The organism is Acinetobacter sp. ACIN00229, assembly GCF_016106645.1.
In the GTDB taxonomy this organism is placed as follows: Bacteria; Pseudomonadota; Gammaproteobacteria; order Pseudomonadales; family Moraxellaceae; genus Acinetobacter; species Acinetobacter oleivorans.
In genome coordinates, this window is sequence record NZ_JADWOM010000010.1 from 115344 (window position 1) to 168896 (window position 53553).

At 38.6% G+C, this 53553-nt stretch carries 50 protein-coding genes and 3 pseudogenes; 32 read left to right on the forward strand and 21 right to left on the reverse strand.

The features are described 5' to 3' along the window. Positions 1-117 precede the first annotated feature (117 nt). The 9 genes and pseudogenes from gltB to I7H67_RS11260 all read left to right on the forward strand — a co-directional run bounded on the left by gltB (position 118) and on the right by I7H67_RS11260 (position 13160). Positions 118-4593, forward strand: a complete 4476-nt coding sequence (gltB, locus tag I7H67_RS11220) for a glutamate synthase large subunit (RefSeq protein ID WP_171067762.1) — start codon at positions 118-120, stop codon at positions 4591-4593. 69 nt (positions 4594-4662) lie between these two features. Then, positions 4663-6084: an FAD-dependent oxidoreductase gene (locus I7H67_RS11225; protein WP_198307875.1), complete on the forward strand. Its 1422-nt coding sequence runs from the start codon at positions 4663-4665 to the stop codon at positions 6082-6084. Between the two features lie 173 nt (positions 6085-6257). Further along, positions 6258-7145 carry a metal-dependent hydrolase gene (locus I7H67_RS11230; RefSeq protein WP_198307876.1) on the forward strand — a complete coding sequence of 296 codons (888 nt, stop codon included), beginning with the start codon at positions 6258-6260 and terminating at the stop codon, positions 7143-7145. Positions 7146-7275: 130 nt separating this feature from the next. Beyond that, entirely contained in the window at positions 7276-7866 is a 591-nt protein-coding gene (locus I7H67_RS11235) for a LemA family protein (protein ID WP_198307877.1), read from the forward strand. A gap of 24 nt (positions 7867-7890) precedes the next feature. After that, positions 7891-8976, forward strand: a complete 1086-nt coding sequence (locus I7H67_RS11240; protein ID WP_151988676.1) for a TPM domain-containing protein — start codon at positions 7891-7893, stop codon at positions 8974-8976. Next, positions 8970-9530, forward strand: coding sequence for a TPM domain-containing protein (locus I7H67_RS11245; protein WP_198307878.1), 561 nt, complete (start codon positions 8970-8972; stop codon positions 9528-9530). The genes I7H67_RS11240 and I7H67_RS11245 overlap by 7 nt, the downstream gene beginning before the upstream one ends. A gap of 347 nt (positions 9531-9877) precedes the next feature. Continuing rightward, complete coding sequence (locus I7H67_RS11250; RefSeq protein WP_198307879.1) at positions 9878-10417, forward strand: pilin; 540 nt, start codon at positions 9878-9880, stop codon at positions 10415-10417. 283 nt (positions 10418-10700) lie between these two features. Then, positions 10701-11435, forward strand: coding sequence for a TfpX/TfpZ family type IV pilin accessory protein (gene tfpZ, locus I7H67_RS11255; RefSeq protein WP_198307880.1), 735 nt, complete (start codon positions 10701-10703; stop codon positions 11433-11435). Positions 11436-11532: 97 nt separating this feature from the next. Then, positions 11533-13160, forward strand: a pseudogene (locus tag I7H67_RS11260) (Wzy polymerase domain-containing protein). 42 nt (positions 13161-13202) lie between these two features. On the opposite strand, the gene bfr reads toward I7H67_RS11260, so the two are convergent. The 7 genes and pseudogenes from bfr to gmk form a co-directional block, all read right to left on the reverse strand. After that, entirely contained in the window at positions 13203-13667 is a 465-nt protein-coding gene (gene bfr, locus I7H67_RS11265; RefSeq protein WP_000678123.1) for a heteropolymeric bacterioferritin subunit Bfr, read from the reverse strand. Positions 13668-13912: 245 nt separating this feature from the next. Then, positions 13913-14107 carry a bacterioferritin-associated ferredoxin gene (locus I7H67_RS11270; protein WP_004789790.1) on the reverse strand — a complete coding sequence of 65 codons (195 nt, stop codon included), beginning with the start codon at positions 14105-14107 and terminating at the stop codon, positions 13913-13915. 219 nt (positions 14108-14326) lie between these two features. Further along, positions 14327-14710 carry a RidA family protein gene (locus I7H67_RS11275; protein WP_198307881.1) on the reverse strand — a complete coding sequence of 128 codons (384 nt, stop codon included), beginning with the start codon at positions 14708-14710 and terminating at the stop codon, positions 14327-14329. Positions 14711-14854: 144 nt separating this feature from the next. After that, the gene (locus tag I7H67_RS11280; protein WP_005301002.1) at positions 14855-16960 is read right to left on the reverse strand and encodes a RelA/SpoT family protein; all 2106 of its coding nucleotides are present in this window, start codon (positions 16958-16960) and stop codon (positions 14855-14857) included. Positions 16961-16999: 39 nt separating this feature from the next. Then, positions 17000-17089: pseudogene (locus I7H67_RS11285) on the reverse strand (hypothetical protein); the annotation flags it as partial. A gap of 80 nt (positions 17090-17169) precedes the next feature. Beyond that, positions 17170-17448 (reverse strand): DNA-directed RNA polymerase subunit omega, encoded by a 279-nt coding sequence (gene rpoZ, locus I7H67_RS11290; RefSeq protein WP_002116990.1) that lies wholly within the window; start codon positions 17446-17448, stop codon positions 17170-17172. Between the two features lie 72 nt (positions 17449-17520). Then, positions 17521-18150, reverse strand: a complete 630-nt coding sequence (gmk, locus tag I7H67_RS11295; RefSeq protein ID WP_004789787.1) for a guanylate kinase — start codon at positions 18148-18150, stop codon at positions 17521-17523. 122 nt (positions 18151-18272) lie between these two features. Here gmk and ispH point away from each other — a divergent pair, with 122 nt between their 5' ends. After that, entirely contained in the window at positions 18273-19223 is a 951-nt protein-coding gene (ispH, locus tag I7H67_RS11300) for a 4-hydroxy-3-methylbut-2-enyl diphosphate reductase (protein WP_005301007.1), read from the forward strand. Here the strand turns inward: ispH and I7H67_RS11305 are convergent. Further along, positions 19189-19489, reverse strand: a pseudogene (locus I7H67_RS11305) (hypothetical protein); the annotation flags it as partial. The gene ispH and the pseudogene I7H67_RS11305 overlap by 35 nt on opposite strands. Between I7H67_RS11305 and I7H67_RS11310 the strand changes: the two are divergent. The 11 genes from I7H67_RS11310 to rplS all read left to right on the forward strand — a co-directional run bounded on the left by I7H67_RS11310 (position 19395) and on the right by rplS (position 29142). After that, on the forward strand, positions 19395-19841 hold the full coding sequence (locus I7H67_RS11310; protein ID WP_192836266.1) for a Tfp pilus assembly protein FimT/FimU: 447 nt from the start codon (positions 19395-19397) through the stop codon (positions 19839-19841). The pseudogene I7H67_RS11305 and the gene I7H67_RS11310 overlap by 95 nt on opposite strands. Continuing rightward, positions 19838-20359, forward strand: a complete 522-nt coding sequence (gene pilV / locus I7H67_RS11315; protein ID WP_198307882.1) for a type IV pilus modification protein PilV — start codon at positions 19838-19840, stop codon at positions 20357-20359. The genes I7H67_RS11310 and pilV overlap by 4 nt, the downstream gene beginning before the upstream one ends. Before the next feature lies 1 nt (position 20360). After that, entirely contained in the window at positions 20361-21389 is a 1029-nt protein-coding gene (locus I7H67_RS11320) for a PilW family protein (protein ID WP_198307883.1), read from the forward strand. Continuing rightward, positions 21389-22135: a PilX N-terminal domain-containing pilus assembly protein gene (locus I7H67_RS11325; RefSeq protein WP_198307884.1), complete on the forward strand. Its 747-nt coding sequence runs from the start codon at positions 21389-21391 to the stop codon at positions 22133-22135. The genes I7H67_RS11320 and I7H67_RS11325 overlap by 1 nt, the downstream gene beginning before the upstream one ends. 24 nt (positions 22136-22159) lie before the next feature. After that, positions 22160-25846, forward strand: coding sequence for a PilC/PilY family type IV pilus protein (locus tag I7H67_RS11330; RefSeq protein ID WP_198307885.1), 3687 nt, complete (start codon positions 22160-22162; stop codon positions 25844-25846). A 9-nt stretch (positions 25847-25855) separates the two neighbouring features. Next, positions 25856-26356 (forward strand): type IV pilin protein, encoded by a 501-nt coding sequence (locus tag I7H67_RS11335; RefSeq protein ID WP_198307886.1) that lies wholly within the window; start codon positions 25856-25858, stop codon positions 26354-26356. Further along, entirely contained in the window at positions 26340-26789 is a 450-nt protein-coding gene (locus tag I7H67_RS11340) for a type IV pilin protein (protein ID WP_198307887.1), read from the forward strand. Before I7H67_RS11335 ends, I7H67_RS11340 begins: the two co-directional genes overlap by 17 nt. Positions 26790-26935: 146 nt before the next feature. Beyond that, positions 26936-27187: a 30S ribosomal protein S16 gene (gene rpsP, locus I7H67_RS11345; RefSeq protein ID WP_000260334.1), complete on the forward strand. Its 252-nt coding sequence runs from the start codon at positions 26936-26938 to the stop codon at positions 27185-27187. 20 nt (positions 27188-27207) lie between these two features. Then, positions 27208-27756, forward strand: a complete 549-nt coding sequence (rimM, locus tag I7H67_RS11350) for a ribosome maturation factor RimM (protein ID WP_198307888.1) — start codon at positions 27208-27210, stop codon at positions 27754-27756. Positions 27757-27798: 42 nt separating this feature from the next. Then, complete coding sequence (gene trmD, locus I7H67_RS11355; RefSeq protein WP_151768238.1) at positions 27799-28554, forward strand: tRNA (guanosine(37)-N1)-methyltransferase TrmD; 756 nt, start codon at positions 27799-27801, stop codon at positions 28552-28554. Positions 28555-28773: 219 nt separating this feature from the next. Next, positions 28774-29142 (forward strand): 50S ribosomal protein L19, encoded by a 369-nt coding sequence (rplS, locus tag I7H67_RS11360; RefSeq protein ID WP_004789772.1) that lies wholly within the window; start codon positions 28774-28776, stop codon positions 29140-29142. 53 nt (positions 29143-29195) lie between these two features. Here the strand turns inward: rplS and I7H67_RS11365 are convergent, their stop codons facing one another. Then, entirely contained in the window at positions 29196-30137 is a 942-nt protein-coding gene (locus tag I7H67_RS11365) for a lipase family alpha/beta hydrolase (RefSeq protein WP_192836324.1), read from the reverse strand. A 116-nt stretch (positions 30138-30253) separates the two neighbouring features. Beyond that, positions 30254-31285 carry a lipase secretion chaperone gene (locus I7H67_RS11370; RefSeq protein ID WP_198307889.1) on the reverse strand — a complete coding sequence of 344 codons (1032 nt, stop codon included), beginning with the start codon at positions 31283-31285 and terminating at the stop codon, positions 30254-30256. A gap of 153 nt (positions 31286-31438) precedes the next feature. Between I7H67_RS11370 and truB the strand changes: the two genes are divergently transcribed. The 3 genes from truB (at position 31439) to I7H67_RS11385 (ending at position 33791) form a co-directional block, all read left to right on the forward strand. Then, entirely contained in the window at positions 31439-32344 is a 906-nt protein-coding gene (truB, locus tag I7H67_RS11375; RefSeq protein ID WP_198307890.1) for a tRNA pseudouridine(55) synthase TruB, read from the forward strand. Positions 32345-32363: 19 nt separating this feature from the next. Further along, positions 32364-33140, forward strand: coding sequence for a sulfite exporter TauE/SafE family protein (locus I7H67_RS11380; protein ID WP_005301047.1), 777 nt, complete (start codon positions 32364-32366; stop codon positions 33138-33140). 210 nt (positions 33141-33350) lie between these two features. After that, the gene (locus tag I7H67_RS11385) at positions 33351-33791 is read left to right on the forward strand and encodes a hemerythrin domain-containing protein (protein WP_198307891.1); all 441 of its coding nucleotides are present in this window, start codon (positions 33351-33353) and stop codon (positions 33789-33791) included. A gap of 10 nt (positions 33792-33801) precedes the next feature. On the opposite strand, the gene I7H67_RS11390 is transcribed toward I7H67_RS11385, so the two are convergent. From I7H67_RS11390 to serA, 3 genes are all read right to left on the reverse strand, one after another. Then, a complete protein-coding gene (locus I7H67_RS11390; protein WP_198307892.1) occupies positions 33802-34665 on the reverse strand; it encodes an EamA family transporter in 864 nt (287 codons plus the stop codon). Between the two features lie 92 nt (positions 34666-34757). Beyond that, on the reverse strand, positions 34758-35642 hold the full coding sequence (locus I7H67_RS11395) for an EamA family transporter (protein ID WP_151988669.1): 885 nt from the start codon (positions 35640-35642) through the stop codon (positions 34758-34760). A 98-nt stretch (positions 35643-35740) separates the two neighbouring features. Beyond that, positions 35741-36973 (reverse strand): phosphoglycerate dehydrogenase, encoded by a 1233-nt coding sequence (serA, locus tag I7H67_RS11400; RefSeq protein WP_004789759.1) that lies wholly within the window; start codon positions 36971-36973, stop codon positions 35741-35743. Positions 36974-37340: 367 nt separating this feature from the next. Between serA and I7H67_RS11405 the strand changes: the two genes are divergently transcribed. Then, the gene (locus I7H67_RS11405; RefSeq protein ID WP_144732849.1) at positions 37341-38750 is read left to right on the forward strand and encodes an FAD-binding oxidoreductase; all 1410 of its coding nucleotides are present in this window, start codon (positions 37341-37343) and stop codon (positions 38748-38750) included. 94 nt (positions 38751-38844) lie between these two features. Further along, entirely contained in the window at positions 38845-39213 is a 369-nt protein-coding gene (locus I7H67_RS11410) for a hypothetical protein (RefSeq protein ID WP_192836277.1), read from the forward strand. 45 nt (positions 39214-39258) lie between these two features. Here the strand turns inward: I7H67_RS11410 and I7H67_RS11415 are convergent, their stop codons facing one another. Further along, a complete protein-coding gene (locus tag I7H67_RS11415) occupies positions 39259-39573 on the reverse strand; it encodes a putative quinol monooxygenase (protein WP_049837422.1) in 315 nt (104 codons plus the stop codon). A gap of 13 nt (positions 39574-39586) precedes the next feature. Then, a complete protein-coding gene (locus I7H67_RS11420) occupies positions 39587-40174 on the reverse strand; it encodes an NAD(P)H-dependent oxidoreductase (protein ID WP_198307893.1) in 588 nt (195 codons plus the stop codon). A gap of 225 nt (positions 40175-40399) precedes the next feature. Here I7H67_RS11420 and I7H67_RS11425 point away from each other — a divergent pair, with 225 nt between their 5' ends. Together I7H67_RS11425 and I7H67_RS11430 are read left to right on the forward strand one after the other, a co-directional pair. Then, the gene (locus tag I7H67_RS11425) at positions 40400-40765 is read left to right on the forward strand and encodes a hypothetical protein (RefSeq protein WP_005301067.1); all 366 of its coding nucleotides are present in this window, start codon (positions 40400-40402) and stop codon (positions 40763-40765) included. A gap of 371 nt (positions 40766-41136) precedes the next feature. Beyond that, entirely contained in the window at positions 41137-42366 is a 1230-nt protein-coding gene (locus I7H67_RS11430; protein WP_198307894.1) for an MFS transporter, read from the forward strand. A gap of 37 nt (positions 42367-42403) precedes the next feature. Here I7H67_RS11430 and yccS read toward each other — a convergent pair whose 3' ends face one another. From yccS to I7H67_RS11450, 4 genes are all read right to left on the reverse strand, one after another. Beyond that, positions 42404-44554: a YccS family putative transporter gene (gene yccS, locus I7H67_RS11435; protein ID WP_151827783.1), complete on the reverse strand. Its 2151-nt coding sequence runs from the start codon at positions 44552-44554 to the stop codon at positions 42404-42406. Between the two features lie 203 nt (positions 44555-44757). Then, positions 44758-45327, reverse strand: a complete 570-nt coding sequence (sodC, locus tag I7H67_RS11440; protein ID WP_107880605.1) for a superoxide dismutase family protein — start codon at positions 45325-45327, stop codon at positions 44758-44760. Between the two features lie 129 nt (positions 45328-45456). Beyond that, positions 45457-46572 carry an AI-2E family transporter gene (locus tag I7H67_RS11445; protein WP_151828075.1) on the reverse strand — a complete coding sequence of 372 codons (1116 nt, stop codon included), beginning with the start codon at positions 46570-46572 and terminating at the stop codon, positions 45457-45459. Between the two features lie 124 nt (positions 46573-46696). Beyond that, entirely contained in the window at positions 46697-47341 is a 645-nt protein-coding gene (locus I7H67_RS11450; protein ID WP_151822872.1) for a ParA family protein, read from the reverse strand. 158 nt (positions 47342-47499) lie between these two features. On the opposite strand from I7H67_RS11450, the gene I7H67_RS11455 reads away from it, so the two are divergent. Both I7H67_RS11455 and I7H67_RS11460 read left to right on the forward strand, forming a co-directional pair. Continuing rightward, positions 47500-47967 carry a Holliday junction resolvase-like protein gene (locus tag I7H67_RS11455; RefSeq protein WP_002116954.1) on the forward strand — a complete coding sequence of 156 codons (468 nt, stop codon included), beginning with the start codon at positions 47500-47502 and terminating at the stop codon, positions 47965-47967. A gap of 139 nt (positions 47968-48106) precedes the next feature. Then, complete coding sequence (locus I7H67_RS11460) at positions 48107-48670, forward strand: hypothetical protein (protein WP_013196738.1); 564 nt, start codon at positions 48107-48109, stop codon at positions 48668-48670. Between the two features lie 52 nt (positions 48671-48722). Here the strand turns inward: I7H67_RS11460 and I7H67_RS11465 are convergent, their stop codons facing one another. Beyond that, positions 48723-49256 (reverse strand): hypothetical protein, encoded by a 534-nt coding sequence (locus tag I7H67_RS11465; RefSeq protein ID WP_198307895.1) that lies wholly within the window; start codon positions 49254-49256, stop codon positions 48723-48725. Positions 49257-49282: 26 nt separating this feature from the next. Further along, entirely contained in the window at positions 49283-50071 is a 789-nt protein-coding gene (locus tag I7H67_RS11470; protein ID WP_049837417.1) for a class I SAM-dependent methyltransferase, read from the reverse strand. A 127-nt stretch (positions 50072-50198) separates the two neighbouring features. Between I7H67_RS11470 and I7H67_RS11475 the strand changes: the two genes are divergently transcribed. Continuing rightward, complete coding sequence (locus tag I7H67_RS11475) at positions 50199-51476, forward strand: hypothetical protein (protein ID WP_198307896.1); 1278 nt, start codon at positions 50199-50201, stop codon at positions 51474-51476. 413 nt (positions 51477-51889) lie between these two features. Then, on the forward strand, positions 51890-53317 hold the full coding sequence (locus I7H67_RS11480) for an amino acid permease (protein WP_049837415.1): 1428 nt from the start codon (positions 51890-51892) through the stop codon (positions 53315-53317). Positions 53318-53553 lie beyond the last annotated feature (236 nt).

Genomic DNA, 53553 nt, shown 5'->3' on the forward strand with positions numbered 1-53553 from the left:
CCAAAATTTTTTTTTGCGAAACATTGAGCTAACTATCGTCCGTAGGCAATATCGCAGAAATAAGTTGTTTGTTTGACGCTCGAAAGAGCCTTATTGAAAGAAGGGTACGCTATGCACATGCCATCGCCTAATACTGTAGCTCCCGCTCAAGGTTTATATCAACCTGATGAGTTTAAGGATAACTGTGGTTTTGGACTGATTGCCCATATGAAGGGTGAATCAAGTCATCATCTTGTAGAAACCGCGATTCACAGTTTAAGTTGCATGACGCACCGTGGTGGTATTGCCGCAGATGGCAAGACGGGAGATGGTTGCGGCTTATTATTGGCGATGCCAAAGCAATTTTTCCGTGATGAAGCAAAAAAACTAAGTGATATTACACTTAGCGAAGTTTTTGCTGTAGGAACGGTATTTTTAAATGTCGATCCGGCATTAGCGCAGCACTCTAAAAATATTTTAACTAAAGAAATCGAGGCTGATGGCTTACGCGTATTGGCTTGGCGTGTTGTCCCTACAAATAACGATGCACTAGGTGAAATTGCACTTCAATCTTTACCTGCTTTTGAACAGGTCATTGTGAACTGTCCAATGGGTGTAACTGAAGTTGAGTTTAACCGTAAACTATTTTTGGCACGTCGTCGTGCAGAACAACAATTACAAAATGATCCGTCATTCTATGTGACTACACTTTGTTCGACAGTTATCAGCTATAAAGGCTTGATGATGCCGGCTGCAATTGCTGAGTTCTATACAGATTTGGCAGACGAACGTTTAAAATCACATATCGTGGTGTTCCACCAACGTTTCTCGACCAACACTTTACCGCGCTGGCCTTTGGCGCAGCCATTCCGTTACCTTGCGCATAATGGTGAAATCAACACTATTACAGCAAACCGTAACTGGGCATTGGCACGTACGCCTAAATTTGAAAACCCATTGTTACCAGGCCTAACTGAGCTTAACCCAATTGTGAACCGTACTGGTTCAGACTCTTCAAGCTTAGATAACATGCTTGAAATCTTGGTTGGTGGCGGTATGGATTTATTCCGTGCATTGCGTATGCTCGTGCCACCAGCGTGGCAGAACGTTGAAACTTTGGATGCAGACTTACGTGCATTCTATGAGTTCAACTCTAAGCATATGGAAGCTTGGGATGGTCCAGCAGGTTTAGTAATTCAAGATGGTCGTCATGCTATTTGTATGCTTGACCGTAATGGTTTACGCCCTGCACGTTGGGTTATTACCAAAAATGATTACATTACCTTGGCATCTGAAATTGGTGTGTGGGGTTATGAACCTGAAGATGTTATTTCTAAAGGTCGCGTAGGCCCTGGTCAAATTTTAGTAGTTGATACTTTAACAGGTAAAGTACTTGATACTAAAGATGTTAGTACTCATTTGAAAAACATGCGTCCGTACCGTGAGTGGTTACGTGATCATGCAATTCGCCTCAATGCCAACCCTGAACTTGAAGAACAATTAGTTGATCAGGGTTTAACTGGCGATGCGTTAAAAGCAGCTCAAAAAATGTTTATGGTGACATTTGAAGAGCGCGACCAGTTGTTGCGTCCTATTGCTGAAAGTGGTCAGGAAGCTGTAGGTTCTATGGGGGATGATACGCCTATGGCTGTATTGTCTCGTCAAGTACGCCATGTGACTGATTATTTCCGTCAACAATTTGCGCAAGTAACAAACCCGCCAATTGATCCACTACGTGAATCGATTGTAATGTCGCTCGAAACCTGTTTAGGTCGTGAACAGAATGTATTTGAGCAAGGTCCAGAGCACGCAGATCGAATCATTATTTCGAGCCCTGTTCTGTCTAACTCAAAAATGCAGCAAATCCGTAGTATTGATCGTGCAGGGTATGCGTCTGTTGACATCAATTTGAACTATGCTGAAGAAGAAGGTTTGCAAGCTGCGATTACGCGTATCTGTGAAGAGGCAGCGCAAGCGGTTCGTGATGGTAAAACTTTAATTGTTTTAACTGATAAAAATATTCGCCAAGGTTTCTTGCCTGCAAACGCAGCGCTTGCAACAGGTGCAGTACATCATTACCTCATTAAAACTGGTTTACGTACTGATGCAAACATCATGGTTGAAACTGGTTTTGCACGTGATCCGCACCAATTTGCGGTATTACTAGGTTTCGGTGCAACCGCAGTTTACCCATACCTTGCATATGACGTAATTAATGATTTGATTGCGAAAGGCGAGCTTTTAGGTGATCCAATCCATGCTCAAGCAAACTTCCGTAAAGGTATTGAGAAAGGCTTATTAAAAGTTCTTTCAAAAATGGGTATCTCTACCGTTGCTTCGTATCGTGGTGGTCAGCTTTTTGAAGCAGTAGGCTTATCATCTGAAGTTGTAGATCAGTGCTTCTTGGGCGTTCCAAGTCGTATTCAGGGTGCAACATTTGCTGATCTTGAAAAAGATCAGAAAAAATTAGCTGCTACAGCATGGTCAAATCGTAAACCAATTGATCAAGGTGGTCTGCTTAAATTCGTATTTGATAAAGAGTATCACGCGTTCAATCCAGATGTGATTAACTCATTACACAAAGCGGTTCGCTCTGGTAAATACGAACACTTTAAAGAATATGCTGAGCTGGTGAATAACCGTCCAGTAGCGACTATTCGTGACTTATTTAAGTTAAAAACGACGAACTCGATTCCAGTTGAGCAAGTTGAATCAGTTGAAGAGATCTTGCCTCGTTTTGACTCGGCTGGTATGTCTTTAGGTGCTCTTTCTCCAGAAGCACATGAAGCGATCGCAATTGCGATGAACACGATTGGTGGTCGTTCAAACTCTGGTGAGGGTGGTGAAGATCCTGTTCGCTACGGCACAATTCGTAACTCGAAAATCAAACAGATCGCATCTGGTCGTTTTGGTGTAACACCTGCATATCTAACTTCTGCTGAAGTATTGCAAATTAAAGTTGCTCAAGGTGCAAAACCAGGTGAAGGCGGTCAGTTACCGGGCGGTAAGGTAAATGGTTTAATTGCACGTTTACGTTACTCAGTGCCGGGTGTAACACTGATTTCACCTCCACCACACCACGATATTTACTCAATTGAAGATTTGTCTCAGTTAATTTTTGACTTGAAACAAGTTAACCCTCAAGCAATGGTTTCGGTAAAACTGGTATCTGAGCCGGGTGTTGGAACAATTGCTGCGGGTGTTGCGAAAGCATATGCAGACTTCATTACCATTTCTGGTTATGACGGTGGTACTGCGGCATCTCCACTTTCATCAATTCATCATGCGGGTTCTCCATGGGAATTAGGTCTAAGTGAGGCACATCAGGCACTTCGCGTTAATGACTTACGTGGCAAAGTACGCGTACAAACAGATGGTGGTTTAAAAACGGGTCTTGATGTGATCAAGGCAGCAATTTTAGGTGCTGAGAGTTTTGGTTTTGGTTCAACACCAATGATTGCATTAGGTTGTAAATATCTACGTATTTGCCACTTGAACAACTGTGCGACTGGTGTTGCAACTCAACAAGATCACTTACGTCAAGAGCACTACATTGGCGAACCAGAAATGCTCATCAATTTCTTCCATTTCATTGCGGAAGAAACACGTGAATGGTTGGCAGCATTAGGTGTGTCTTCATTGAAAGACTTAATCGGTCGTGTTGATTTACTCGAAGTATTACCGGGTGAAACTGAAAAACATGCTCATCTTGATTTAAGTGCATTGTTAACTTCTCATCCATCTGCTGACGGTAAAGCACAGTATTGTGAAGTACAAGGGAATGCACCATTTGATAAAGGTGTGTTAGCTGAGAAAATGGTTGCTGAAATGCTTCCTGCAATTGAATCAAGCGCAGGTGGTCAGTTCAACTTCAATGTTGTGAACTGTGACCGCTCTATCGGTGCTCGTGTGTCAGGTGAAATTGCTCGTCGCTATGGCAACTTAGGTATGGAAGTACACCCAGTAGTGATGAACTTAACTGGTACAGCTGGTCAGTCACTTGGTGTATGGAACGCGGGTGGTTTACACATCCGCCTTGAAGGTGATGCAAACGACTATGTGGGTAAAGGTATGGCAGGTGGTCGTATCTCAATTTTCCCACCAAAAGGTTCACCTTTCCAAACTCAAAACACAGCTATTATTGGTAATACCTGTTTGTATGGTGCAACTGGCGGTAAGCTTTTTGCAGCGGGTACAGCGGGTGAGCGTTTTGCAGTTCGTAACTCTGGTGCATTTGCTGTAATTGAAGGTGCTGGCGATCACTGCTGTGAATATATGACAGGTGGTGTTGTGACTGTACTTGGTAAAGTAGGCCATAACTTTGGCGCGGGCATGACTGGTGGTTTTGCTTATGTACTTGACCTAGACAATGACTTCGTAGATTACTACAACCACGAATTGATTGATTTAAATCGTATTTCAACAGAATCTATGGAAGATCATAAAGAGTTCTTGTTGCGTATTATTGACGAGCATATTAAAGAAACAGGTAGTGCCTGGGCTTATAAAATCCGCAATGAGTTCGATTTCTACAGCCGTAAATTCTGGCTTGTGAAACCAAAGGCTGCTAATTTACAAACGCTTTTGAAAACAACACAAGCTGATCCACAATAATTCCACGACTGCAACGACATAGGCAGGTGCGGACAACAGTGAAAACCGCGCCTACCCACGGAGAGAGACATGGCAGAACGCCTAAATAATGACTTTCAATTTCTGGATGTAGCACGCCAAGATCCAGAGAAAAAAGATATTACTGTCCGCAAAGCAGAATTTGTGGAAATTTATAAGCCTTTTACATCGGAAACTGTCACTAATCAGACTCACCGTTGTTTAGGTTGTGGTAACCCATATTGTGAATGGAAATGTCCTGTACATAACTACATTCCAAACTGGTTAAAACTCATTGCTGAAGGCCAAATTTTCCAAGCTGCTGAGCTTTGTCATCAAACGAATACACTACCTGAGGTATGTGGTCGCGTATGCCCACAAGACCGTTTATGTGAAGGTGCTTGTACCTTAAACGATGGTTTTGGTGCAGTAACCATTGGTAATGCTGAAAAATATATCAATGATACAGCCTTTGCTTTGGGCTGGCGTCCAGATATGTCAGGCGTAAAATGGACTGACAAAAAAGTTGCCATTATTGGTGCTGGCCCTGCTGGTTTAGGCTGTGCAGATATTCTAGCTCGCGGTGGTGTTAAACCAGTTGTATTCGATAAGCGTCCTGAAATTGGTGGCTTACTTACATTTGGTATTCCAGAATTTAAAATGGAAAAAGATGTGATGAAACGCCGCCGTGAAATTTTCACAGGTATGGGCATCGAATTCCGTTTAAATACTGAAATTGGCACAGATGTAACCATTGATGAATTACTTACAGAATATGATGCGGTGTTCATGGGTATGGGAACTTATACCTACATGAAGGGTGGTTTCCCGGGTGAAGATCTTAATGGCGTTTATGATGCTCTTGATTTCCTAATCTCTAATGTGAACCGCTGCCAAGGTTGGGAAAAAGATCCAAGTGAGTACATCAGCTTAGATGGTAAAAAGGTGATTGTACTTGGTGGTGGTGATACAGCGATGGACTGTAACCGTACTTCATTACGTCAAGGCGCTCATGATGTAACGTGTGCATACCGTCGTGATGAAAGCAACATGCCGGGTTCTGCACGTGAAGTAAAAAATGCCTATGAAGAGGGTGTAAAATTCCTATTCAATCGTCAACCGATCGAAATCGTTGGTGAAAATGGCAAAGTGACAGGCGTAAAAGTGGTAACGACACAAATGGGTGAACCAGATAGTCGTGGCCGTCGTAGTCCTGAACCAGTTCCAGGTTCTGAAGAAGTATTACCAGCCGATGCTGTTTTACTTGCATTCGGTTTCCGCCCAAGCCCAGCGGATTGGTTTGGTAACGCGAATATTAATCTTGATGGTTCAGGTCGTGTTGTCGCAGCTGAAAAACAAGAATTCAAATTCCAGACATCAAACCCGAAAATCTTTGCTGGTGGCGATATGGTGCGTGGCTCAGACCTAGTCGTGACTGCGATTTGGGAAGGCCGTCAAGCTGCTGAAGGCATTTTGGATTACCTTGGTGTTTAATGAATTAATTTGTTAAAACACGCAAAAAAGCCTACTTCGAGTAGGCTTTTTTATTGTCTACCATTAGTCACTTTGATGTTTTTGGCAAATATAATAAGCTTTTTTGCCCTTTTTAGCTTTTTAAGCTCGCGACATACTCAAAACTTCTTTCTTCAATACAATAGGTGTTGAGTATGAACATCGCAGATATGACGGCAGAAAAATCATATTTAAATCGTCGAAAAGCGTTGGGTATTACGGTGCGTCGTCTTGAATTTAATCCAAAGGCGATCAAGCGGCACTATTTTGCAAATTCACCCCTCATGTCTCATTTTTTAACTGCACTCTCATCAACGTTTCCTGTAGGTGAGCAATTCTTTGTGAATAGCGTACGTAATGTGCGTGATAAAGTTTCAGACCCTCAATTACAAGCACAAATTGCGGCTTTCATTGGACAAGAGGCTATGCATTCCAAAGCGCATGGTGAGTTTAATGAAGCTTGGCGCCGTGATGATTATAATCTGGACAGTTTTCAAAATTGGTTAAATGAGCGGGATAAATACTTAAGAACGATTCCACCTAAGCTGCAATTAGCACTTACCTGTGCTTTTGAACATTTTACAGCTCTCCTTGGAGCATATGTTTTACAACATCCAGAGCTGTTAAAAACGTTAGATCAAGATGCGTTAAAACTTTGGGTCTGGCATGCGATTGAAGAAATTGAACATCGCTCAGTCGCTTTCGATGTTTATCAACATGTATATGGAGATGACCGTATTCGTCGTTTACTCATGCGTAGCGTCACGACTGGGTTTGCGAGTCTCGCTTTTTATGGGACAACTCGTTTATTTTGGCAAGATAAGTGGAATAGCTTACCTAAAATCGGAGGTAATTTATTTGGGGCATATTTGCTGATAAAGATGCTTGTCCAATTAATGCCTGAATACTTTGCATATTACAAAAAAGATTTTCATCCTAGTCAAAAGGATTACGACAAGATGGTCGACTACTGGAAAAGTTCTTTAGCAGAAGAATATCAAATGGCAAGTTTTCAAAAAGAAAAAGATCAAAGATTAAGTTAATAGAAAACCGGATTTAAAAATCCGGTTTTTAAAAATCAATAAAATAAAAGCAACACAATAATGCCAAATTCATCATACAATCGGGTAAAGAGGTCAAAAATATAAAGAAAAACTTGAGGATAATGTGACGATGAAAACGTTGAAACAATTAGCGATCGCAACAACACTTGCCAGCACCTTACTGTTTTCGGGATGTGGCTATAATACTCTACAAGTAAAAGATGAGGCTGTGACAGCAGCGTGGTCTGAAGTACAAAACCAATACCAACGTCGATCAGACTTGGTGCCAAACCTTGTCAATGTAGTAAAAGGTTATGCTAAACATGAAGAGCAAGTATTAACTGAAGTAACACAGGCACGCTCGAATGTTGCAGGTTTAAAAGTTGATAAAGAAGTTCTAGAAGATCCCGCTTTACTTGAAAAATATCAACAGGCTCAAAGTCAATTAACAGGGGCATTATCTCGACTTATTGCTGTGTCTGAAAACTACCCAGATTTGAAAGCCAATACTCAATTCCAGGAATTACAAGTTCAGCTTGAGGGTACAGAAAACCGTATCGCAGTTGCACGTAATCGTTATATTACAACGGTACAAGACTATAACTCGTATGTACGCCAGTTCCCGCAAGCAGTGACCGCAAAAGTAATTGGTATGCATCCTAAAGCCAATTTCTCTGCAGAAGCTTCTGCACAACAGGCTCCAAAAGTTTCTTTTGATTAATTTAATAAATCAAAGGAGTGCTGTATGAGAAATATTATATTGCTTCAGTCTAAGCAAATTAAGGTCTTTATTATGACCTTAATTTTGTTCTGTTGTGGTGTTCTTTTTCAGAATACAGCATGGAGTGAAAGTAATATTGCAACTGCTACTGACGAGACTGACACAATAGTAGCGGGCAAAATCATTCAAAAGCAGCAAAATCAAGCTACCCCATCTAAATCGGGTGAACAACCTGCTTCAAGTGTTGCTGCCTCGCCTAAAGTCTCTAACGATATGGCAGACGGTGAATCAATTCGTGGTTTGCCAACTTTAAATCAGCCTGTTATTGATCAAGCTAACATTTTAAGTGAGGCTGAGAAACAGCAGCTCAACCAAAAAATTCTAAGTTTATACCAACAAGGCAAAGCACAAATTGGTGTCGTTATTGTCCCAACTACGGGTCAAGAAGATATTTTTGATTATGCATTACGAGTGGGTGAGCAGTGGCAATTAGGATCATCTAAACGTGACAATGGATTACTCATTGCAGTTGCGGTAAATGACCGCCGCATACAAATTTTAACCGGATACGGCTTAGAAGGCGTATTGCCTGATATTGTGGCAAGTCGGATTATTCGAAACCAAATTACACCTTATTTTAAACAAGCCCAATATGCACAAGGTTTAAATGCAGGTCTTGATGAAATTGGAAGGATTCTAAATCTTGACCCAGAAGTCGCTCAGCAAGCTGCTCAAGATTTAAAAGAAAGACAACACCAAGCCGCGGAAGAGCAACAAGCCAAACAGACAACCCTGACAATGGCTTTATTTATTCTTGTTGCTGGAATTGTGGGTTCATTTATTGTAGGACGACCTCTTAGTGCATCTACAGCTGGTGTTGCTGCCGCGGTAGCAGGTTTTGTAAATGGTGCAGGTCTAGTGACTAGCTTATTACTTGGTTTTGGAGTCTTTTTTTTACTCATTACTTCTATTGCCCAACTTATTTTACAGGCCATTCTAAGTGGCTCTGGCGGCGGCGGTGGACGTGGAGGAGGCTTCGGCGGTGGTGGCGGAGGCTATGGCGGTGGTGGAGGTCGTTTTGGCGGTGGAGGTGCTTCAGGCTCATGGTAACAACATCAGAAACAACACAAATTATTACTCAGCCCAAAATTGAGGAATCTATAGAGCCAAGCCTAAAACGTTGGTTTAAACATTTATGTTATTTTCCAGCCAGTAGCCGTTATTTTTCAAAACAAGATAAGCAAATTATTGCCGATGCTGTACAGCGAGCAGAACATGGACATGTTGGCGAGATACAGGTTGTAATTGAAGGCCATATTCCATGTTCACAAGCTTATAGACAAAACACGCGTTTAAGAGCACAGCAGCTATTTGCAGAGTTGGGCGTTTGGGATACTGCATTAAATAGCGGCGTATTGTTATACCTAAATTTATGTGAACGTACTGTAGAAGTTATATTTGACCGTGGTATTAGAAATGCGACTAACGATCAGGTCTGGCAGCAGATTTGTGAGTCTATCGTTCAAAAACTTAAACAAAAACAATATCAACAAGCTGTCGTGATGGGTGTGCAGCAAATTGGAGAGGTATTGTCACATTTTTATGATGAAAACATGCCAGATCAATCCAATGAGTTGGGAAATGCTCCAATTATTATTAATTAAGTTATTTTCTAAAAGTTCTATATCTCATAATTTTTAAATTTTTATTTCTCAAGGTGGCTGACAAAAAATGTCACCTATTTATTTATTTTTAAAGAGAATTTGCTCACAAAAAAAATATAAAGTTTGATAAGTTTTGTTTACTTTTTTTTGATGTGTGATCTGTTGTAACTAAAAGTTATATGACGATTTTTGTCAGTTATTTACAGTGATTTTTGATTAAGAAAATTTAAAATTAATATAAGTTTTTGTTTTATAAGTAAAATAAAAGTTGGCATGGTTGCTGCTATATAGTTGATAGCTGAAAAAGCTTATATAAAAACATATATACAATCTTTGGGGAAAAGGCTATGAATGCACAAAAAGGTTTTACATTAATTGAACTCATGATCGTGGTTGCGATTATCGGGATTTTGGCAGCAATCGCGATTCCTGCGTATTCAGATTATACCGTACGTACTCGTATTACTGAGGGATTAAATTTGGCTGATGGCGCAAAACAAATGATTTCAGCAGATGGTGCTGCTTCAGCTGCTGATTTAGCAAATGTAGTGACGACTTGGAATGCACAAGCTGCAGGTACTGGTGCGAATTCTAAGTATGTTAATAGTGTATTATTAGGTGCTACTGGTGAAATTACAATTACATATAATGATACTGCTGTAGGTATTGCGGCAACAGAGAATACTCTTAATATCAAACCGTATGTCCGTACTGGGGCTGCAGGTACTGCTGTAGCATTGAATGCTGCTCAAACAGCTGGTACAACTGGTACTATTGATTGGGGATGTGCGTCTGCTACCCATGCCGCAGCTACAGCTGCTGGTTTAGCTACTGGTCTTACAGCTGGTACTCTTCAATCAAAATATGCTCCAGCAAGCTGCCGTTAATAGTTGATTTTGTAAAAAAGATCGGGGAACCGGTCTTTTTTATTATAGAAAATATTGATTTTACTCATACTCTTGATGGGCAGTTCTTCAACTAAAAATGAAGTATTCTAAAAAGGATGTGATGAGATTATGGAGTGGTGTTCTGAAAATGAATATAAAATAATGTCAATTAATAACCCATATGACAATCCAATTGATCCCTATAACTGAACAGAAAAATTGTAAATGGCTCTTTAATTCCGATTAAAGTTATAGTGGACCAGTTTAATAATTTTGTAATTATATGTTGAAACCTCTTAAATTTTTCTTTGGTCATCTGGCTATTTCAATGGGAATAGCTTTAGCTATTATCGCTTGGGTATTTTTAGTTTGGTATCCACAACCACTCGCTCAAGCCGTAGGTGTTACCCATATTTTCTTAATGATGGTCGCTGTAGATGTTGTTTTGGGGCCGGTTTTAGGCTTATTGGTCTATAAAGAGAGAAAGAAAACACTTAAGTTTGATCTAACCGTTATTATTCTGATTCAACTTTCTGCATTAGTTTATGGTTTATTTTGCATTGCTCAAGGTCGCCCTGCATGGTTGGTTTACAGTGTTGATCGTTTTGAGTTGGTACGTCAGAATGAAATTATTAATGCGAATAGTCAAAAGGCTCAAGCACTATTCCAACATCCTTCATGGTTTAAACCTCAGTTTGCAGCAGTTGAGCTTGCAAAAGACGCTAAACAACGTAATGAAGACATGTTTACAGAAGTACTTGGAGGTATTTCTTTAGCGCAACGTCCTGAGCGCTATGTTGTTTTAGTTCAGGTTAAATTGCAAATACAACACCGAGCCCAAAGCCTTAAAGAACTAGAAAAATATAATTCTAAACAGCAAGTAGAAAATGTTTTGAAAAAATACCCAAAAGCAGATGCATGGGTTCCTTTAAAAGCGAATGCTATAGATATGGTCGTGTTGATGAATAAGAACTCAGCTCAGGTTATTAAAATTGTAGATTTAAGACCGTGGAAGTAAAAGTCAGAGAGGTGGTAAGAGGATACAAATAGAACTTAATTCTTATTATGCTCTTCCATGTATAATTCTTTCAAGTTTTAGCCTCTAACCTGTCACTATGCAAGTATTCTTCCTATTCCTCGCTGCAATCCTGTTAGGTTTTGCATGGTTGTCTCCATTCCACTATAGTCCTTGGGTCATGTTTTCGAGTGAAGTGAGTACTTTTGGGGCTGGATTATGCGTATTAGCCGCCCTAATTCAGCAAAATATAAAAATTCCCAGAGCACAGCTATTGTTGCTGCCATTTACTTTAATTCCAATAGTGCAGTGGGGTTTGGGTTTGGTTTTTGATCTGAGCACAGCCTTGTTAAGTTCATTTTACTTGCTAGGTTTTTGGTTTATGGTCTTGGGTGGTTACAATCTGTCATTAGATCAACAAAAGCGTGATCAAATCTTTTCGGGTTTTAGTTTACTCGTAATTATAGTATCCCTTGGCACTAGTTTTATTGCAATTTGCCAATGGTTAAATATAGAGTCTCATTTTGTCCATATGCTTCACCTGATTGGTAACCGTCCTTATGGGAACTTCGGTCAGCCCAACAATATGGCAACTTTCTTAATTGTCGGGTTGCTAGGTTGTTTGTACTTATATGAAAAGAATAAGGCTACGGTCTGGTTACTTCTACCTTCAGCACTGATTATTTTGTTCACGGTTGCATTGAGTCAATCACGTACCTCATGGATTGTTTTCCCTTTTTTATTCATCTATTGGCTGATTAAGCAATTTAAACAGCAAAAACGTTTTGGAGTTATTCAAAGTCTTTTGTGGTGTTTAGGTTTTTTTGTAGTTGCAGGGGGGATTCTACCCTTTGTAACAAATCTAATTGAGGCATGGTCAAGTACAAATGTAACCGAAGCAAGCACTTTGGTGAAACGAGCAAGCTCTGGGTATTTACGTTTTAATATCTGGTCGCAAATGTTACTTGCTGTGCAGCAGCACCCTTGGTGGGGATATGGCTGGAATCAAACCAGTGTGGCACAAATTACTGTTTATCATGCTTTTCCCACAGGAGAGTGGACGACTAGTGCCCATAATGTATTACTTGATTTAATTATCTGGAATGGCATTCCATTAGCTACTGTAATGATTGCTTACTTTACGTGTTGGTTCCTTTGGCTGAATCAACAAGCTAAAAATACCATCTCGATTGTAGCGATTATGATGGTATGTACTGTGCTTATTCATGCCATGTTAGAGTTCCCACAGCGCTATGCTTATTTCTTACTTACTTGTGGGTTTTTACTTGGTGTTGTGCAAGCACAGAGCCCAGTGCTCAAAGGAATTGTGCTTAATAAACAACTTCTCCGCTTAATATGGGTTGTAAGTTTACTACTGATTATTGCGATTTTACGTGATTACAATGTGTATGTTCTAAATAGTAATTTGCTTTTCAATAATAAGCGTCCAAATGCTGAATTTATGGGAGGCAGTAAGATTTTTGTTTTAACGCAGTTTGAAGAGCGTTTAAAATGGATTGAACTTAATTCTGAAACTGCATTACCCGAAGCTGACTTAGTTCATTGGGAAAATTTCGTAAAGAATAAACCTACTCCCTATAACTTACGTAAATATGCAAAATTACTAGCTTATAATGGAAAAATAGAGCAAGCAGAGCAGCAAATATTTATTTTACAGCATCTCTATAAGCAAAAATAACGCTACCAGAATTATTAAAAGAAAAGTAATAAAAAATCCCCTTGTATTCAAGGGGATTTTTTCATGAGAAATTACATCTGACTCTGGATGTAATTTTCAATACCAACGCTGCCGATAAGGTCAATTTGGGTATCTAACCAGTCCCAATATTCTTCTTCTTTTTCTAAAATTTCTTGAACAAGATCACGAGTCACATAGTCTTGTTCTGTTTCAGCGAGTGCAACTGCTTTTTGAATCGCTTCTATATTTTCTTTCACTTTACGAATGTCACATTGCAGAACTTCTTCTGTATGTTGACCAATATAAAGTTTGCCTAAGTGCTGAAGATTAGGTAGGCCTTCCAAGAATAAAATACGTTCAATAATTTTGTCTGCATGCTTCATTTGACGAATGGATTCTTTATATTCAGCAGAGCCAAGCTGCTCAATTCCCCAATCATTAAACATGCGTGAATGTAAAAAATATTGATTAATTGCAGTTAAATGATGATACAGCACTTGGTTGAGCTGATTAATGACATCACGATTGCCTTTCATTGTAGCTACTCCAAAACAATTTCTGCCTTAATTCAATTAAGGCAATCTATAAAACCATTCTAGTGAACAATCAGGGATATGGCGAGTAATTTATAGAACAGCAAATGAAAATCGCAATCAAAAACAACACAATATTAGGAAAGGAGAGTTTCCAACCAAAAAAAACCGCTTGAATGAGGAACTATTAACGTTCCGCAAAAAGCGGTGGAGGAGCTAATAAATACTATTAAATTTTTATAAATCTTTTAGGCAGCTACAGAAATACGAGCAGCGATTTCTGCTAATTCTTCATTAATAATAGCACGTGCTTCTGGTGCACAGCGTCCACAGCAAGTACCAAGATCAAGCAAATCACGAATTTCGCGATAGCTTTCTGCGCCATTTTCAACAGCGTCTTTAATATCTTGATCGGTAATGCCACGACACAAGCAAACGTACATGGGATTGATCCCCAAATATAAATGCGATAATTGATATTATTGATAATTATTATCGTTTGTCAATGAAATTCATTTAAAATCTCATTTATTATTATTGGGAATTTGGATAAAAAAATGCCACCTGAGTGGAAATCTGAGTTATGTTCAGATTTTATACAAAGGTGGTTCATGATTTAGAGTTAATAATTTAACAAAAAATATTCAATATATTTCTATATCTTATTGATTAATAACTACAATGCCATCCATTTCAACTAAAGCACTTTTTGGTAAACTTGCTACACCAAGAGCTGCACGTGCAGGATATGGTTGAGCAAAATATTCACCCATAATTTGGTTTACAAGTTGAAAGTTTGATAAATCAGTTAGAAAAATATTGAGCTTGGCAATATCTGCTAGAGAACCGCCGGCAGCTTCACAAACTGCTTTTAAATTATCAAATACACGGCGAATTTGAGCTTCAATACCTTCTACAAGTTCCATACTGTATGGGTCTAAACCAATTTGCCCTGAAAGATATAATGTATTATCTACTAAAATGGCTTGAGAGTATGTGCCGATAGCAGCAGGGGCATTTTCAGTATGAATTACTTGGCGGGACATTTGGTTCTCCTTGATTAAATCTCATTTCATCATAATCGATGATCGCTTTGGACAAAAGTATCATCGATTTAATTGATTAAGTGGATTTGGAAAGTTTGATTTTGTTAAAGAAACATAAATCTGACCAATAGCCCTTGTAAAGACTTAGCTTACTTTTGAAATTTCCATCTGTGGATTAGGCGCATCCAAACGCTCTATACGTGGAAAGCCATAATGCATACGTAAATCACGGATAACTTTTGCAATATGTTTGCGGTTATTCACCACAATATTAACAAAAGTTCTTTGCTCATTTGAGTGAACCATTTCTACCCCTGCATTATTTTTACGACATTGATAGATCAGGTCTGATACCTGCTCATCATTCATTGCCATTTCTATAGCGAGATAGGCAGTAAAACGAACATCGTCTACGTCATCTGCTTTCCATTGAAGCGGCATAATATTTTCAGGATGTAGATGTTGTTCATGTAGCAAGTTATGGCAGCGGATACGATGCACAATTAACCCACGACGTGTTAAATGCCCTTGAATTGGGTCACCCAAAACTGGATTACAGCAATGCGCATATTTAACGTCGATACCTTCAGTACTTTGAATGAGTCGATCTGAATTTTCCACTTGTGGATGCTTGTCATGAGCAAATAAGTGATTAGCTACAAGTTGGGGTAGTAGGTCGCCAACTGCAATTTGTTCAAACAATGTATTTTTATTATCGATGTGGCGCCATTGAAGTAAATCTAACCAGTCCGCTTCAGAGAGATCATTAATTGAGCGGTTAAAAAGTTTCAGTGCTCGAGAAAGTGCTTGTGCACCGACTAAACGTTGTTCTTCAATGTCTTGATCTTTAAGGACGTGTTGTAATGCACGGCGAGCTTTTTGCGTATTAATAAAACTTAACCAGTCTGGATTTGGTGTTGCTAAAACATCCGTAATAACTTCAATAACCTGACCACTGATTAATGGTGTCGATAGTGGTTTAATCTCGCCATCTACTTTTGCACCAACGGCATGGTTACCTAAAAATAAACTGGCTGAATAAGCAAAATCAACTACGGTAGCACCTTGTGGTAATTCGTGGAGCTGACCATGTGGTGTGTAAACCCAAATTTTTTCTTGGTGTAAGTAATCTAATAAATCATTGAAGGTCGTTTTTGCACATTCTCCATCGATGAGCGTATTCAGATTTTGCATTGAAGCCTGAATAGCTGAACGACAAGTTTGTGGTGCATTTTCACCAAGCACTACCCCAAAGCGAGCAGCTTTACGCATAAGCTCGGTTTGAATGGTAAGAGAGAGTGTAGTTTTTTCGCCTTTGAGCTTAATTAATAAAGATTGGTTGCCACCCGGTAGAGGACGACGGATATGGTCCTGATATTGGATGACCTGAAAGTTTTCTCTTAAAGCATCAACTAGGCGGTCACAGTCGGCAATTGATTGTAAAACGATTTCAAAAGCATGGCTGTGGGTAAGCTCTTGTAAATCCATCTCATTTTTAACGAAATGGCGTAATAATTCGATATTGTTGTTTTTCTTTTTAATGCGGCCTTGAATATGATAATTATGAAGAAGTTCAGCGAGGTTTTGTTCCCAGATGCTTTGATATTTACATCGCTCTGGTTTGGTTAGACGTAGTGCATTTTGCACGTTATCAAACATATCAAGATCAAGATTTTGATAACAAAGATTTTCTAGATTATCACCCATTTCATTCATGCCGACTAATCTTGCCATTGGCACAAAGATATCAAGAGTTTCTTGAGCAATACGAGCACGTTTATCTGGACGCAAAGCACCTAGAGTTGTCATATTATGATAGCGGTCGGCTAATTTAATAATAATGACACGTGGGTCCTGTAGGGTCGCTTGCAAGATTTTTCTAAATGAGGCGGCCTTGTTATATTCTTTATCACTGGATTGGCTAAGTTTGGTTACACCGTCTACCAGCTCGGCAACTGTCAGGCCAAATTTTTCAGTAATATCTTCTTTTGTATATTGAGTATCTTCAATAACATCATGCAAAAGAGCTGCCATTAAGGTTTCAGCATCTAAACGCATGTTCGCAAGAATACAGCTGACAGCAATTGGATGCAGAATGTAGGGTTCACCACTTTTACGTGTAATGCCAGTATGCGCTAGATCGGCAAAATCACAGGCAGCAAGCACTTTCTCGACCTCACTTACCGATAAGTAAGGGTCGATAATCAATTTAAGCTGTTGCTTGGCTTGGCTGACCTCTTCGCCTGGCATAAATCACCCTTTTTCCTAATACTGAAAAACTAAATCTATCTACTTCTTAATGAAAAGCATATTGCGGAACTTGTCAATTTTTTCATTTGAAAAAGTGTATTTTTTTTTCAATGAAAATAATTGCTTTTTTCAATATCTTTAAATTCAAGACAAAGCCAAATAAAAAACCACCGCAGAAAAACGATGGTTTTTTTATGAAACAGAATTAATTAGAAAGAAAAACCTTCTAAATTCAAGCTGTTTGTAGAAAGAGCAAGATCAAGACTAGAAGTTTGATAATCTTGTTCACGTTGCTTAAGAATTTCTTTCGTAACGTGCCCTGCCGCGATTTCGCGCAAAGAAACTACAGTCGGTTTGTCGTTATCCCATTCTACAGTTGGCTCCATGCCTTGACGTGCCAATTGACGAGCACGTTTACTTGCAACGAGCACAAGCTCAAAACGGTTGTCTACATGATCTAAACAATCTTCAACGGTGACGCGTGCCATAAAAGTTCTCGTTTTGGAATGGTGAATTTGAACAGACTAAACAGTATAAAAGGCTTTCGATCTAGACTCAAGTTATTCCTGTTTTGGTTGAGGAGTAATCAAGTCTTGAATTAATGTTTGATAACGTTTCGCTTGCTGAGATAGCACTAGACGGTTTGCTGTAATCACAGCTTCAATCTCATGTAAGGCTTTATTAAAGTCATCATTAATAATGATGTAATCAAAGTTCGTATAATGCTGCATATCTTCAACTGCACAGCTTAAACGATGTTCAATGACTTCAACTGAGTCTGTACCGCGATTAGATAAACGCTGACGAAGGTCAAACTGTGTTGGTGGTAAAATAAATATTTGCTTGGATTCAGGAAAAAGTTTGCGTACTTGCTCTGCACCTTGCCAATCAATTTCAAGTAGAACATCGTGTCCTTGAGCTAACTGTTGTTTTACAGTTGCTTGAGAAGTGCCATAGTAATTACCAAATACTTCAGCGTATTCAATAAAACCGTCATGGTTGACTTGGTCTAGAAATTCATCTTTTGTAGTGAAGTGATAGTGAACACCATCTAATTCACCGGGACGTTGACCTCGGGTAGTATGTGAGACTGAAACATGTAAATTGCTCACACGGTCAAGCAGGGCTTTCACCAAAGATGTTTTGCCCGTTCCTGATGCAGCAGAAACGACAAACAATAGACCCGACATGATATTTTTCCTGATATGATAAAATATCTTCGCTATTGTAGTGTACCGTGCGTTTAAACTGAATAGTTTTAATTGCAAATATTCAAGAGAAATTCCCCTGTTTTATTAATTTTGAGGCTGTTATGGAAATTGTGTTAGCTAATCCGCGTGGTTTTTGTGCCGGTGTTGATCGAGCCATAGCAATCGTCAATCGGGCTTTAGAATGTTTTAACCCTCCTATTTATGTACGTCATGAGGTTGTACACAATAAATTTGTTGTTGATGACTTACGTCAAAGAGGGGCAGTTTTTGTTGATGAACTAGATCAGGTTCCGGATGACTCAATTGTAATTTTTAGTGCTCACGGTGTTTCAAAAGCTGTTCAACAAGAAGCAGAGCGTCGAGGTTTAAAAGTATTTGATGCAACTTGTCCTTTAGTTACCAAAGTTCATATTGAAGTGACTAAATATGCACGGGAAGGTACTGAAGCCATTTTAATTGGTCATGAAGGGCACCCAGAAGTTGAAGGAACAATGGGTCAATATGATAAATTGAAAGGTGGTGACATTTATCTAGTTGAAGATGAAGCTGATGTTGCTGCGCTTGCTGTAAGACATCCTGAAAAACTTGCATTTGTAACTCAAACAACTTTATCTATTGATGATACGGCTAAAGTTATTGATGCTTTGCGTGCAAAATTCCCTCAGATCCAAGGGCCGCGTAAAGATGATATTTGCTACGCTACTCAAAACAGACAAGATGCTGTACGTGACTTGGCGGAACAATGTGATGTGGTCTTAGTTGTTGGTTCACCTAACTCATCAAATTCAAATCGTTTACGTGAGCTTGCAGAGCGTATGGGTAAAGCTGCTTATCTTGTTGATAATGCTGACCAGTTAGAGCAGTCATGGTTCAATGATACGTGCAAAATTGGTGTGACAGCTGGTGCTTCAGCACCAGAAATTCTAATTAAGCAAGTAATTCAACGTTTACAAGACTGGGGCGCGCAAGCACCTAAAGAATTAGATGGACGTGAAGAGAACATAACCTTTAGTCTTCCTAAAGAATTACGTATTCATGTGACTCAAGCATAAAGTGTGACTTATTTAACATACTGATTTTAAAATAGTAAAACAGATAATTGTTGATATGACAGTTATCTGTTTTTTTATACCCTTTATCTGCTTTGTATTTGTTTTGTGAATCTAAACCGTAAAATTTAAATAATAAATAAAAAATTCTTAAGTTTATTTGGGGTTCTGGGGATGAGGGGAATTATTCCGCAAGACGGGTTCACCTTGGTTGAGCTTATGGTGACGATTGCGGTAATGGTCATCCTTGCGATGATGGCTGCACCGTCTTTTACTCAACTCATGGCTAAGCAAAAATTAAATGCAAATACGAGAGAGCTGATTTCTACCTTATCTCAAGGACGTAACCAAGCTGTTTTATTAAGAACGAATGTTACTGTCCATTTAGGTGATGGAACGAATACAAATACAGATTTTTATTGGGAACCCACTTCAGGAAATCGAGTAACTGCACCTACATCTATAAGTAGTATTACCTTTGGTAGAGATGGGGCGTTAGTTTTAGGTATTTCAGCTGATACGGATTTTGTGATTTGTAATTCAATCGCTAAAACTCAAAAATCTTTTGCATTAACCCGGATGGGAACTGTTTATTCAAAAAATGATGGAACTTGCTCATGAATAAATATAAGCAAAAGGGCATAGGGATGATGGAAGTATTAGTTGCTTTGCTGATTCTTGCGATAGGGGTTCTAGGATTTACTGCATTGCAGTTAAGAGCCGTTGATGCCACCGATGAGGCTATGAGTAAAATTCAAGCCATGAATCTTGCCAGAGATTTAGCTGAACGTATTCGTGTAAATAGGACTGCATTTAGTACCTATGGCGATAATTTAAATGCAACAACACAAAGTACAACAGCGACTCCAGAATGTATTCAAACGACAAATACAACGCCATGTACTACGTCTGTTCAAATGGCAAATTATGATACGGCACAGGTTGTGAGTCAGGCAAATAATCTAGGAATGACGATTCGTTTACCTGACTGTCAGGTGAGTGGTACTCAAAACCGCAAGTGTGTCTATGTCGCATGGGGAAAAACAAAAGCAATAAATAGTTCTACTGATTCAGATGCTTGTACGAATGGTGGTGCATATTTGCCTCAAGCAAAATGTGTCATCATGGAGTTATATTGAGATGAATAAAATATATATTCAGCAGGGATTCACACTTGTCGAATTCATGGTGGCAATTGTTTTGGGGCTATTGATTACAGCTGCTGCCACTCAGCTATTTCTTACAGGACAAATTTCTTTAAATACTCAACGCGCGATGGCTGATCTACAGGAAAGTGGAAACTTTGGATTACGCTATATCTCGAATGACATTCGTAAGAGTAACTATGGAAACAATAACATCATAAATGATCGACTGGCTAACGGTGGAATTATAATAACCACGAGACAAACTTCCCGTTTCCCAGCAGTAGCAAGTCCAACTTATACGGCAGATACGATTCCAACGAATATGCCAGACACAATTCCGTCAACAGTAGCTGTGCCAGTGACAAGTTTCGCTACCAAGGCCAGTAACGTACAAGTTTCGGCGGTACCACCCGCTACTGGAAAGGTAAATCAAGGTAGCGATCAATTAGTTGTCCAGTTCTTTGCAGAGCAGGCCGGCGTTGATTGTGAGGGTAATAATTATGAGGCGAATAGATACATTGTAGAGCGTTTCTTTTTAAGATCAGATTCAAATGCCATATCAAATGAACCTAATACTGCATTAGCACTTGCATGTGAAGCGGGTTCGTATGTAGCGGGTGACACCACGATTTTAAAAAATCCTTCAACATCTACCACTGTATTTGGTGCGACAGAAGGAGAAATCTTGGTAAGACGTGTAGATCATTTGCACTTTCTGTTAGGCATTTCTGATGATACCAATACAACAAATTTTCGGTATATCTCGATTGGGCAATATCTTGCTTTGAATGCAAATCCGCGTCCGCGAGTCAATTCTATTCAAGTTGGTGTACTTGTACGTTCCAACGAAAGCATTCGTGAGAATGGTTTGGTTTCAGATAGCCAAACTTATAAAGTACTTGATCAAAATGTATCTATTAAGGTGCCGACGGGGAACCCTCCAAAATATTTGCGTACAGTTATTACTCAAACTATCGCCTTGCGTAATGGTTTGTTTTCTCAAGATACGGCGGTAATGTAATGAAAGTAGAAAAGGGTTCAACATTAATCGTTGTTTTAATTTTACTGCTAGTGATTACAGTAATTGGGACGTTGGCTGTGCGTCAGAGTCTAACAAGTTTAAATATTGCAACAAACAGTCAAGCGCAACAGTTACTCATGCAGTCATCTGATTCTGTACTTTACCGATTAGGTGCCGAAGGCTTCGCTAGTACGAGTGGTAATCCCACAAGTTTACTTGGCTATGCATTACAAAATCAGGGTAAAGAAGTAGTTTTTTGTTTTAGAAGTCAGACCTCTCCTGCAACGTCTTTCTCTGTCGCAAATACGAGTATTTTACAATGGAACGAAGAAAATACGGACATCACTGTAAATGGTGTATCTGGATTTTGTGATTTAAGTGCAGTTAATGATTATGCTAGCCGTCGCAAAGCACAAATGACACAAGTTGCTATTGTTGTAAATCCACCGCTAAGTACACCTGCACGCCCATTACAAATTGTCACTTTAGGGAGTGATCTTGAAAGTTTAGGGAAATTGGATAATGAGCAAACAAAAAGAATAAGAGTATATGTGACATCTATTTTACCCAATTTATCCGATGCTTCTCAGACTGCTATTACAAATTGTCTGAAACGTCCGAATAGCCAGCCATTATCAGGTTCAAACTCAACAGTATCGAGTTGTTTACAAGATTTGAATGTTCCATTTAATACGCAGTTCCAGGATTTTGTGTTGAGTACATATCAACGTCAGAACTCGGTTTAATTGGATTATTGGGGAATAGATGAAATGAAGATATTAAATACAAAAAAAGCTAAAGTTTTAAAGTGTAAAGTACTCGTCATGGCGATATCTGCCATTATGACGAGCACGGTAACAACATCAGTTGTTCGAGCGAGTGATGTGCAAATTTATCAAAATCCAACGGCAACTAAATATCCGATTATTATGTTGGCAATTGATAATTCTTTTAGTATGACAATTAATGATGCCTATTATAACAATACAAGAATGTCACGTTTAGATGCTCTGAAGCGCTCTTTAGTCACTGCTTTACAGGCTTTAAACACAGATGGTACCTATAAAATTCCTAATATCACTTATATGGGATTAACTAAATTTGCTGGTGATGTTAGTAATCCTAGACGTTCTAGAATTTGGGTGCCAGCAAAAAGACTAGATGCTTTAGTATCAGGGACAAAAACACAAAGACAATTTCTAATAGAGCAAATTAATGGGCTAGGTGCAGATTCAAGTACACCTACTTCAACTTTATTTGCGGAAACTTATGCCTATTTATTGGGTAGCCGTACGGATAGTCCTAATGCTGTAAATAACTTTTCAAATGGTTACCAAGCAGAACTTTCTGGTATGAGTAATGCTGCAACAGGTACTGTTTCAAACGGAAAATACATTGCGCCAATTGAATCTTTACCGAATGAAAATGATAAACAGTGTTCAACACAGGGCGTATTCTTTTTAACCGATGGTGCTCCTTCTGGTATTCCAGCAACAAACACACAATTATTGCTTAAGAATGTTGCTGCAAATGCAGGCATCACAGGAGTGGATGCTAATACTATTAGTGGTTCTGTTACAGATGTACCTGCTGTTTATTATAACTATAGTAAGGCTCGTAATTCAGCTACCACAAATGGCGAGTTTTACGAGATGAAACTATCAGCAGCGGATAATGAGGTGACGACTAATAATACAGTAACAGGTTATCAAGATCGAAGTGGGTGGTCATATATTGCAGATCTAGTTAAAGCGACATCAACAACTGCAACACCTATCTCAAAGAAAAGAATTTATTTAGCTACGGTTGGATTTGGGCCTCTTTTTAATACCGCAGTTAATAGTAGTGGTAATCAGGTTGAAACCTGTGACAAAGATTCAACTGGACGCAATATCCATTGTTATATTGGTTCTAGGGGAGCTGTAAATACCAATTTGGGTAATTCTGATACTAGTCCTTACTCTAACACTCTTAATGCTGATGCATTAAAGATGTTGGGAGATAAAGTTGGTGAAGGTGATACTTATGGAACCGATAAACCTATTGGTGGCTATACCTATGCAGATACAGGTGAAAAAGTACAAAATGCTTTATTAAGGTTTGTAGGCGCAATTTCACAAGGGACTTTTGAGGCAGCTAGTTTCGGGACTTATGTGGTACCAGCTGATCCAATGGCAACCAGTGCATCTTATTCTTATGTTTTTGCACCACAGTTTCAGCCTAAAGTAAGTGGATCGGGTGGGACAATAGTCTCTACGCAACAGTTATGGTTAGGGAACCTTAAAAAATATACCTTAAATTCATCTGGTACTATGGTTGATGTGAATGGTAATACCGTATTAAAAAATACAGGTGGTATTAATACTTTAACTCAGGACTTTTGGAATGCTGAGAATATTAATGATGGAGACGATGCTCTCAAAGGTGGGGCGTGGTCACAACTATCAGTTCCAAATACGACTTCAGGTACGCTCAGCACGGTAACTAATGCTTCAGATATTCAAACCCGGCCTCTCTACATTAATGCAACTATTCCGACAGCTTTAACCGATGCGAATAAAAATAAAGTTGTAGCTGCAAATATTTTAACTCAACTGAGTACGCAAAATGTTCTGACTGCTAGCTATATTGACAGTACAGCAGGTTCAGGAACGACAGCATGGCGACAAAACGTTTACCAACCTTATCTGCTATCTGCACTAGGTTATAAGCTTACAAAAACTGAATTAGAAGTCAAAACAGCAGGCTATAAGTGGGATACTTTTGATAAAGTAAAAAACTTAAACGTTATGCAGCAAATGGGTGGCGTATTGCATTCTGACCCATTACTAGTGACTTTAGAAGCCAAATATGACCCAACTACAGGTGCAATTTTAAGTAATACTCAAAGTACAGTAAACCGTAAAGATTATATTGTGATGGGATCAATACAAGGTTTACTACACATACTGAATCAAGCCACTGGTAAAGAAGAAATGGCTTTTCTTCCCAATGAAATTCTTCAGGATGTTAATCGTCGAGATGCTTTATTAGATGTAAGTAATACAACAACATCTACAACAAATCCATTTTATGGTATCGATGCTCAATGGGGTTCATGGATCGAATATAATGTTGATGCGACGAATAATAAATTTAAAGCCAATATTGCCAATATTTATGGTGGTATGCGTATGGGTGGAAAAAGCTATTATGGCTTAAATATTAAAAATCCAGCAGATCCAAAATTTTTGTTTCAGATTGACCCTGTAAATGGGGTAATTAATAGTGGTACCAGTGGTGTGTCTGCTACAGGGAACCAAGTAACTGCACTTCAGGCAATGGGGCAGAGTTGGTCCAAACCAACACTGGCAAAAATTCGTCTCAATAATCAAGTTAAAAATGTCATGATTGTAGGAGGTGGATATGATCCAGCTTATGAGACGGATGGTTATCAGCCGACTTCAACCACTGTAAATGCTGGCGCTGGTATTTATATTTTTGATGCGACTACAGGTGCTTTATTGTGGGATGCTCGTTACGGTAGTAGTAATAGCACTAGTACGGTTGACGTCAAGGATAGTAATTTAAAATATAGCGTAGTGAGCCAAATCAAAGCTTTCGATCGAGATGCAGATGGTTTGGTTGATAATTTATATTTTGGTGATTTAGGTGGGCAAATCTTTCGCGTTGACTTGAATAATGGTTATGGAACATCAACAACAAATTTTGGTCGAGTAAATCGACTCGCGAACTTTTCAGCACTTAACCAGCGTTTCTATGAAATGCCGACTTTAAGTATTCATGATCGTAACGGTAGTCGTTTTGGTGTGCTTGGCATTGCTTCTGGTAATCGAAGTTTTCCTTTGAACAAAGCCAATAGCAATGATAATCGAATTTATGCCTTATATGATTATGATATTGCTTCATCGAATTTATACAATTCAACATTCTCTAAAACAAGTAATTTAACAGAATTAAATTTATATGATTGGAGTCTTATTGCCAGTACAAATGTAGCAAATCTGATGAACAATACTAAAAAGGGTTGGTACTATGTTTTGCGTGAAACTGATGGAACAGCCCAAACTGCAAATACAGGTACAGTAAAAGCACTTAATGGATACCTCGTAGTTGCAAATACAGCTCAATTTTCAGATTTCTACGTATCTTTATATAATCCAAATCATGCTTCAACCAAACAGCCAAATGCGTGTACAGGTGGTATTACAGGTTCGAGTGTAATACGTCGTTTATGTTTACCTTATGGGGTTTGTGGGGATGCAACCGATGCCACTAATTTTAATGCAAATAAGATTGGTGGCAATGTCGGTAATGCTTCTGATGGAATTAGTAAAATTAATGCGGGAGGATTTTCAAATGGCGTAAATAATTTGATTAAACTTCTACCAGAAGTTGGGCGAAATTACAAAACGACAAAAATATTTCAAAGTACAAATTGGTATGAGCGACAATAGGGGGGCTCTATGAAAAAAAATATGGGATTTACCCTGATTGAGCTAATGATTGTCGTCATGATTGTCGCTGTTTTTGCAGCAATTGCGATTCCATCATATCAAGCTCAAATTCGCCGTGCAGATACCGCAGCAGTCCAGCAGGAATTACTAAAGCTTGCTGGACAATTAGAAAAATATAAAAGCCAAAACTTTTCTTATCATGGTTTCGATCCTAAATATTTATATGGACAAACCTCAGCAATGAGTAGTATGGATTTTCCAAGCAGTACCAATAAAAAGTACACGATTACATTAGCTGATGTTAGTGAAACAGATGCTACTACTTTATTGGCTAGTAGTGCTGGATTGGGCCAAAGATGGGCGATTAGAGCAATACCGGAAACGGCAGGGTATGATGCTCTGTTAGTTACCAGTACAGGGATTAAATGTAAATCTAAGTATTTAGTGGCAAATGATCTAACTAATATCAATAATTATACGGGGTGTGCTACAAATGCTGAAAAATGGTAGTCACCAAGGATTTACATTAATTGAGCTGATGATTGTGGTGGCGATCATTGCAATTCTGGCAGCAATTGCTTACCCGTCTTATACTCAATATAAAATCCGTACTAATCGTACGGATGTACAAGCTGAGATGCTGCGTATTAATCAACGATTACAAAGCTATAAAGTTGTTAATCATAGTTTTAATAATGCTACTTTAGATAATGGTACAGCCTCTCAAAATTATCCTTTAGCAGGAACTGCTTTTTATACTGTAACTTTAGCGATTGATGCTGATAACCAGGGATATTTGCTCAAAGCCACTCCAATTATTACTTCTATACAAAATGGTAATGGTGAAGTTTGCGTAAATCAGGATCAACAGCGCTACTGGTCTAAAGGTCTAGCCTGCTCATTAATAAGCTTGTCAAATACATCCAATTGGGATGGGCGTTAATTTAAATTCAAAACTGCGGATAACTCAAAAAATAATCTTTCTTTCAGGGCGAAAATCACGTAGAATGTCGCCCTCTATGAAAGGGGTTTGAAGTGTTGCCGATGGTCGGCGCAGGGATAATCCGTAAGAATTATAAGGCTTTTATCATGGTTGTTATTCGTTTAGCACGTGGCGGCGCAAAAAAACGTCCATTCTATCAAATCGTTGTGACTGACAGCCGCAATGCACGTGATGGTCGTTTCATCGAGCGTATCGGTTTCTTTAACCCGACTGCACAAGGTCAAGCAGAAAAACTTCGTTTAGACGCAGACCGTTTTGCTCACTGGGTTTCTCAAGGTGCTCAACCTTCTGAACGTGTTGCTTCTTTAGCTGCTCAAGCTAAAAAAGCTACTGCATAATTTTTTGTAGTAGGTAGCCCATGACATCAACACAGAATGTTCCCGAAGATCGTATTCAGATTGGACAGTTACGTTCAGCTTATGGATTGAATGGGTGGCTCTGGGTGTATTCAAATACAGAACCTATGAGCAACATGTTTGACTACCTGCCTTGGTACATTGAGACCAAGGCCGGTTGGCAAACAATAGATGTAAAACGTTGGAAACCACATGGCAAAGGCTTAGTTGTTGCTTTGAAAGGTGTGAGTGATCGCACTGGAGCAGAAAACTTGGTTGGCGCTAATATCTGGATTGCTAAGTCTCAACTGCCAAAAGCAGATGTAGATGAGTACTACTGGTCAGATTTAAAAGGCTTAACAGTGTTTGGTCTGAATGATGAAGAGCAGGAAGTAAACTTAGGTAAAATTCATGAGTTGTTTGAAACTGGAGCTAATGATGTGATGGTGGTACATGCTACCCCAGACAGCGTTGATTCAGAAGAACGCATGATTCCTTGGCATAAAGATGTAGTACAACGTGTTGATCTTGAAGCTGGTCGTATTTACGTCAATTGGGGCGTAGATTATTAATCCTTTTAGGATTAATACAGCAGGAAAATAGAGGAGTCTGTGATGTTTTTTGCAGTCATTACGCTTTTTCCTGAAATGTTTGAAGCGATTACAGCCTACGGCATCAGCGGACGTGCGGCAAAACGAGATATCGTACAAGTTACTTGTATTAACCCTCGTGATTTTGCTGAGGGAAACTACAGAAGAGTGGATGAACGTCCATTTGGTGGTGGCCCTGGGATGGTGATGATGGCTGAGCCTTTGGCGAAAGCAATTGCGCATGCCAAACAGCTTGCCTCACAAGCAGGACATGCTCATGTTCCTGTGGTGTACATGTCTCCACAAGGCAAAACTTTAAATGAACAGGCAGTACAGCAGTTTGTTGATTATGACGGCTTAATTGTACTGTGTGGACGTTATGAGGGAGTGGATGAGCGTTTGATCCAGCATTATGTTGATCAGGAATGGTCAATTGGTGATTACGTTTTATCAGGTGGTGAACTGCCCGCTATGGTGTTACTTGACAGTATTATTCGCCGTTTGCCGAATGTAATGTCAGATGAACAGTCAGCAGTACAAGATTCTTTTGTTGATGGTCTTTTAGATTGTCCACAATATACAAAGCCAGACCATTTTGAGGGGCTGGATGTACCAGAAGTTTTAAAATCTGGACATCACGGCAATATCGAAAAATGGCGTTTTTTGCAGCGTTATCAACGAACTTTAGAACGTCGACCAGAGTTGACCGAGAAAGTAGAATTGAATAAGCAGCAGAAAAAATGGCTAAAAGATGCGCAAGAGAGCGGTGGTAATTCTTAACCACTATTCTCAGGAACGGAAGTTCTGCAAAAATACGAGAAGCAATGCTTCGAGTTAAAGCATGATTCTATTTAATGAATAGTTTTATGTATATTCTAAGGCTCTTTATAGACATTTTGTCGTAAAGGGAAAGATAAACGGGTTGATATGCGCTTTAGCCTCTATCCCCAGCGGAATTTCAGACCTCTTCTGACTCCGCACATATTGGAGATTCCCACAATGAGTGGTAAACATCCTTTAGTTCAAGCTGTTGAAAATGCACAGTTAAAATCTGATATCCCTGCTTTTGCTCCTGGTGACACTGTTATTGTCCAAGTTAAAGTAAAAGAAGGTGAGCGTGAACGTCTTCAGGCATTTGAAGGTGTTGTAATCGCTAAGAAAAACCGTGGTTTGAACTCTGCGTTCACAGTACGTAAAATTTCTAGCGGTGTTGGTGTTGAGCGTGTATTCCAAACTCACTCACCAGTTGTTGCTAAAATCGAAGTGAAACGTCGTGGTGACGTTCGTCGTGCTAAACTTTACTACCTCCGTGACTTGTCTGGTAAAGCTGCACGTATTCGTGAAAAATTACCAGCTCGTAAAGCGTAAGCTTATAGCGAGTAAAAAAATGCGCCTTTTGGCGCATTTTTTGTTTTAAAAAATTACAGTCCTTGAAGTTTCAAACGGTTTGCATGTTGACGGTAAACTGAGACCGGATCTGATGCAAAAATAGAACGTATTCCAAGTACTTGGTTCACTTCATCTAAATGATTCCAGTTGTAATCATCACGAATTGTTTTACCAAATTTGGCACTGCATCGAGAAACAAGTCCATCATTATCACCAAATGGATCGACCACTAAGCTACTGCCTGTAAGAGCAATATCAAATGGATCTAATGGATTGGTTAAGGCTTTATTTCCAGAGAAAGAATACATATAAATGCCTTTCTCTTGATATGTTCCCTCACCACAAGAGGTGGTTGGTATACCCATAGGGAATTGAGTATTAAACTGAGCTGAACCTTGAGTCGATAAGCTATGGGCGCCTGCTAAAGAGTCATGCGGATAGCTAGTCGGATCTAGACCTCCTGCCCAAGTAATCGCTGCTGAAAACCAATTTACTAACGTTGCCAGTCCAGACAGAGGAGTACCCTCAACGTTCAGAATGACATCTGCCATTGGTGATCCCTTATGAGGCGCACCAATCGTGGTAAGTGAGGCAACTTTTTCTGGCATGATACCGGCCACATAGCGAATTGTTGGACCCCCATGGCTATGACCGATTAAGTTGACTTTAGGTTTACCAGTAATGGCAATAATCTCTTCTACTTGCTGGGCAAGTTGTTCTCCACGCACTTCTGTTGAGTTAAATGGTGAGACCCTTGTAGCCCAGACATTTCCTCCATTGCGGGCAAGATCAGGAAGAATTTGGTACCAGTAATCGAGACCAAGCGTATCTGTTCCGATTCTGTTAAAACCCGCCATTCCATGATTAAAAACCATTGGATATTTTGTCTGCGCGTAAGATGAATAAACGAACGAGCTTTTAACTTGTTCAGCATTTGTTGCATGGGCCGCTGAAATACTCAGTCCTGAGAGCATTGCAGCGCAGAAAAACATTAACTTCCTTTTCATTTTTTACTCACTATTTTTATTTTGTATGAAAAGCAGCTTCTTACTGCTAGTGAATGTTTAGCCAGTTCCCAAAAAGGAAAGGCTTAGTAATTAAATGGCAGCTCACCTCCCTGATCATGGACCGTTTCAAAAGTTCGAAGTCTTAGTTGTTCTTGTGATGAATTGAATTGTTGTTGGCGTAACTGTTGAATAGCTTGATTTTTGGCGCTATCACTCATGTTACTTTTAATAATTTCATCTCGACCATTGAGATAACTTGTGACCCTTTGTTGCCAAGCATTCCGCTCTGTATCTAAAGTTTCTAATCGTTGAGTCGCTTCGACTCCAACAAGTGCTGTACGCATCTGTCGAAGTTCTTCAGCTGAACCCTTACGAGCTTTAATTTGTTTGGTCAGTGTATGTAAATCATCAAGTTTAGAAAGTTCTTGCAGGTTTTGCTGCCAGTCTTCGGGAAGTTCTTCAAAACGTTCTTTAAGTTTTCGTGCTTTTTCAATTTCGCTTAGAGAAGAGTCTTCAAGTATTTGCATTCGATCTAGCGTATAGTTCTGATAGATATCTTCGCTCGAGAAAAGGCCTTCAATTTCAGAAGTCGAAAAGAAACGTTTTCTTATATCTTGAATTGAATTAAAGATCTTTTGAAAATAATTTTTATCTTGTTGTTTTGCAGAAGGTGTTTGGATTTGAGCAAGCTGTTCACGATATTTTAAATAGCGGGCCCATAAATCCATAATTTGTGAGCGGGCTGGCTCTAAATATTGTCCTTGAATGAATTTCCCAAAGTGATTTTTGATCTGTTCTAAATCATTTTCGCCATATTGAGTAATAAAATATTCAAAGCAGTCGCGTGTTTGACTGTTAACGACTAAATGCTGGGAACTATCAATTTTTAACTGGCAGTTAACTTCAGTGTCTTGCTGACTTTTACTATGGTAAGCATCTTCATTTAACGATGAATGATCTGTGGGTGGAACTGATGCTAGATTTTGAGCTGTATTTTCACTGACTTGAGTTGATGTGTTTTTTGAGTCAGGACTTAACCAATAGACACATGCGATGAGGCTCAAAATAAAAAATCCGAGCACGCACCACAATACCTTCTTCTGCATCCCTTGCATAAAGATATCTTCCTTAAGTTTTAATTTGTTGTTTTTTTACTCGATCATTAATGTGCCATAAAATAAGTGAAAAGGCACCTAAATATTGTGAAAATATCTTGTCGAATTTGCTAACATGTCGGCACTTTTTTCTAGCTTTGTGTTCCAGTAAAAATGACGACAAAAAATCAAAAAATTTCTCGTCGCCATATCAGTGGTGTATTTCTATTAAATAAACCATTAGGGCTCAGCTCAAATGCGGCTTTGCAAAAAGTGCGTTGGTTATATCGCGCCCAAAAAGCAGGTCATACTGGAGCTTTAGACCCATTGGCGACAGGTTTGCTCCCGATTTGTTTGGGAGAAGCCACCAAGTTCTCACATTATTTGCTGGACTCAACAAAGCGCTACCAAACTACTGTTCGATTGGGGCAAACCACAACGACAGGTGATGTGGAAGGGGAGATTCTACAAGAACGCTCCGTTCCTGTTCTCAACCAAGAGCTTATTGAAGAAACCTTAGAAAAATTTAGAGGTGATATTCAACAAGTTCCGCCGATGTATTCGGCTTTGAAAAAAGAAGGTAGACCATTATATGAGCTTGCCCGAAAAGGTATTGAAATTGAGCGTGAAGCACGCCCAGTCACAATTTATGCTTTAGAGCTCATTGGATTTACCGAAAATAGTATCACTCTGGATGTCACTTGTTCTAAAGGAACATACATTCGTGTATTAGGTGAAGATATTGGTGAAGCACTGGGTTGTGGTGGGCATTTAACGATGCTAAACCGGACTCAAACAGGACATTTTGAGCTTATTCCGAGTTATACCATTGAACATCTGGAAAGCTTAACTGAAGAGCAAAGAGAAGCTTTACTACTTCCAGTTTATGCTCCGGTTGAGCATTTCCTCAAAATTCAGGTGCCTGAAGGGCGTGAAAAATATTTTTGCAACGGTTTAGAAAGCAATATTGAGCATTCTGCAGAAGCAGAAGTTTTGGTTTTTTCGGGTGAGCGCTGTTTAGGCTTAGCTGAGATTACCGATAAAAAACGGTTGGTACCTAAGCGTATCTTAAATTTGTAGTAGATGTAGAGTATAGAGCATGGGCATGGAATGGGATGTTATCCTTAGTTTGATCTTTTTTGCGTTTACTGCGGGAGCAATTGATGCTGCTGTGGGTGGCGGTGGACTCATCCAGATTCCCGGGATCATGAGCACTTTTCCTAACATGTCGACTGCTACGGTGATTGGTACCAATAAAGTCTCATCCATTTTTGGTACTGCATCGGCTGCTTATACATTTGCTAAGAAAGTAAAATTGCAGTGGAAGCTTTTAGCAGTTATTGCCATTTGTGCTCTGATTAGCTCTTTTGCTGGTGCAGCTTGTCTATCGCTTATTCCTCAATCGGTATTACGTCCTTTCGTGTTCGTGATGTTGATTGTGATTGCCGTTTATACGCTAGTTAAAAAGAACTTCGGACAGGTTCACACTGAGCAAAAAATTACCAATAAAATGCTGATTTTAGCCGCTATAGGTAGTTTAGCGATTGGTTTTTATGACGGTATTTTTGGGCCAGGCACAGGTAGTTTCTTTATTTTCTTCTTTATCCGTTTTTTACAAGTTGATTTCTTGCATGCTTCAGCTTTGTCAAAAATCGGTAACTTTATGACGAACTTAGCTGCTTTGAGTTTCCTCATTCCGACAGGTCACGCTATTTTGCATATTGGTTTAATGATGGCTGTTGCAAACGTGCTTGGTTCTGTTGTTGGGGTACGTACCGCGCTTAAATACGGTAGTGGATTTGTTCGTATTATCTTCTTAATTTTGGTGAGTATTCTGATTTGCCGTTTGGGCTATCAAATGTTTGTTACGGGTTAAATAAGATTAAAAGTATGAGCTGTCTCTAAAATGCAGTTCATACTTTTATGTATCATTTAAAATTAGAAATATAAAAATCATTACAGAAGTTTACTAGAAAGAAAACTGTGTAAAAAATAGTCTCATTTTAAGCTACTTAAACATTATAAATTTCAACGTATGATAAACCTTGAAATAAAAAAGATTTTTTAGCTAAAAATGAGGAAGAGAATGAATATTTTCGAAGCATTAAGAGAAAGCCATGAAAATCAACGTAACCTTTCTGAACAACTTATTCAGACACATGGTTTAACTGAAGAAAGAAAAGAACTATTTGATGCATTAAAAAATGAACTTTATGCCCATTCAGTTGCTGAAGACCGTTATCTCTATATTCCTTTAATGTTTGATGATGTCGGTTTAGATATTACGAGACATGCTTTATCTGAGCATCATGAAATGGATGAGTTGGTCGAGCAGCTCGAAAAAACCGATATGAGTAGTCCGAGCTGGTTAGCAACTGCCAAACAGTTGAGTGAAAAAGTTCATCATCATTTAAAAGAAGAAGAGCATAAATTTTTTCAACAGGCGGGAAAAATTCTTAAAGATAGTGAAAAAGAAACACTCGGTAATAAGTATTTAAAGGAATATAAAAAGTATAAAAAGCAGTAATAGTATTTAACTACGCTACTTTTTTAGTACTTCTTAAAGTCACCCCAATTGATGCCAACATTACACAACCTAAAGCCACCCATTGCAGCATGCTGATTTCCTCGTGAAGTAATAAGAAACCCGTTAATGCTGCCAATGCTGGTGCTAAACTCGTTAGGGTGCCGTAAGTTAATTTAGTAAGTTGTTTGAGTGCCATTAAATCAAGTGCATATGGAATAGCGGTCGCTAAAATAGCAATAAGTAATGCTTTACCCCAGTACTGTGTTTCAAGTAATGCAGGGGCATTATGCCAGATGCTAATCGGTAGTAAGGTTAGAGCAGATAATCCAATTCCAATGGTTAAAGCGTGCATCCCTATATTTTGGGTCACAACTTTCTGACCAAAATAAATATAGAATGCCCAGCAAAGTCCAGCACCTAGCGCGCAGGCAGCACCGATATAGGAAAAGTGGTGTTGCGTTGGGTCTTGCCAAGGCACCATCAGTGCAATACCTAACATCGCAAATGCCACCCAAATGTAGTCACTCTTTTGTTTAATAGAGAGTAGAGCTAGACCTAATGGACCAATGAACTCTAAGCCCACGGCAATCCCTTGAGGTAACTTTCCAAGCGACGTATAGAATAAAATATTCATGAGACCCAAAGATGCGCAGTACATCAATAAATCACGCCATTTTAAATAGGGTAAACGTGACCAGATTTTCCATGAGCGGAACATGATGGCGACAATAACCGTTGCAAAACTCAGCCTTAAAACTGTAACGGTAAGAGGGTCTAATATTGCAATAAGCTGCTTAGCAAATGAAGCACTGATTTGATATGAGACCATCGACAGAATCATATATAGCACAGCAATAATGGGAAGATTCTGCATGGAAATACCCTAGGGCCTCATCTAATATTATTTAAAACTAACAAGGGTTAATTATAGCGAATGCCATGTTTTAACTCGTGGTTTTAGTCGGTTTAACTTACTGTTTTTTCGCGTTCCTGACGTGCTTTTTGGGTAGTTATGGTACAACCGACCGAAGCTGCAATAATTGTTGCTAGTGCCAACCATTGATTCCATAACAAATATTCACCTAAAAAGATAAAACCAGAAAGTGCAGCAACTGCGGGCTCTAGGCTCATCAATGTTCCGAAACTTAAGGGCGTTAAATTACGTAGGGCTAGCATTTCTAAAGAAAAGGGTAAGGCGCTGGCTAAAATTGCCAAACCAATAAAATAAACAAGATAGGGGAGCTCTATAACTTGCCCTATTGAGCCTGAGAAAAAAGTAATGGGTAATAAGATGCATGCGCCCACACTCATTCCTAAACACACAGTGTGATTGCCTGATATACCTGAAGGTTTCTGTCCAGCAATAATATAAAGTGCCCAACATGCGCCAGCACTAACCGCAAATAATACTCCGATCCAGTCCAGACTATGAGCCTGATTGAAAGGGAAAAGTAAAATGAGGCCAACAATCGCTAAACTGACCCAAACAAAATCATATTTTTGGCGTGCATGGTATAAGGCCACACTTAAGGGACCAATAAATTCAAAAGCAACTGCAATACCAATGGGTAACCGTTCAATTGACAGATAAAAAAGCGCGTTCATTCCTGCAAGAGCAAAGCCATACGCTAAAATAGCTTTCCAGCGGACCTGACTAAAATTAATTCGCCAAATTCTAAAAATAAAGGCAAGAATAATTGCACCTAAGCATAAGCGCATTGCTGAAACGGTAAGGGTGGGAAAGCTCTGGAACAGAAATTTAGCTAAAGATGCGCTGCTTTGTACGCTCAGCATAGCGAGAATAAGAAAACCCAACGCATGTAGCTGAGATTTCTGGTTCGAACTGGACATTTTATTATTTGATCGATTGGTATACTTTTCACATGATAATGTAAATGTCCATAAAAAAGCCACAGACAATGCTGTGGCTTTTAAATTTACAGTTCGTATTAGAACAATACGCGCACGCGAATTGTACCTTCAACTTCATGCAACATATCTAAAGCTTCGTGAGAAGCAGAAGCGTCAACGTCCATTACGAGGTAACCGATGTCACCTTTAGTCATGAGTGATTGACCAGAAATGTTGATGCCTTGCTCAGCAAACAAGTTGTTGATTTTAGACAATACGCCCGGTACGTTTTTGTGGATATGCAATAAACGGTGTTGACCAGCAGTCAATGGTAACGCGATTTCTGGGAAGTTTACCGCAGAAAGCGTCATACCCTTGTCAGAGTAAGCAACAAATTTCTCTGCAACTTCTAAACCGATGTTTGCTTGCGCTTCCATGGTTGAACCACCAACGTGAGGAGTCAAAATCACATTGTCTAAGCCACGAAGTGGAGAAACAAACTCTTCGCCATTTGCTTTTGGTTCTTTAGGGAATACGTCAACCGCTGCACCAGCAATATGACCAGATTTGATGGCATCCGCTAAATCTTCAATCACTACACATGTACCACGTGCAGCATTTAGGAAGATTGCACCTTCTTTCATTTTTGCAAATTGTGCTTTAGTGAAGAAGTTTCGTGTAGATGGAACATCAGGCACATGTAATGTAACTACATCAGCAGTCGCTAAAAGTTCGTCTAACGAACCAACTTGGCGAGCATTACCCATTGGTAATTTAGTTACTGCATCGTAATAAATCACATGCATACCTAAGCTTTCAGCAAGAACAGAAAGCTGAGAACCGATGGAACCGTAACCTACAATACCTAAAGTTTTGCCACGAGTTTCGAAAGAACCGACAGCAGACTTGTCCCAACCACCACGATGACAAGCCGCCGATTTTTCAGGAACACGGCGAAGAAGAAGAATTGTTTCAGCAAGTACAAGCTCTGCAACCGAACGCGTATTTGAATACGGTGCGTTGAATACAGGAATACCACGTGCCATAGCTGCTTTAAGATCAACTTGGTTTGTTCCGATACAGAAACAGCCCACTGCGATCAATTTATTTGCAGCTTCGAAAACTTCTTCAGTCAATTGGGTACGCGAACGAATACCAATAAAGTGAGCATCTTTAACAGCTTCTTTTAGCGCTTCGCCTTCAAGAGCAGTTTTGCGATAGTCAATATTGGTGTAACCCGCAGCGTTTAGAGTATCGACTGCGTTTTGGTGAACGCCTTCTAACAAAAGGAAACGGATTTTATCTTTAGGTAGTGAAAGATGTTGGCTCATTACGGCTCCGCTACAAAGGCCAAATTTGGTGGCGCTATCATAACATAATGGTCGGTACTATAGATATTTCGTTTGCGCCATCGTCTTATGGCAATTTTATCTATGTCTAATCACTTCTATTTATGGCTTGTGATTAATTTAGAATAGGTTTGGTATGAGATTTTTCTCTGGAAGTCCCATAGAAAAGCATTTATTTACGTTAAACATGTTTTGTAGTGACAGTATCTCTATTCTGAACTTTATCGCTTGAGCTGTTGCATGTAGAATATAGGAGTTCCTTGAACATTATGGCTTTGCTCAGGTGAGAACCCTGAAAATATGAAGTCATATTCCCACCATAGTTTACTTCTTGCTAGGTCTGCAAACGATGAATGCTCCAGTCGCTTTAACACCTGAGTTACTCACCCAATTAACAGCAATCGTCGGTGAAAACCGTATTAAAACCGATGCTGATAGTCTCGAAAACTGGGGTAAAGATCATACCAAGCATTTTAATCCGAACCCATCGGTCATCGTTTTTCCATCGACCACTGAACAAGTTCAGGCAGTTGTAAAGCTTGCGAACCAGTTTAATATTGCGATTACACCGTCAGGCGGTCGTACTGGTCTCTCTGCTGGTGCTGTAGCAACCAATGGTGAAATTGTCATTAGCATGGACAAAATGAACCAGATTCTTGAGTTCTTCCCAGCAGATCGTATGGTACGAGTGCAAGCTGGTGTAGTGACTGAACAATTGCAAAACTATGCTGAAGAGCAAGGTATGTATTATCCGGTTGATTTCGCGTCAGCGGGTTCTAGTCAGATTGGCGGTAATATCGGTACCAATGCTGGTGGTATTAAAGTTATTAAATACGGCATGACACGTAATTGGGTGCTTGGTTTAACTGTTGTCACTGGTAAAGGCGATATTTTACGTTTAAACAAAGGCATGGTTAAAAATGCAACTGGTTATGCATTACAGCATTTATTTATTGGCGGTGAGGGTACATTAGGTTTAGTGACCGAAGCTGAAATTAAACTTGAGCGTCAACCACAAAATTTACAAGTTTTAGTTTTAGGTGTTCCTGACTTTGATGCAGTAATGCCTGTATTACATGCTTTCCAAAAAGACATCGACTTAACTGCATTTGAGTTCTTTGGTGAACTTGCAATGCAAAAAGTTTTAGATCATGGACATGTACAACGCCCATTTGAAACTCAATGTCCATTCTATGTATTGCTTGAGTTTGAAGCGCCATATGAGCCGATTCTCGATAAAGCAATGGAAATTTTCGAGCATTGTATGGAGCAGGGTTGGGTACTTGATGGCGTAATGAGCCAGAGTCTTGACCAAGTGGAAAGTTTATGGCGATTACGTGAAGATATCTCTGAATCAATCGCGCCGTTTATTCCATATAAAAACGATATTTCAGTGTTAATTACTCACGTGCCTGCATTTATTCGTGAGATTGATGCAATTGTTCAAGAGAACTATCCTGATTTTGAAATTTGCTGGTTCGGTCATATCGGTGACGGTAATTTGCACTTAAATATTTTGAAACCTGAAAACTTAACTAAAGATGAGTTCTTTGCGAAGTGTCAGGTTGTGAATAAATATGTGTTTGATACCGTGAAAAAATACGATGGTTCAATCTCTGCCGAGCATGGCGTAGGTATGACGAAAAAGCCATATTTGGAATATTCACGTTCGCCTGAAGAAATTGAATATATGAAAGCTTTGAAGAAAGTATTTGATCCGAATGGTTTGATGAACCCAGGTAAATTATTTGATCTTTAAATTAGATCTATTTTGTAGGACTACATAGTTTCTACAGAGTAACCGACAAAGGCATAGCATCATAAAGCTATGCCTTTTGTTTTTGGTGATAAAAATGCAACGTTTATTTTTAATTTCAGCGCTCTGCACAGGACTTTTCACTGGGTGTGCGACGACCAGTAAATTAATTCCTTTTGTGGGTTCCGAAACCCCAATGCAACAAGTACTTAAAGCTCAACCTGAGATTGTAAAAGAGCATAACAATACCTCAGTTCAGCAAGTATTTAACCGTGTAGAATCTCCAACGGTTTCCCGTATTGTTGTCATTCAAACAGGTTTAATGGATGACTCTGTCTCTGCCATTCGAACAGAATATGCATTTAAATTAGTCGATGAAAAGTGGCAGTTGCAGAATAAGCAAAAAAGCTATCAGTGTGCGAGAGGGAAAGGCTCTAGAGGATTCCAAACACAGCTTTGCTCATAAAACAAAAAAAGACGATAAATATATCGTCTTTTTTTATGGGCTAAATTATACGCCGCTTTCTAAAATTTTAATTTTGACATCAATAACATCATCTTTAACTGCTTCATGATGTGCTTGCATATGAGGTGTAGCCAAATGTGCTTCAAGATGAGCAACGCTTGCCCATTTTTCTAACATCACAATTGTGTCAGGCTCGTGAGTTTGGAAGCTCGCATTTGATTTGTGATCAATTAAAGGTTCATAACCATGACAACCATCTTCCGCTAAAACAGTTGGAATAATTTTTTGAAAAGCATCCAACACGTTTTGACGATGCTGCCCAGCTGATTTGGTGCGAATTTCTGCAATAATGGTTAGCATCGATTTCTCCTTATTAAGCTGCTGCAAATACACTATTTAAGTGTGCTTTATATTCTTCAACATAACTATCAACGTCAGGCATTTTAATCACGTCGTTTACAATAAAAGTCGGTAATGTCCCCATGCCTAAGAACTGATTAGCTTTATGAAATGGTAAATAAACACCATCTACGCCTAAACCGTGGAAGAACTGATCTGCATCGTCAAATGCTTCCATTGGGGCATTCCAAGTGAGTGACAGCATATATTTTTTGTCATGAATTAAACCACCTGAACCATATTTTTTTGAAGCATCAGAGCGGCTACGACCATCACTTACATAAAGTGAACCGTGACCTGTCGTAAATACATCATCAATATATTTTTTTACAGTCCAAGGTGCACCCATCCACCAACCTGGCATTTGATAAATAACAACATCTGCCCATAAGAATTTTTCTACTTCAGCTTCTGCATTGTAGTCGCTATCTGCACGAGTCACTTGAACTTCATGGCCTAGTTCAGTGAGATGGTCGGTTGCCAATGTTGTAAGCGTGTCATTTAATTCACCATTTGAATGGGCAAATTGTTTGGCGCCATTAATCACTAAAATATTGCTCATGAGAGTTACTCTAATTAAATTCCTAAATTTGATGTGTACTTTACGGAATTTACTCTTATTGAAAAATGTATGAATTGGAAAAATATTATTGATTAAAAGTCACTAATATTGATTTGATGCATCATTTTATTTTCCACATTAAAGATGAACACATTTACAATGTAGAACGGAAAAAATTATTTGTAGTCTTTAGCATTAAATTTGAGTAAATCTAAGAGATCACGTATGAGAAAAATGAGTTTGCTGATTGCTTTTAGCCTTGTAACGCTAACGGCGTGTACTCCAGCGAAAAATTCTTCTGCTCAACTTGCTGATAGCCCGATACAAGCGGTATTACTTGATCAGCCCGATCTCTTAAATGATGCAAACAATTTGGATATTTCACAGCAAATGAATGCAGCAGATGATCCCTCTAATGCTCAAGTCACTATTTTACAAACAGATCCGAGCGAAGATGCGATAACAAAAGTCCGTACAGAATATTTATTAAAGCGAGACCAGCAAGTCTGGAAAATTGTGAATAAAAAGCAAAGCTATCAATGTACACAAGGACAAGATGCCCCAGACTTTCAAGTTAATCCTTGTCCTTAGTGCTTAATTTTTTATCGAATATGTGGATAACTTTGAGTTTATGCACAATAAGAATTTGTGGGTATTTTAGTGCAAAAAACTGAAATTTAAGCTTCTTGAAATTGCATGATTGCTGATCAATTTAAAAAGTGCTATTGTTGCGCTCGGCAATTAAGCCAATTGGTAAAAATTACCGAATCTCACGTCATACATTTTTTCTCGTTTTAGACACCTTGTGAATACGGTGTTTCACATTCTAAACATGCACTCTCACGGCATATAAAAACTTAACTAAAGATTGATAGACCATACTGTTATCGTCATGACTACATTATTTATTTCAATATGTAGTTGCTGAGACATTTTGGCCGCTATTTTGAAGTGTACAACTCATGAAAAATATTCAAACGGCAACGTTGAACCGTACAACGTTGATGTTTCCTTTGGCCTTAGTGCTATTTGAATTTGCGGTTTATATTGGCAATGACCTTATTCAGCCAGCAATGTTGGCAATTACTGAAGATTTTGGTGTAAGTGCAACTTGGGCACCATCTTCAATGTCATTTTATTTATTAGGTGGCGCTACAGTTGCGTGGTTACTTGGACCATTGTCAGATCGTCTCGGACGTAAAAAAGTACTGCTAGCAGGGGTTTTGTTTTTTGCTCTATGCTGCTTCTTAATTTTACTAACGCGGCAAATAGAACAATTTCTAGCATTAAGATTTTTGCAGGGAATTGGCTTAACTGTAATCTCCGCAGTCGGTTATGCCGCTATTCAAGAGAGTTTTGCCGAGCGTGATGCAATTAAAGTTATGGCGCTCATGGCAAATATCTCATTGCTTGCACCATTGTTGGGGCCTGTACTTGGAGCCTTTTTAATTGATTATGTGTCTTGGCATTGGGGCTTTGTCGCCATTGCTGTATTGGCATTACTCAGTTGGGTCGGTTTGAAAAAACAGATGCCAAGTCAGCAAGTCAGTGTAACTCGACAACCTTTTAGTTATCTTTTTGATGATTTTAAAAAGGTATTCACTAACCGCCGTTTTTTAGGCTTAAGTCTGGCCTTACCGTTGGTGGGCATGCCTTTAATGCTTTGGATCGCTTTATCTCCAATCATTTTGGTAGATGAGTTAAAGCTCAGTAGTGTGCAATATGGCTTGGCTCAATTTCCAGTATTTGTTGGTCTCATTGTAGGCAATATCGTCTTAATTAAAATTATTGACCGTCTCGCTTTAGGTAAAACTATTCTAATTGGCTTACCGATTATGCTGATTGGGACACTCATTTTAATATTAGGTGTGGTGTGGCAAACCTATTTAATTCCTTTTTTGCTTACAGGCATGACGCTCATCTGTTTTGGTGAGGGAATTAGCTTTTCAGTCTTATATCGCTTTGCACTCATGTCATCTGAAGTATCAAAAGGAACTGTTGCAGCGGCAGTTTCGATGCTATTGATGATGAGTTTCTTTGCAATGATTGAGTTGGTGCGTTATCTCTATACACAATTTCATTTATGGGCCTTTGTATTATCTGCATTTACCTTTATTGCTCTTTGGTTTACTCAACCAAGAAGTGCTTTAAAGCAGGAAATGCAAGAGCGACAACAACAAGGCAACAACTAAAAAAATACCGGAATTTATATTCCGGTATTTTTTAATATTAGGTAATTTCTTGCTCTAACAACTTGTCTTTAAGCATCAGCAATTCTGGTAATGTTTCTAATAATAAACTGATTTGTTTCAAGACTAAGGTGTATTTCTCAGATAGCTGTTCTTGAGCTGTTAAGTCCTGAATTTCTTGTAATATTTGAGAAATGAGCGTGTGGTCGGGTAGGGTTTGCCCAAGTACGCTCTGGCTCAAAATTTCTTGGCAGCGTAGTAATAATTGTAAAACCTGCTCTTCATCAATTTTCTGCCGTTGGCTACCTAACGCTGCCACATAGCTCAGCTGGCTGTGGCTATAAACCAAATAGCGAAAAGCGTAATGAATGAGTTGAGGATTTGGATTCGGTTCAGCACTTAAACTCGAGATCATGTTCGACAGCTCGATTTGAGCATTATGTGCAGCACGACGAATTCGGCGGTATTCTATATCTTGATTTTTGCCATATTGATATTGCTCAACAATCACATTGAAATAATCTAAGGTCGCTTTGCTACTTTTCTTAATATTGTTAGGAATATTGCGGAAGTTCCAATCAGGCCAAATAAAGTTTACGGCAAGCCATGCAATAAAACAGCCTAACAGCGTATCTATCAGACGGGGTAAAATGATGCTGTAGCCTGCACCTTTTAAGTTAAAAATTAACAGCACCATCAGGGTGGCCATAAGCGTCGCCAATGCATATTTCTTTTGCCGCAAGTAGAAAAAGCAGACTCCGCAAATAATCGTAATGATGAGCTGACCTTCAATACTCGGTACAAAATATAGAATTGGTATTCCTAGTAAAACACCGAGTAGGGTGCCAATAGTTCTTAGTTTAAGACGGCTTTTAGTCGCAAAATAAGTGATCTGGCAGACAAATAAACTAGTCAGTAAAATCCAATAGCCATGCTGAGCAAAGGGTAATAATGAAATGGCATAACCTGCGGCGAAAACAACTGCAATTCGTATGGCATGTCTAAATAAGGCTGACTGTGGTGTAAGTTGTTGCCTGAGTTTTAAGATCAGATCTGAAAATCCTTGAATATCATCATCAAGTAAATTTAAGTGTTCTTGTCTTGTTTGAGTATTATTTTCAGGGAAGGGCTGTGCATATTGTAGTTGTTCAAACTGTTCATGCATTCCCTTTAAATTATCAAAAATAAGTCTTAAGTTTTTAACTTCAAAGTTTTGTGGATGCTGTTGTATCCAGTCCTTTAAAGAACTTTCCAAATGGTTCAATACCGTTCGGCTTTCTTGCGAAGGCTGAGATGGTCGATTATGCAAAATACATTGAGCCAGATCTTGGCACGCTTGTGCTTGTAGGCGCAGGTTTTTTTGGAAACGGAAAATAAGATCACTACGACTGAAGTTCTGTTGAATATGTTCGTAATGTAAATAATTAGAAGTTGCTTGCTCGTGAATGTCCCGCGCAAAAAAATACAGGTTTAGCCAATAGATACTTTTATTACTGACGCGCGAAGCCTTGAGTCGAGTGAGCAGGGAGCTGCGTATTTGATTGAGACTTTGAGCAACTTGTGTATTTTGTAAGGACAGTTCATATAAAAGTTGTTCTACATTCTCTTTATTGTCGGGATCAAACAAACGTGCTTTTGCTTGTAGTAGAACAGAAATTTCTTTAAAAATTTGTGAGAGCTTATCTTGTAAGGGAAGTGTCGGCTTAATAATAAAAAACAAAATAGATGTAAAGCCGTACCACAAAGCGCCATAAACAAAGTAGGTAGGTTGTTGGTACCAGTGCGCATATTCTCCTAAACCGAACATGCTATAAATGGAAAGCAAAATAGTGCCAAACGAAATTGTGGCATAACGTTGCCCTAAAGCGCCTAATAAAATGAAAAAAGCACTAGAAAGAGAAAGATATAAAATAAAGAAAATTTTGTAGGGAGCTAAAAAACCAAGAATACTACTGACTGTAAAAAAGAGGAGGCAGACGTAAACCAAGTTACGTAATCGAATACTTAAGCGATCATCAAAGTCGGTTAATGCTGCTGCAATCGCGCCTAAAGTTACGGGAACGATGAGCTCGTTATGGCCTAGCCAAAGTAAACCCAAAGTTGTGCCTGTGAGTACAATCAAAATTTGCAGGCAATAAATTAAAATCGAGTTCGTCTTAAAACTATTAAATATTTGGGTCAGATAGTTCACGGCTTTTGTTCTAAATTAGAGAATACGTGAGAAAGCAGTATGTAACTTTAAATTTTTATTACTTCAAAAATATTATTCTTTTTAGCCACAAAAGTCAGTCATTTTTTAAGATTTTATTAGACTTATATGAAGTTGTAACGATCAATAAATTAACAAAATTGTGGATATCTTTTTAGATACCCACAATTTGAAAAAGACATAAATTATTTAATCACACCACATGCAATTCGTGCTCCGCCACCACCGAGAGGAAGAGGTGAGTCTGAGTAGTTATCACCACCCGCATGAATCATAATAGCTCGACCTTGAAGATCAGCAAGTTTCAATCGAGGTGCGATTACAGCAGTTGTTGCAACACCAGTATTATCGACCACTAAAGCAGGTAAATCACCTAAGTGGCCAGTTGTTGGAGTACCGTGATGAGGAGCTTGATTCGGGTTGTAGTGGCTACCAGCAGCTAAGGCAGCACCCGGTTTCCCATCTTTTACAGCTGGTTCACAAGAGGCATTTTCATGAATATGGAAGCCGCGTGTACCACTTGGTAAGTCAGCTAGAGCAGGGGTAATAATTAAACCTTTGTCGCTATCTTGAAAGCTAATCGTACCTAATTTTTTACCAATACCAGCGGCAGTCACTTCATTTACATCGACCACTTTTTTCGTATGCATTGTCGTTAATGCTTGAGCTGTATCTGATACAGTTTTTGTGACTGTACTACAGCCAACCGTAAAAAAAGCTGTAAGCGCACAGACTGCGCCAATTTTATTAAACATCTGCATGATCGGATGTCCTTATAAATATATATGATTGTTTGATTCAAACAAACGCAGGTTTAACCTACAAGTTAATTTAAATAGTTAATTTGTATCTAGAAACATTTTTAAATTAAATAAATAGGATCACTATTTATCATTAGAAGATTCATTTTCAGAATCATAAATCATAGTCGTTTTAGGCATAGGTTCAGGCTCAATGGTTTCATGTAACCATTCACGCCAAATTGCCAGTAAAATAGCCAGAATTACAGGTCCAATAAATAGACCTACTAATCCAAAACTTGCAATACCACCTAATACACCAAACATGATTAATAAGAATGGAATTTTTGTAGCACCAGAAATCACAAGTGGTCGAATCACATTATCTGAGCTACTAACAATCACTACACCCCAAACCACTACACCAATTGCTTCCATAGTTTGTCCCTGAGAGAACAACCATAGACCGACACCTAAATAGGAAATGGGTGTACCAAATGGAATTAAAGCCAATAAGAAAGTAGCAATGGTAAGCACCATTGGGTTAGGGACACCTGCTACAAAATAACTTAATCCAGCTAAAACAGCTTGAGCAATTGCAGTTAAACCCACGCCATAGACTACAGCACGAGTCGTTTCCGAAATCGTATCGAGATAATGATGTATGCGAGGGCCTATAACCATTTCTAAGGCTTTACTCACCTGAGACAAAATCATTTGACCATCACGGTAGAAGAAAAAAAGGCTAAATACGGCAAAGCCAAGTTTGACAATATTTTTACTAATTTCACCGAGCAGTACACGGCCATAACTTAAATGGCTTTGTACCCAAGCCGCAACATTTTGAATTGTGCTATTAGGGTCGTTATTTAACTCATTGAGTGTACGAGAAATTTCTTTTCCAACAAAAGGAAGATCACGAATAAAATCAGGGACACTTAAATGACCTGAAAAAACTTGACGTTGTAAGTCAAAATATAAGTTGCGGCCTTCATGTTGCAAAATAAAAATAGCGCATGTAAAAGGGACGCCAACAACCAAAATGACCAGACTAATCATTAGAGTTGCATTTAAAGTATTACGGGTTTCTCCAAAAAAACGTTGAATTCTTAAATAAATAGGCCAAGTCATATAAGCAATGATGGCAGCCCAAAGTACAGGAACAATAAAGTATTTCAGGATATTAAATCCTAAAAAAATCAAAATAAAAAACAGCCCAAACAATAAAACGCGCTGTAAATTAGGAGCGTATGGATGCACGAACAATATTTCTCTAATTTTCTACATAGAATAAAGTCATATTAACTGAAAAATAACCTGAGGCAAATTTTAAGGCCGTAATGTAAAGAACCTTATACATCTCTTTTTAGAGACTAAAAGTTATTTAAAACCACTCAGCTTTATCTTCAACTAACTTGTTTAGAACTGGCTGCCATTGATTTTGAATCGTAATAAAGTTTTTTTGAGGCTTATCAAAAATGCTTAAGCCTTGCATTGCTAAGCTGCCATATGCAGTGCGTTCAGCAATCCACGCAACAGGTTCCTGTTCAATTTTTTCAAAAAACTGTTGAATATCTTTTGAGCTGGCACTATTTGGTTTTACGCGATTTGCAAGAAGTAAAATCTGAACTTTGCCTTTACGAATACGCTTAATATCTTGTAAATGCTTCAAAAAGCGACGAGTACTGTCTATATCAAAAAATGAAGGCTGAAGTGGAGTAATAATGGCATGAGCTTCACTAATGAGTTGCTCAGCATGTTCACCTGAAAGTGCACCAGGCGCATCAATAATTAAATAATCCAGATTTTTAGGCGCGTCACCAATTGATTTTTCATGACGCCAGTCGAGGCTTTGAATTTTTGCGACACCTTCGGGGCGCTGTTTTAACCACTGTAAAGCCGATTTTTGATTGTCCGAATCTGCTAATGCTACTTTATATCCTTTTTGTGCCAATGCTGTTGCCAACGTAATGGCCGTCATGGTTTTTCCGCATCCGCCCTTTTGATTTGCAATAAGTATCGTTTTCATAAATCCAATTATTTTCAGCAGCACATTTGTTTATGTTTTATACCTTAGCATCTTTTTATGTGAAGGAGATGACCACATTTGACAAAAGTTTAAGCTGTTTCGTTATTTTAGATATGATTAGATCTGTAATCTTAATTCGCGCTTTTTAAGGAAAATTTATGTCTGTATGGCTTGCCATGCTTATTGGTGCTGGAATTGGCATCATTATCACTACTCTTATTTTATCAAACACTCGGAATGGACGAATTAAGGCTGAATATGAGCAATATATTGCTGAACTTGAATTAGAGCATCAACAAGCTCTTACTCAAGCACAAAAGAGAAGTGTAAATACAAGCCGTGCGGTGTTGAAAGGAAAAATGGCAGAACAATTTGCTCCAGTTTTGCCTGAATTTCAGTATCTACCAAGCGATGCAAAATTTATGGGCGATCCGGTGGACTATATTATCTTTGATGGATATACCGATTTTCGTGATGGTGATGGTACGGCAGAAGACATTAATATTATTCTACTTGATGTAAAAAGTGGCGGTGCAAGGCTCACTAAAGGTCAGCAAGCGATTGCACAAGCGGTCCAACAAGGCAAGGTTCGTTTTGAAACTTTGAGAATAGATTTTGAAGATTAACAAGCTGTTTAATTCAGCACAAAAATAGACGAAATTGATCTGTATTGTTACTAAATTCCGATATTTTTTTCATCACTTAAGGCTACTATAAATTGAAGATCTATTCACTTTGATCTAGCAATATTTGAGGTGTAACGCGATGAAAAAACAATGTTTGATGATGGGCTTGCTGACTGCTATTGGCATGAGTTCAGCATTTGCATCGACCTCAAGTGAATATAATATTGCCAATGGTTTGAACCCGATAGAAAAAGATCAATCTATTTCTGTGTTACAGCCTTTTCAAGGAAATTTCAGAATCTTGGGTTCAAAAGTTTATCAAAATGATGAACAAGCTAAATTTTCTCCTATCGACTATGCGGTAAGTTGGGGATTGTTTGCACAGCCTGAAATTGCACGTCATATTTCAGTGAAACAATATGACCGCTATTTAAACTGGAAAATTCCTAAATTACCTGTTCCAGCAGAGCAAGCAATGCAAATGGTGTCTAACATGCACATCATTCCTGCAAACCCTGAAATTGCTCAGCAGATTAAACAAGTTAAACGTGGTGATCTCGTTTATCTAAAAGGGGATCTTGTCGAGATTAAAGATAAAAACTTGGTCTGGAAATCTTCACTTACGCCAACCGACACGGGTGATGGTGCATGTGAATTATTCCGTGTTCAGGCAATTCATTGGGTTGAAAAGCAAAATATATAATTTGAAAAAAGCCTTCATAAATATGAAGGCTTTTTTATAAGTAAAGTAATACCTATTTCTGTTGCGATGCTTTCCAATATTTTAATTGATTTTGCGCTTGTAAATAGTCGGCAAGATCATTGATCTGTTCATCTTTAGTCGCGTGCTTATCGCTATAGTGTTTTTCTTGGTTTTCCCAATATTGATAAAGTAGTCCCTGAATGTAACGGCCTTGTTCGGTTTTTAAATCTAAATCTTTTAACATGGTCAGAGCAGAGCGCACATTATCGAGTGTACGTTGTTGCTCAAAATCTGTTGTGAGTGTTCCCGCTTCATGCATTTTTGCTAACTCATTTTCCATCTCGTCGCTCATTTCTGTAAAGCGGCGGTCATAGTCTTCTAAACGTGCAATATCGTGTGCATCATCAGCAGTAGCAGCGAACGTCTTAACCGGTCTTTCATTTAGTTTTTCTAAAACCTGATCTGTAGATGAGGTGGCAGATGGTTGCTCCGTCTTAGCAGGCTCATCCGCTTTTTTACAAGCAGTAAGTAATAGGCTAGAGCAAAGCAAAGACATTAATATGACTTGAGGTGTTTTCTTCTTCATAACTTTCAACCAAACCTATTCACTAATTATTTAACGGGTAACGTACTTTTCTGAAAGTGATATGCATATGTGACATATGGAAAATCAATCTGATCTTGAGGACCTAATCCCGTAAAATCATAAACAATTTTTTCAAACTGTGCTTTGAGTTGTAACTGATCTTTTTCAGTCATTGCAGCAATAAAACTCGTAGAGAGCAAACGTTTACTCACGACTTGTTCGACAGGACCGCATTGCGACTGTGTAAATGTTTGTAGGCTATCAAATACGAATAAATCTTGTTGTTCAAACACACGTTTCCACTTTTCACTATGATAACGCGGCGTGTCTCCTTCAAGAGGAAGTAGAAAATCAGCTAAGGCTTTCACCCAATCCGTACGCTCGTCGCGTTGATTCCAAACGAGTCCTAAATGTCCTTGTGGTTTTAATACTCTATACATTTCTGTTAGGGTATCAAGGTTGTCAAACCAGTGGAAAGATTGCGCACAAATAATGGCATCAATTTCATGGTCTGCTACAGGAATTGAATGGCTAAAAGCCTGTAATGTTTTGATATCAGGATAAACTTGTTGAAGCTGCTGTAACATCTCGCCAATTGGCTCAACTGCAATAACATCTGCATGTGTTTGTTTTAAGTAGGGTAAGAATTTGCCAGTACCCGATCCAAGATCGATAACAGTAGAGTTTTCCTGTATTTGTAGGCAATTTTGCAGCCAACTTACTATTTCTGCGGGATAATTAGGTCTAACTTGCTGATAAAGTTCAGCAGCTGAGCTGAAGCCTTTTTGAGCGGCAGGATGTAAGGATTGTGTCATATTTTGCGCTTTTTAATCTGACTGGCATCTATAAAATAAGATACTCCGCAATCATAAATTGGCAAAACACCTATTTTGTTTCATTTTTGACGTTGTATGTGGGAGTAAATTTTCTTTCGGTGTGAGCATGGATAAGCAAATTATTTTTGAAGACGAACACATTAGAGCCATTTTTTTACCAGGCGATTCTAATACATTGGTTCTCTCTTTTGGCGATTTGATTACCCGAGCGAGTGGCTTATCTATCAATGCTGAAAAGTCCCTAATTAAATACCAATATAATATTATTGGGGTAATGCCAAAACAAAAATCATGGTTTCCTCAAGCGAGCATGATTGAGCTGGCAAAAGCGATTTCGCCTATTCTAGAAGGCTTTAAAAATATTGTGGGTTATGGCGGTTCAATGGGCGGCTATGCAGCAATCAAATATTCTAATTTATTGAATATGGATCGTGTGATTGCATTTGTGCCTCAATATTCAATTGATCCTGAGCAGGTTGAAGATCGACGCTATGCCGAGTTTTTCGATGCTATGGCAAATAAAGACATGCAAATCCAGGCGCAAGATGTCGATGCAGCGCGTGAATACGTCATTGTTTATGACCCTTATTTTTCGACTGACCGTGAACATTATCTAAAAATAAAAGAGCTATTACCAAACTTACATACGATTCATTTGCCATTTACTGGTCATGAAGCATTGTCTGTATTGGCAAGTTCAAGTTTATTGCATGATTTTATTGAACATGAATTTGACGAAATTTATTTTTATCAGCAGGTTCGTAAGGTCAAAAAGCAAAGTAAGTTTTACTTCCGTAATGTATTAGCGCATGTTCTTACTCATCATGATGACATGTTGTTAAAAATATTACGCCAAAATGATTTTCAGCTTGATGAGCGTTATTTTGATAACCCTCTTAAACACGCTATTACTCGTAGTCTGATAAAGACACAGCAAGCAACTGAGCTAGACTTTCAAAAGTTAGGTATTAAAGTACAGCGAATTCAGGACGCTGCAAATTATCAAGAAGGATTGCAGACCAGCTTTGGCTCAATTTTGGTATTCAACCTCATTAATTCAAAGTTTGAAAGTTATGCTCTAGATGTTCTGCTGGCGAATAAGTCTTATTTGATTCCAATTGTGGCTGAACACACTGGTGTAGTGCATATTAAATTAAATAATGAAACTTATTTGTTGGGAATGAATGATCGCAAAGTCATTAAATTGTTCAAGCACGACGAGCCTTTATCATCGGATATGAGTCCATTTGTAGTCAAAAAATATTCAGACTGTTTTGCAATCAGCTATAAGCAATTAAATTTATCTTGTGATGAACATGGGATGTGTGAATTTATAGAAGGTTCAATTCAGTCGACTGAACAACTAGTCTCGATCAGCTTTTAAAACTTTATAGTGGTTAAATAAAGCTCAAACCTTAAGGTTTGAGCTTTATTTTTTGCTTAAAAAATATTTTTTCATAAACTTATTTGTATATTAATTTGAAATTCATTATTTAAATAAATAGTGTGTTTGTTCTGCGAATATTTATTTTATTAAAAGTAGATATAGCTAGTGGTGAATATAAATACTATATTTTAAAATAAATGAGTTTTATTAATATATAAATTATAGAAATAGTGTCAGGTTAATTAAAATACATAAATAACGATGTTTTTTTATAAGATTATGTTTTTGTTATTTATTTTATTTAAAGAGGATGGGGCTGCTTAAAATAAGTTCACTATTCAAAGATAATTGCATATTTATTTTTTTCTCCTAAAATGATTTTTTACTAAATTGTCGTTACAGTTTTTTATATGCAATCATTAAATTATCGGAATAATGATGCATCGCAACATGGAAGTTCTGCACCTTTGAAACGAGCAATGAGTACTCGACATTTGGTGATGATCTCCCTTGGCGGTGCCATAGGTACAGGTCTTTTTTTAGGGTCGGGTGATGTAATTTCCCAAGCTGGCCCAATTGGCGCAATTATTTCTTATTTTTTAGGCGGTTTAATTGCCTATACCGTGATGTTATGTCTTGGCGAACTTGCGGTACATGTACCAGAATCAGGGTCATTCGGTGAGTACGCTCGTCGTTATATTGGTCCGGGTACAGGCTATATGATCACTTGGTTATATTGGTTAACTTGGACCGCGACTTTAGGAACAGAGTTTACCGCAGCAGCTTTACTGGTTCGAGAGTGGTTTCCCTCTACTTCTGTTTGGGCTTGGACATTATGTTTTGGTGCCTTAGTTTTTTTCATTAATATTAGTTCAACGCGATTATTTGCCGAGTCAGAGTTTTGGTTGGCACTTGTGAAAGTTGTCACGATTATTTGTTTTATTGGCTTGGGTTTGCTGGCGATTTTTGGTTTTATTCCTTATCACGGACACGAAACTGCACCGTTGTTTAGCAATTTAACTGCCCAAGGCTGGTTCCCACACGGGTTATTTCCAATTTTTACAACCATGCTGATTGTTAATTTTGCTTTTTCGGGTACAGAATTAATTGGTGTGGCAGCTGGGGAAGCAGAGAATCCAGCACAGACAGTTCCTAAAGCAATCAATGCTGCTATTTGGCGACTACTGATTTTCTTTGTCGGCACAATTGTTGTAATTAGTTCATTGTTACCATTCCAGCTTGCTGGTTTAAGTGGTAATGAGGTGAGTAATAGTCCATTTGTGACTGTGTTTAATTATATTGGTATCCCATATGCCGAAGATATTATTCGCTTTGTGATTATTACGGCTTTACTCTCTGCTGCAAATTCTGGTTTATTTGCTGCTTCACGTATGATGTGGTCGCTTTCTGCAAAAAACCAATTACCAAAAATCTTTTCTAAACTTACACCTTCAGGAACACCTATTGTAGCTATTGTGGTCACAATGCTAGGTGCTATACCAGGTTTACTTTCAGAACAATTTGCACCTGAAACTATTTTTAAGAATTTATTAGGTGTTGCTGCTTTCACCATGGTTGTAGTGTGGATTGCAATTTGCGTATCTCAATTCAACTTCCGTAGACAGTGGTATAAATCTGGTAAAACTGCAAAAGATTTGCGTTTTGCTGCTCCTTTATTTCCTTTAACTCCAATCGTGGGTGGTCTGTTCTGTGCTATTACTTGTATTAGCATGGTATTTGATCCTTCGATGCAGGTTGGCTTCATCTGTTGTATTGTTTTCATTCTTGTATGTTATGCGAGCTACTTCATTTTTTATCACAAGAAGGATGCGGTGTAGAGCTAAGCAAAGATATGCTTTCTGAAGCATAGTCTAAAGGCCCCATTTGGGGCTTTTTTATTGCCTATGGGAAATTAGAAAAGGGTGGATTTTATATATTTTTTTTAAAAATGAATTTTTATTTTTGATCATAAAAACAAATATTGTTTTATAAATTCACCACTGATCGGATTTTTATTAATATTTATTTATTATAAATATTTGATTAAGTCTATGTTTAGTCTTGTTATTTAATA

Excerpts from the sequence above, each read along its gene's own strand:
- gltB (WP_171067762.1), top strand. The coding sequence starts at position 118 with ATGCCATCGCCTAATACTGTAGCTCCCGCTCAAGGTTTATATCAACCT.
- I7H67_RS11225 (WP_198307875.1), top strand. The coding sequence starts at position 4,663 with ATGGCAGAACGCCTAAATAATGACTTTCAATTTCTGGATGTAGCACGC.
- I7H67_RS11230 (WP_198307876.1), top strand. The coding sequence starts at position 6,258 with ATGAACATCGCAGATATGACGGCAGAAAAATCATATTTAAATCGTCGA.
- I7H67_RS11235 (WP_198307877.1), top strand. The coding sequence starts at position 7,276 with ATGAAAACGTTGAAACAATTAGCGATCGCAACAACACTTGCCAGCACC.
- I7H67_RS11240 (WP_151988676.1), top strand. The coding sequence starts at position 7,891 with ATGAGAAATATTATATTGCTTCAGTCTAAGCAAATTAAGGTCTTTATT.
- I7H67_RS11245 (WP_198307878.1), top strand. The coding sequence starts at position 8,970 with ATGGTAACAACATCAGAAACAACACAAATTATTACTCAGCCCAAAATT.
- I7H67_RS11250 (WP_198307879.1), top strand. The coding sequence starts at position 9,878 with ATGAATGCACAAAAAGGTTTTACATTAATTGAACTCATGATCGTGGTT.
- tfpZ (WP_198307880.1), top strand. The coding sequence starts at position 10,701 with ATGTTGAAACCTCTTAAATTTTTCTTTGGTCATCTGGCTATTTCAATG.
- bfr (WP_000678123.1), bottom strand. The coding sequence starts at position 13,667 with ATGAAAGGCAATCGTGATGTCATTAATCAGCTCAACCAAGTGCTGTAT.
- I7H67_RS11270 (WP_004789790.1), bottom strand. The coding sequence starts at position 14,107 with ATGTACGTTTGCTTGTGTCGTGGCATTACCGATCAAGATATTAAAGAC.
- I7H67_RS11275 (WP_198307881.1), bottom strand. The coding sequence starts at position 14,710 with ATGTCCCGCCAAGTAATTCATACTGAAAATGCCCCTGCTGCTATCGGC.
- I7H67_RS11280 (WP_005301002.1), bottom strand. The coding sequence starts at position 16,960 with ATGCCAGGCGAAGAGGTCAGCCAAGCCAAGCAACAGCTTAAATTGATT.
- rpoZ (WP_002116990.1), bottom strand. The coding sequence starts at position 17,448 with ATGGCACGCGTCACCGTTGAAGATTGTTTAGATCATGTAGACAACCGT.
- gmk (WP_004789787.1), bottom strand. The coding sequence starts at position 18,150 with ATGTCGGGTCTATTGTTTGTCGTTTCTGCTGCATCAGGAACGGGCAAA.
- ispH (WP_005301007.1), top strand. The coding sequence starts at position 18,273 with ATGGAAATTGTGTTAGCTAATCCGCGTGGTTTTTGTGCCGGTGTTGAT.
- I7H67_RS11310 (WP_192836266.1), top strand. The coding sequence starts at position 19,395 with ATGAGGGGAATTATTCCGCAAGACGGGTTCACCTTGGTTGAGCTTATG.
- pilV (WP_198307882.1), top strand. The coding sequence starts at position 19,838 with ATGAATAAATATAAGCAAAAGGGCATAGGGATGATGGAAGTATTAGTT.
- I7H67_RS11320 (WP_198307883.1), top strand. The coding sequence starts at position 20,361 with ATGAATAAAATATATATTCAGCAGGGATTCACACTTGTCGAATTCATG.
- I7H67_RS11325 (WP_198307884.1), top strand. The coding sequence starts at position 21,389 with ATGAAAGTAGAAAAGGGTTCAACATTAATCGTTGTTTTAATTTTACTG.
- I7H67_RS11330 (WP_198307885.1), top strand. The coding sequence starts at position 22,160 with ATGAAGATATTAAATACAAAAAAAGCTAAAGTTTTAAAGTGTAAAGTA.
- I7H67_RS11335 (WP_198307886.1), top strand. The coding sequence starts at position 25,856 with ATGAAAAAAAATATGGGATTTACCCTGATTGAGCTAATGATTGTCGTC.
- I7H67_RS11340 (WP_198307887.1), top strand. The coding sequence starts at position 26,340 with ATGCTGAAAAATGGTAGTCACCAAGGATTTACATTAATTGAGCTGATG.
- rpsP (WP_000260334.1), top strand. The coding sequence starts at position 26,936 with ATGGTTGTTATTCGTTTAGCACGTGGCGGCGCAAAAAAACGTCCATTC.
- rimM (WP_198307888.1), top strand. The coding sequence starts at position 27,208 with ATGACATCAACACAGAATGTTCCCGAAGATCGTATTCAGATTGGACAG.
- trmD (WP_151768238.1), top strand. The coding sequence starts at position 27,799 with ATGTTTTTTGCAGTCATTACGCTTTTTCCTGAAATGTTTGAAGCGATT.
- rplS (WP_004789772.1), top strand. The coding sequence starts at position 28,774 with ATGAGTGGTAAACATCCTTTAGTTCAAGCTGTTGAAAATGCACAGTTA.
- I7H67_RS11365 (WP_192836324.1), bottom strand. The coding sequence starts at position 30,137 with ATGCTCTCAGGACTGAGTATTTCAGCGGCCCATGCAACAAATGCTGAA.
- I7H67_RS11370 (WP_198307889.1), bottom strand. The coding sequence starts at position 31,285 with ATGCAAGGGATGCAGAAGAAGGTATTGTGGTGCGTGCTCGGATTTTTT.
- truB (WP_198307890.1), top strand. The coding sequence starts at position 31,439 with ATGACGACAAAAAATCAAAAAATTTCTCGTCGCCATATCAGTGGTGTA.
- I7H67_RS11380 (WP_005301047.1), top strand. The coding sequence starts at position 32,364 with ATGGGCATGGAATGGGATGTTATCCTTAGTTTGATCTTTTTTGCGTTT.
- I7H67_RS11385 (WP_198307891.1), top strand. The coding sequence starts at position 33,351 with ATGAATATTTTCGAAGCATTAAGAGAAAGCCATGAAAATCAACGTAAC.
- I7H67_RS11390 (WP_198307892.1), bottom strand. The coding sequence starts at position 34,665 with ATGCAGAATCTTCCCATTATTGCTGTGCTATATATGATTCTGTCGATG.
- I7H67_RS11395 (WP_151988669.1), bottom strand. The coding sequence starts at position 35,642 with ATGTCCAGTTCGAACCAGAAATCTCAGCTACATGCGTTGGGTTTTCTT.
- serA (WP_004789759.1), bottom strand. The coding sequence starts at position 36,973 with ATGAGCCAACATCTTTCACTACCTAAAGATAAAATCCGTTTCCTTTTG.
- I7H67_RS11405 (WP_144732849.1), top strand. The coding sequence starts at position 37,341 with ATGAATGCTCCAGTCGCTTTAACACCTGAGTTACTCACCCAATTAACA.
- I7H67_RS11410 (WP_192836277.1), top strand. The coding sequence starts at position 38,845 with ATGCAACGTTTATTTTTAATTTCAGCGCTCTGCACAGGACTTTTCACT.
- I7H67_RS11415 (WP_049837422.1), bottom strand. The coding sequence starts at position 39,573 with ATGCTAACCATTATTGCAGAAATTCGCACCAAATCAGCTGGGCAGCAT.
- I7H67_RS11420 (WP_198307893.1), bottom strand. The coding sequence starts at position 40,174 with ATGAGCAATATTTTAGTGATTAATGGCGCCAAACAATTTGCCCATTCA.
- I7H67_RS11425 (WP_005301067.1), top strand. The coding sequence starts at position 40,400 with ATGAGAAAAATGAGTTTGCTGATTGCTTTTAGCCTTGTAACGCTAACG.
- I7H67_RS11430 (WP_198307894.1), top strand. The coding sequence starts at position 41,137 with ATGAAAAATATTCAAACGGCAACGTTGAACCGTACAACGTTGATGTTT.
- sodC (WP_107880605.1), bottom strand. The coding sequence starts at position 45,327 with ATGTTTAATAAAATTGGCGCAGTCTGTGCGCTTACAGCTTTTTTTACG.
- I7H67_RS11450 (WP_151822872.1), bottom strand. The coding sequence starts at position 47,341 with ATGAAAACGATACTTATTGCAAATCAAAAGGGCGGATGCGGAAAAACC.
- I7H67_RS11455 (WP_002116954.1), top strand. The coding sequence starts at position 47,500 with ATGTCTGTATGGCTTGCCATGCTTATTGGTGCTGGAATTGGCATCATT.
- I7H67_RS11460 (WP_013196738.1), top strand. The coding sequence starts at position 48,107 with ATGAAAAAACAATGTTTGATGATGGGCTTGCTGACTGCTATTGGCATG.
- I7H67_RS11465 (WP_198307895.1), bottom strand. The coding sequence starts at position 49,256 with ATGAAGAAGAAAACACCTCAAGTCATATTAATGTCTTTGCTTTGCTCT.
- I7H67_RS11470 (WP_049837417.1), bottom strand. The coding sequence starts at position 50,071 with ATGACACAATCCTTACATCCTGCCGCTCAAAAAGGCTTCAGCTCAGCT.
- I7H67_RS11475 (WP_198307896.1), top strand. The coding sequence starts at position 50,199 with ATGGATAAGCAAATTATTTTTGAAGACGAACACATTAGAGCCATTTTT.
- I7H67_RS11480 (WP_049837415.1), top strand. The coding sequence starts at position 51,890 with ATGCAATCATTAAATTATCGGAATAATGATGCATCGCAACATGGAAGT.